Below are 57671 nucleotides of genomic sequence, written 5' to 3'. Positions count from 1 at the left end.
CTCGCGTTCCTGGGGACCCCGGGCACCACCGGTACCTGGCAGATGCACTTCGGCGGCCACCACCTGGCGGTCAACATCACCTACGTCGACGGCGTCGTCGCCGGTGCGACCCCCTACTTCGTCGGCGTGGAGCCCACCACCTGGACCGCTGACGACGGCACCCCGTACGCGCCGCTGGACGTCATGAAGGACGGCATGCTGGCCCTCACGGCCAGCCTGGGCGAGGACCAGCTGGCCGCGGCCAAGCTGTCCGAGTCCTACACCGACGTGCTCCTGGGCCCCGACGGGAACGGCGGGTTCCCCGACACCAAGGCGGGGCTGGCCGTCAGCGAGCTCTCCGACGATCAAAAGCAGCTGGTCATGGCGGCCATGACGCCGTGGGTGTCGATCGCCGACGACGCCACCGCCGACGACCTGCTGGCCACCTACGAGTCCGAGCTGGACGACACCTACATCTCCTACTCCGGTGGCACCGACCTGACCGCGCAGGGCGACTACGTGCGCATCGACGGGCCGAGCGTGTGGATCGAGTTCGTCTGCCAGAACGGCGTCGTCATCTCGAACCAGATCCACTACCACACGGTCTACCGGGACCACACCCGCGACTACGGCGGCGAGCTGTCCTTCTGATGCACCTGCTCCGTGCGGCGCTCACGGCCGGCGCGACCGCCCTGCTCCTGGGCATCGCGCTGGTCGTGGGCGCCGCCCCGGCGTCCGCCCACCCGATGCCGCACACGGTGGTGCAGCTCGACGTGCACGAGGAGTCCATCGGGGCGCAGCTGCAGGTACCGGTCGACGACCTGAGCCTGGCCACCGGGCTGGACCTGCGCACCGACACCGAGCAGGCGGTCGCCGCGGACGAGCAGCAGCTGCGGGAGTACCTGACGGCACACGTGCAGCCGTCGACCGACGGGCGGGCGTGGACCGTCGCGGTCGGTGACCTGTCGGTCAGCGACGCCGAGCAGACCTCCACCGGCCCCTACCAGGAGCTGGTCGCCCAGCTCACCCTCACCCCGCCGGTCGGGGTCGGTGTCCGGCAGTTCACGTTGGACTACGACGTCGTGGTCGACCAGGTCGTCACCCACGTCGTCTTCGTGACGCTCCGGCAGGACTGGGCCGCCGGTCAGCTCGGGACCGACGACGGCCGCGAACTCGGCGTCATCCGGATCGACACGAGCGCGATGACCGTGCCGCCGCTCGAGGTCGACGTAGACGACGCCAGTGCCTGGCACGGCTTCATGGCCATGCTGCAGCTCGGCGGGCACCACATCGCCGAGGGCACCGACCACCTCCTCTTCCTGCTGACCCTGCTGCTCCCCGCGCCGTTGGTGCTCGCCGGGCGGCGTCGCTGGGGTGGACCCGCAGGCACCCGCCGGGCGGCCGGGGCGATCACCCGGATCACCCTGGCGTTCACCGTCGGCCACTCGATCACCCTCGCGCTGAGCGCACTGGGCCGGTTGGAGCTCCCCGCCCGACCGGTGGAGGCCCTGATCGCGGCGAGCATCCTGGTCAGCGCCGTGCACGCCATCCGGCCGCTCTTCCCTGGCCGGGAGGCGCTGGTCGCCGGCGTGTTCGGGCTGGTGCACGGCATGGCCTTCTCGTTCACCCTCGCTGAGCTGGACCTCTCCACCCCGCAGCTGGTGGTCTCGCTGCTGGGCTTCAACCTGGGCATCGAGCTGGTGCAGCTGCTGGTGGTGGCGGTGGTGCTGCCCGCGCTGGTGCTGCTGTCCCCGTCGGACGCCGTCTACCGCGTCGTCCGCGTCGGCGGCGCGACCACGGCGGGGATCGCCGCACTCGGCTGGCTGCTCGACCGGCTCGGCCGGCCGAACCCGGTGGCCGCCGCCGCCGACGCGCTCGGCAGCGCCGGCGGCTGGGTCGTCGTCGGCCTGTGGGTGGCGGCGCTGGCGACCACCGCCCGGCGGGCCAGGACGCCGTCCACAGCGCCGGCGACCGAGCGGCAGCTGGAGTCGGTGCCCGGCTGACGCGGCCTGACCCGATGCGCGTGCTGCCACGACGGGCGCCGGGTCACTAGGTTCCCCGGGCATGACGGCGCTGGACTGGTTGCTCGACTCCGACTCGGACCCGGCCATCCGCTGGCAGGCGCTGCGCGACCTGACCGACGCACCGGAGGACGTCGTGGCCGCCGAGCGGGCGCGGGTGGCCACCGAGGGGTGGGGCGCCCGGCTGCTGGCGCTCCGCGACTTGGACGGTCAGTGGGCCGGCGGCGCGTGCTTCCCGGCGTCCGGCTGGGACGGCGAGGGCGGCCAGCCCTGGACGCCGACGCTGCCCACCCTGGCGCTGCTCCGCGAGTTCGGGCTGGACCCGGCGTCGGACGCGGCTCGGGAGACGGTCGCGCTGGTCGGCGAGAACTGCCGCTGGGAGTACGACGGCGCGCGCTTCTTCGACGGCGAGGTGGAGCCGTGCATCAACGGCCGCGTCGTCGCGGTCGGTGCGTACTTCGGCCAGGACGTCGAGGCGGTCGTGCAACGGCTGCTCGACGACCAGCTGGAGGACGGCGGCTGGAACTGCTTCACCGAGCACGGTTCCACCCGGTCGTCGTTCGACTCGACGATCAACGTGCTGGAGGGGCTGCTGGCGTACGAGCAGGCCGGCCGGGGCACCGCGCAGACCCGGGCCGCCCGGCAGCGCGGCGAGGAGTACCTGCTCGAGCGGTCGCTGTTCCGCCGCAGGAGCACCGGCCAGCCCGCTCAGGACGGCTACCTGCAGTTCTCGTTCCCGCCGCAGTGGCACCACGACGTGCTGCGGGCGCTGGACCACTTCCGGACGGCCGGCAGTCGGGACGAGCGGCTGGCCGAGGCGGTCGCGGTGGTGCGGAGCAAGCAGCAGCCGGACGGCCGGTGGCTCCTGGAGGCCACCCATCCCGGCGCCGTCCACTTCCCGCTCGAGGACGGCGACGGGCAGCCCAGCCGCTGGAACACCCTGCGGGCTCTCCGCGTGCTGCGCTGGCACGACCGGCAGCCACCGCACGACGTCTGAGCGTTCCCACCGCAAGAACCGCCGCGCGGCTACTCACCAAGTGTCTACTCGTCGTGTAGACACAGCGCATGTCGTTGACCGAACTACATCTCGCCCTGCTGGCGGGTGCACCACGCCATGGCTACGACATCAAGCAGGAGCACGACGCGTGGTTCCCGGACAGCCGTCCGCTGCCGTTCGGCCAGGTGTACGCGACCCTGGCCCGGCTCCAGCGGGACGGGCTGGCCGAGGTGGTCGAGACCCGGGTCGACGGCGGCCCCGAGCGCACGGTCTACGCCCTCACCGACGCCGGGGACGAGCGGCTGCGGGCGTGGCTGACCGAGCCCGCGCCTCCCACCGGGACCGGCGCCGAGGAGATCGTCCGCAAGACGATCGCCGCGTTGCACACCGGCATCGACGTCCAGGGCCACGTCGCCCGTCAGCGCGCGGTGCACCTGCGCCGGATGCGTGAGCTCGGGCAGGTGCCACCGGGCGCGAGCCCGGCCGAGCGGCTGGTGCGCGAGCACCTGATCGCCCACCTCGACGCCGACCTGCGCTGGCTGGACCTGGCCACCGATCTCCTCCGCTCCTCCCCGACCCCGCCCGAGAGGACCCACTCGTGAACCCGCCCACCCTCACCCTGTCCGCGGTCAGCCACACCTACGGCCGCACCCAGGCGCTGCGCGACGCCACCCTGTCCGTGGCGCCGGGCGAGGTCGTCGCGGTGACCGGCCCCAGTGGCTGCGGCAAGTCCACGCTGCTGCTGCTCGCCGCCGGTGTGCTGCGCGCGCAGAGCGGCCGGGTCACCGTGGCCGGAACGGAGCTCTCCGGCGTCGACGACACCGCCCGCGCGCTGGTGCGCCGCCGGTCGATCGGCCTGGTGCTGCAGTTCGGCCAGCTGGTGCCCGACCTGCCGGTGCGCGACAACGTGGCGCTGCCGCTGCTGCTGGAGGGCCACCCGGCCGCCGACGCGCGGGCCGCGGCCGACGGCTGGCTGGACCGCGTCGGTCTGGCGGTCGGTCCGGACACCCTGCCGTCCGAGCTCTCCGGTGGCCAGGCGCAGCTCGCCGCGGCAGCCCGCGCGCTGGTGCACGGCCCGGCCCTGCTGCTGGCCGACGAGCCCACCGCCAGCCTGGACACCCGGTCGGGGCGGGCGCTGCTGGACCTGATGTTGGCCACCACCGTGGCGGCCGGCGGAGCCGTCCTGCTGGTCACCCACGACAACACCGTGGCCGCGCGGGCCGACCGCGAGGTCCGGCTGCGCGACGGCGTGATCGAGCACGAGGTGGCCCTCTCGTGAAGACCTCGACCGCCTGGCTGATCGGCCGTCCCCGCACGTCCGCCGGCCGCACCCGCACCCTCCTCGTCGCCGGGGGCGCCGCGGTCGGGGGCGGGCTGCTGATCGCCGCCGCCGCCGTGCTCCGCGTCCCCGCTGAGGAGGTCCGGTACCTGGACGGCGGCGGCACGGTGTCCAGCTCGTCCGGGGAGTACTCGTCGCTCGTCGTCCAGGCGGGTCTCCGGCCGGGTGTGCTCACCGGCATCCTGCTGCTCGTGCTCCCGGCGCTGGCCCTGGCCTGGCAGGCGGTGACCACCGGCAGCGCCCGGCGGGCCGCCGTCCACGAGGGGCTGCGGCTCAGCGGGGCCACCCCGGCCGACCTGCGCCGGGTGGCGATGCTGGAGCCCGCGGTCGCCGGGGCGTTCGGCGGCCTGCTGGCCGGCGCCGTGTACCTGGCGCTCTGGCTCCTGCTGCACGTCGCCGCCCCGGCCAGCGCCCGGTTGCTGCCCGGGCTGTCCCCGCTGGACGCCGTCGCGTGGCTCGTGGTCATCGCGCTCAGCACGCTCGTCGGCGGCGTGGCCGGCGCACTCGCCGCCACGCCGCGGCGCCGCAGGCCGGTGCGGGCGTGGCCGCGGCTGCTGGCCGTGGGGGTCGGCGTCCTCGCCCTGGTCGCGGCGGTGTCAGCGCCCCGGGACATCGACCGGCACGCCCGCTCCACCACCTTGCTCTGCGCCGCGCTCGTAGTCCTGGCGTTGGGCCTGCTGTCGACGGGGTCGATCTGGGTGACCGCTCGGGCCCGCCGGCTGGCTCGGTCCGGGACGGCGGTCGACGTGCTCGCCGCCGGCGGGTTGCGCACCCTGGCCGGGCCGGCCGGCCGGACGGCGGGCACCACGTGCGTCGCCGGTCTGGTGATCGGCGTGGTGGGCAGCCTGACGGGTCTGCTGCTGGAGCCGCAGCACTCGCTGTCCGAGTCGTTGCCGGGCATCCTGTTCGCCCTGCTCGCCGGGCTGCTCGCGATGCTGGCCGCGGTGGCCTCGCTGGTCCTGGCCGCCACCGACGACCTGGTGACGACCCGTCGTGCGGTGGCGTCGACCGCGGCGCTGGGTGCCGACCCGACCGTGCTCGAACAGGTGCAGCGCCGCCGGCTGGCCGTCGTGACGACCGGGCCACTGCTGGCCGGGGTCCTGCTCGGCGGTCTCTACGCGCCGGGCGCGCAGTCGCCGATCGCCCTGGGCACCGTGCTGCTGACCGTGGCACTCGCCCTGCTGCTCGCCCGGGCGCTCGCGGTCGCCGTCACCCGGGTGCTCCGGCCGCAGCTCGCCCGGGCCGCAGCGCCGTCGTCCCTGCGGGTGGCCTGATGCGTGCCTGGGCCGGGGACGACCGAGAGTCGGCCAGCGTCATCGCTGCCCGGCAGCTGGCCGAGGAGGCGCAGCAGAGCTGGCGGTCGCCGCGCCCCTCCGCGCGGGCGCGGCGCACTGTCCCCCAGCGCCCGGAGCGCCGAACCGGTCAAGACGACGACCACGGCTAGACCTGGACGAGCAGCTGCTCGATCGCGTCGGCACCGAGATCAGGGCCAGGCCGACGCCCGCGGCCAGCACACTGAGCACCGCCGTCCGGACCGGTGCGCGGTTGTGGCCGGCGGCGCTGATGAGCACGGCCACTGCCAGCAGGGCGTCGACGACGACGGCGACGTCCCAGCCTCCCCAGCCGACGGCGCGGCGGGCGGCGTCACCGAGCAGGAGGCCGACCAGGCCGGCTGCGGCGAAGGCGCCGCGCCACCCCGGGCGGGTGGCTGTGGCCGACAGGGGACCGAGGACGGCGCCGGCGACCACCGCGAAGCCGCTCCACAACTGGACGTCGCTCCAGTCGACCGCCATGACGCTGCCGCTGCCGGCCCAGCGGATGTCGTGGCCGACCTCCAGGGGAAGGTAGAAGGTGAACACCGCGCTGACCAGGCAGGCCACCGAGCGCGCGACCGACAGCACGACCGGGCGCTGACCGCGTGGACGAGGGCGACCCACGGACCCAGCGCGTGGCCGAGCGGCCGCCAGGGGTCGTCGTAGTAGGCGTACGCAGCGGGGACGGTGACCAGGCAACCGGCGAGCGCGGCGGCCAGGAGGCTGATCGCCGCGGCGCGCCGACCCGGCCCCCGAGGTGCCAGCGTCCCCGGCCCCGCGCGCCATGCGCCGTCCGACATGGCGAGCACCCCAGGGCCGCCGGCCGCCGCACCGGGTCCCGACGCGGTCACGGTCGGCCCGCGGAATCCGCTGGTCCGCCCGGGTCACCCTGGCCAGACTGGCCGTCGTGGACACCGTCGGCGACCCCGTCTGGCGGGACCTCGACCCACCTCGTGCGCCGACGGCCCCGGAGCGCCGGCTGCTCACCGCGTTGGCTGCGGCCGTCGACGAGCCGCTGCTGCTCGACCAGGTCGCCACGGTCTTCGTGGACGCGACCTGCCGTTGCGGCTGCTCATCGGTGCGGCTGCGCACCGGCCGGCCGGCCATCCCGCCCGAGCGGATCGCACAGTTGTCCGCCACCGACCGGAGCGATCGCGTCGCGGTCACCGCCACCAGCCGAGGCCGGGTGGACGTCGTGCTGCACGTCCTGCACGGCCGGGTCTGCGAACTGGAGGTCTTCGACACGTGCGCGGGCGAGGGCCGCGCAGTGCCGTTGGCGAGCCTGGCGGATCTCACGGACGTCTCCGTGGACTGGGCGGATCCCGACGGAGCGGCTGATCAGCCGCCCGCTCCGGCTGGTGGCTGAGGGCCTTCGCGGCGCCGGTCCGCGACGGTCAGGAGCAGCGCCTCGAGCACGGCCGATCCGAGGAGGACCGCGCCGGCACAGCGCGACGCCGGGGAGCGTCACACGCGCTGCCGACGTGCGCAACCAGCGCCCGAACGTCAGCCGTGCAGGGTGGGTCGGTAGACGAGCTCCTGGATGCGGCCGTCGAAGGTCCGACCCGAGAGCAGCTCGAGGTCGAAGTCGGCCGCCCCCTGGAAGACCGACTCCTCCCCCGTCCGGCCGGTGATCACCGGGAAGATCGTCAGCTGGACGCGGTCCACCAGGCCGGCCGCCATGAGCGCCCGGTTCAGCGACAGGCTGCCGTGCGAGCGCAGCGGCACGTCCGACTCCTCCTTGAGCCGGGCGATGACGTCCACAGCATCCCCGCTCACGAGGGTGGCGTCCGGCCAGTCGAGGGGTCCCTCGAGCGTCGACGACACGACCGTCGTCGGCAGGTTCTTCATCCGGGTGTTCACCGGATCACCGCCGTCCGGCTCCGCGCTGCCCGGGCCCAGGAAGTGGAGGAACTGCCGGAAGGTGGTGGCACCGAGGACCATCCGCTGCGCTTTGCTCACCACGGCGAGGCGGTGGTCGAGGAACTCGGGACCCTGTTTGCCCCAGTAACCGCCCCAATCGCCTCCGGCGCCGTAGGACGCGAAGCCGTCCAGGCTGCAGAAGACGTCGAAGGTGTACGTGGCGGTCATGACGTTCTCCTCGCGTGGGCACTCTCGTGGAGAGGCAGACCCGGATCCACACCGGAACTCATCGTCACGGAGCCGCGATGCCAGCCCGACGTCAGCGGCGGTCCGTCTCCCGGGCCCTCGAGGGGGGTCGGGTCGAGGCAGCGATGAGCAGGCCGATCATCCCGATGGTCCAGAAGGCGACGATGCCGACGTCGCCACGGTGGATGCCGTGCGCCTCGCTCAGGGACACCAGCACCGGACCTTCGCGGATGTAGTCCCCGGTGAGCAGCAGGAACGCGAATGCGGACAGAACTGCTGCCGTCAGCAGCGCACCGGCCCAACGAAGCATCACCCGACCCTAGCGCCGGCGCCGCACAGCCGAGCGGGGCGGCAGCTGCCACAGCGCGCCGAGCGACACGTCCAGCGCCGGGTCGAAGCGGTCCAGCCCGCCGCCGGGGTAGGGCGTCAGCTCGCTGAACCACACCTCGCCGTCGACGGCGTACAGGTCCACCCGGACGAAGTCGAACTCCGCGCCCAGCACCTCGGCCACCTCGAGCATCCGCGGCAGCAGCGCGGGCGGAGCGGTCACCGGCCCGGCAGCGACGTCCTCGGCGACGTCGATCGGCGTCCAGTCCGGGCGGTGGAGCCGCCGCCGGTGATCCCCGAACCGGCCGGTGTCGACCTGCACCAGCGCCACCCGCCCGCCGAACACCAGGATCTTGAAGTCCACCGGCGGCTCCCCCGACCCGAGGAACTCCTCGGCCAGCAACACCCGCCGCGCCTGGCTGTAGACCCACTCCCCGCGGGTCCGGAACAGCGGCTCGTCCAGCCAGCCGGTTGTGATCCGCGCCAGCTCGGCGACGTCCGGGCGGCCGCGGCCGATGTGCACCCGCATCGTGCCGTGGTTGGGCTTCAGCACCCACCGGGACGGCAGGTCGAGGGCCGCGAACGCGGCGACGTCCGTCCCCGACCAGAGCACGGCGGGGACCCGCACCGAGGGACACCGGGACGCCGCGTAGGCCTTCATCGCCAGCTTGTCGCCGAGCTGCCCGATCAGCGGACGGCGGTCGTGCACCACCCGCCAGTTCACCTTCTCCACGAACGTCCGCGGGGTCCGCGGCGGCCAGCGGCCGTGCGCCTGGCGGAACAGCACGGCGCGCTTGACCGGCAGCGGCAGCCGGACGAGCAGCCCCTGCCACGCCGACACGGCCACCTCCTCGTTCGCGCCGACCGGCAGCACGCATCATGGTCGTGCACAGTCTGGTCCGCGGTGCCTCGTCAACAGCGATCGAGGGTCGGCACCCGGGAAGAGCGAGGAGCGCCGGCCCTGGACGCACATCCCCCGAGCACGGGCGTGGGGTTCCTCGCCAAGGACCCGTGGGACCCTGCCATCCGCCGCGAGCAGATGATCGCCCGGCAGCTGGTGCAGCGCGGCCTGCCGGTCCGCTTCGTGCAGGCACCGGCCGACGCCCGCCGGTTGCGCACCGACCCGGGCAACTGGTGGGCGCACCTGCGCCGGGCCCGCTTCCAGAGCCCGGAGACCGGCATCGCCGTCACCGAGCGGTCCACCGTCCAGCCCGGCCTGCGCAGCCCGGCCGCCGAGCGACTGGACGCCGGCCTGCTCGCCGGCTTCCTGCACCGCTCGGGCTGGGACCCGGAGCTGTCGGTGTTCATGCTCCCCTGGGAGTGGCGGGCCGCCAGCGCCCTCCCCGGACGGCGGGTCTTCGACTGCACCGACGACTGGGCCCGGCTGCTCCCGCACGCCCGCGGCCTGCCCGACCAGCTGCGCCGGATCGCCGACGAGGCCGACGAGGTCGTCGTGGTCAACCCGGTGCTGGCCGACCTCTTCCCCGGCCGGACGCCGGTCGTCGTCCCCAACGGCACCGACGAGACGCTGCTGACCGCACCCCGGACGGCGGAGCGCCGCGAGCGGCACGCGGTGTACGTCGGCAGCATCGCCGAGCGTTTCGACGTCGACCTCGTCCGCGCGCTGCTCGCAGCACTGCCGGACTGGACGCTCACCGTGCACGGCCAGCTCGTCTTCCCCAGCTCCGCGCAGGCGGCCCGCGAGCGGTTCCTCGCGCTGGAGCGAGAGACCGGCGGCCGGTTCCGCTACGAGGGGCTGCTCCCCCGCGCCCGGCTGGCCGACGTGCTGGACGCCGCGACGGTCGGGCTCATCCCCGACGTCGCCGGCATCGCGCTGGGCCAGTCGTCGATGAAGACCTACGACTACTGCGCGCGCGGGCTGCCGGTCGTCGCGACCGCCGGGCACCTGGAGCACTCCGGCGAGACCCCGCCGCACACCTCCGTCGTCGCGACCGCGCAGGAGATGGCCGCGGCGATGCGCGCCGCCGTCGACGAGCCGGTCGGCTGCGCGAAGGAGCGGGTCGACTGGGCCGCCGAGCGGACCTGGGACCGGCGCACCGACGCCTGGCTGGACGCCACGCTCGGCCGCCGTCCAGCCCGTGTGACAGGAGTGCACACCACGACCGCTCCCTCCTGACGATCACCGTGTGTCGCCCGCGGCTGCACACAGCGTTGCCCTAGCTTTCCGGCATGACGACCACCGCTCCCGCTCCGGTGTCCGAGGTCCTCGACCCGGCGATCGCCCTCGCCGACGCCCTGCAGTCCGGCTTCGCCGCCCAGCGCTCGGGCTGCCAGCGCATCCGTACCGCCCGCTGAGCGGTGCGGCGGTGACACCGCCGCACCGCCGTCGTCCCGCCGAGGGTCACCCCGGCGAGGGACGTGATCTTCGTCACGGAGACGAGGCAGTCTCGCCTTTCGTGGCCCGATGACCGCATGATCATCGGGTGATCCGACTCCTCGAGGGCGTGCTGGCTGGCCCCCGGTCCGACGTGCGCCGCGCTGACGGTGCCTCCTGGCACCTGCACCGGTACACCCGGTCGGGCGATGACCCGTTCAGTGGGTCCTCGCTGTACCGGTGCCGCTGCGGCGTCGTCCGCCCCGCCATCTGAGCTGCCCCCCGCCGCAGCGGCTTGCCAGACTGCAGCCATGGCCCCCACCCGGACCCGGTTGTTGCACGCCCAGCTCGCCGACCTGGCCCGGCACGCCTTCGGCCTGACCCCCGGCGCGCCCGACCTCGCCCCGGGCACCGACTTCGAGGACGCCGAGGGCGTCCTGGTGGCCACCACCAGCCCCGACGGGCTGACCGTCCACGAGATCCCGCGCTGGCGCTCGCCGGCCAGCGTCCGCGCCGAGCTGCAGGCGCGCGGCTGGACCGAGCCGGCCGCCTGGGTGGGCACGCCGCCGGAGAGCGACGCCGGCCTGCCCGACCGGCTGCTGGTGCTGTTGCCGGTGGCCGGCACCGCCCCGGACTCCGCGGTCATCTCCCTCGGCGCCGCCGTCTGGGCCGACCGCGCCGCTGGTCGGGAGACGATCGTCGTCCCGGTGCCGGTGACCGCCGCGGCACCGGAGGTGACCTGGCTGGAGCTCGCCACCGCCTACGGCGCCGGGCCGGTGGCCAGCCACGTCGACCCGGCGCCGCCGCACACCGGCGGGCGGGCGGTGATGTTCACCGGGCTGTCCGGCGCCGGGAAGTCGACGATCGCCGGCAAGCTGGTCGAGCTGCTGCTCGAGGGCGGGCACACGGTCACGCTGCTGGACGGCGACGAGGTGCGCACCCACCTGTCCGCCGGGTTGGGGTTCTCCAAGGCCGACCGGGACACCAACGTGCGCCGGATCGGCTGGGTGGCTGCGCAGATCGCCAAGCACGGCGGGCTGGCGGTGTGCGCGCCGATCGCGCCCTACGCCGCCACCCGTGCCGACGCCCGCCGGCTGGTGGAGGAGCAGGCCGGGCCGGGCTCCTTCGTGCTGGTCCATGTGGCGACGCCGCTGGCCGAGTGCGAGGCCCGCGACCGGAAGGGCCTGTACGCGAAGGCGCGCCGCGGGGAGATCGCCGAGTTCACCGGGATCAGCGACCCGTACGAGGAGCCCACCGACGCCGAGCTGACGATCGACACCCGCTCGTCCAGCGTGGAGCAGAGCGCCCGGCGGGTGCTGGACCACCTCGGCGGGAGCTGACGGCTGCTGCGTCCCGGCGCCAGCGGCCCGGGGGCTGTCCCTGCACTGACAGAACAACCAGTGATCGGCAGGTCCCGCGCGAGGGACGCCCGGTCGTGCTCGGCCGGCGTCACGGTGTGTGGGCCCGTACGTGGTCACGATGGTCACCGAGACCGATCGCACACCGCTCAGAGTCATTGATTGATTACCCTTTGTGCAGTTTGATCGGCGAGTTCACTGTCTTCACCCATCCGGATGAACCCCGGAGCGGTACCACCTCGTATGCAGGTGGACAGGTTTTCGCCAGTCAGGCAACACTGTTTTCATGGCGCCTTGGTGACTCAGGGTCACGGCGGTGACGAGCGAGGGGGCACACGGGGGAAACGTCGGACCTGGCCGGTCTCGTCATCAGTGCACAGCGACGAGGCACCCCGCCGGATGACAGCCATGCACACGTACTACGGGTAGCGATGACCCGTCGGGCACTTTCTTGGTCGCCGAAGCCCGACGGTGAGCAGTGGCGAAACCGGGCCCGTCATGATCCCGAGAGGACCTGGCGTTGAGCCCTGGACCCGCCGACCTGCCCACGACGACCCCCACGACCGAGGATGCGCGAGCACCCAAGGTCAGTGTGGTCATCCCGACCTACAACGAGGCGAAGAACCTCCCCCCGGTCTTCGCTGCGCTTCCCGACGACCTGCACGAGGTCATCGTCGTCGACGGCCGCAGCGTCGACGACACCATCGCCGTCGCCCGTTCCCTGCGCCCCGGCGTCCGGATCGTCCGGCAGAACCGGCTCGGCAAGGGCAACGCCCTCGCGTGCGGCTTCGCCGCCGTCACGGGTGACATCGTCGTCATGCTCGACGCCGACGGGTCCGCCGACCCCCGGGAGATCGCTGACTACGTCAGGGTCCTGATGAGTGGTGCGGACTTCGCCAAGGGGACCCGGTTCGCCGGCGGCGGTGGCAGCGCCGACATCACGCCCACTCGTGCGTGGGGCAACCGCTGGCTGAACCGAGCGGTGAACGTCCTGTTCGGCACCCGCTACACCGACCTCTGCTACGGCTACAACGCCTTCTGGGCCCACTGCCTGCCGGTGCTCCAGCTCGACTCCGCGGACGTCGGTCGCGACGGCAAGCTGTGGGGCGACGGCTTCGAGATCGAGACCATCATCAACACCCGCGTCGCCAAGGCACACCTCAGCATCAGCGAAGTCCCCAGCTTCGAGTTCGAGCGCATCCACGGCGAGAGCAACCTCAACACCTGGCGGGACGGGTCCCGCGTCCTCCGGGCGCTCCTGGTCGAGCGGGTGAACGGCGTCGGCCGGGGTGCCCGCGTCGACCGCTCACGGGCGCAGCAGCTCCGGTCGGCGACGGACGCGGTGGTGGTCCGGCACCACTTCGACAACGTCGTCCAGCAGCTGGGCACCGAGCCCAACACGGTCGCGGAGCTCGTGCCCACCTCCCCCGGCCAGCTGGCCGGCCGCCACGGCGGCGCGGCATGACCACGGTCTCCGTCGTCATCCCCTGCTTCACCGAGGAGCGGTGGGACGAGATCCTCCGGGCCGTCCAGTCGGTGCTGGCGCAGTCGCACCCGTGCGAGGTCGTCGTGGTCGTCGACCACAACGACCTCCTGCTGGAGCGACTGAGCCGGTCGCTGGGCGAACGGGCGGTGGTGGTCGCCAACCGGTTCACCCGCGGGGCTTCCGGCGGCCGGAACACCGGCGCCCGGGTGGCCCAGGGCGACCTGGTGGTCTTCCTGGACGACGACGAGGTGGCGGACCCCGGCTGGATCGATGCCCTGGTCCGAGCTCACCGGGCAGCGCCCGAGGCGACCGGTCTCGGCGGAGCCGTCGAGGCGCGGTGGCCGGGCGGCACCCCGCGGTGGTTCCCCCAGCAGTTCTCCTGGACGGTCGGCGGCACGGAGCCGCGATCGCAGGACACGGACGTCCGCAACGTCTGGGGCGGGAACATGGCCGTCCGCCGCGACTCGTTCCTCGCGGTCGGCGGGTTCGACGACGCGTTCGGCAAGGTCGGGCACGCCTCCCAGCCGGAGGACACGGAGCTCTGCCTGCGGATGAACGCCCGGATCGGACCGACCGCCAGGTGGCGGTTCGTCCCGAGCGCGGTGATCTCGCACGAGGTGCCGCCTGAGCGGCGGACGTTCGGCTTCTTCCTCCGCCGCAACTGGGCCGAGGGATCGGGCAAGCAGGTCATGTCCGCGTTGTCCCGGTCCGACGCCGACGTCCTCGGTGAGGAGCGGGCGTTCGTCCGGACCGTCCTGACCCGGGGAGTGGGCCGGGCCCTGCTGGACCTGCTCCGCGGTGACGTCTGGGCGCTGGCGCGGATCGGCGCGATGGTCCTCGGCGTGGCGTCGGCCGGACTCGGCTACCTGGTCTCGGCCCGACGCGCGGCGGTGCGGCCGCAGGACCGGCGGGATGCGGAACAGGCCCGGGCCACCGCGTCGCTGGTGGGCCTGACCACCGACGCCGGTGCGGAGCCCGAGCAGACCGAGCAGCACGGGGCGCAGGCGTGACCGCGCTACCCGGCCGGGGCGCCGCCGGTGGGCGGGCGACTTGGCGGATGCCGGTCCTCATGTACCACTCAGTGCCCGCGGTCGCCTCGGCCCATCCGAACGAGCACCAGGTCCCGGTGGGCGAGCTGGAGGACCAGCTGTCGGCTCTGACCGAGGACGGCTGGCAGCTGGTCGGGCTCACCGAGGCGCTCTCGCGGCGAGATGCCGACCCCGCCGCGCGGGTCCTCGGCGTCACCTTCGACGACGGCCTCCTCGACTTCCGCAACGCCGTGGAGGTGCTCCAGCGGGTGGGCGCGCGGGCGACCATGTACGTGCCGACGGGGGACGTGGGCCTGCGGCTGGCCCCGGACGACCCGCACGGGTCACGCCTGAGCTGGAGCGAACTGGCCGAGGCCGCCGCGGCCGGCGTCGAGATCGGCAGCCACTCGGTCAACCACCGTACGATGGACGTGCTCCCCGGGGAGGAGTTGCGCACCGAGATCGCCGACAGCCGTCACCAGATCGAGGACGCGCTGGGTCTCCCGGTCCGCTCGTTCTGCTATCCGCATGGTTACTCGTCCCGGCGCGTGGCCAGGGCCGTCGCGGCAGCGGGTTACTCCAACGGGTGCATCGTCGGCCGGAGGATCGCCTCGTCCCGCGATGATCCGTACCGTCTACCACGTCTGCACGTACGACCGGGCGTCACCGGTGACGCCTTCGCTGCCCTCGTCCGCGACGGGGAACCCGGTGTGGCCCCGCACGTCAAGCGGTTCGCCGCGCCGGCGTGGCGGTTGGCCCGCCGGACCGCTGTGCAGGTACTGCACCGCGAACTGACATGAGCACCACCTCGAGGACGGAGCGGTTCGACATGACCGCGGTGGAGGACCGCGCCACGCCGGCGTGCGATGTGGCAGCCCACGTCCTGGACGTGGACCTCGCCGGGCCGACCCCGGCCGTCCCGCGGACGGCCGCCGACGGCAGCACAGCCGACGTGGCGTGGCTGCTGGTGCGTCTTGACGGCGAGCCGTTGGGCTGGGAGGTCCTCGCCCTGCCACCGGTGGGTCTCACGGCGGCCGAGGTGGAGCTCCTGCTCGACGAACGCTGGGGCGAGGAGGTGCGCCGCCGGACGGCGACCGAGCGCTTCGCAGACCGGCACGCCCGCCACCTGGCCAGCGCCGGACGGGCCACCGTGGTGATCTGCACTCGTGAGCGTCCCCACGCCCTGGCCGCCTGCCTCGAGAGCCTCACCCGTCAGGACCACCCGGACTTCGCGGTCTGGGTGGTCGACAACGCGCCGGTCACCTCGGCCACGAGGGACGTCGTCGCCGGCTTCGCCGGGCGGCTCGACGTCCGCTACACCGTCGAGCCGCACGCCGGACTCTCCCGTGCACGCAACCACGCGCTCGCCCTGCCCCTGGAGGGTGACGTCGTGGCGTGGATCGACGACGACGAGATCGCCGACCCGATGTGGCTCTCGGAGCTGACCCGCGCGATGGCCGAACGACCCGACGCCGACGCCGTGTCGGGTCTGGTCGTCCCCGCCGAGCTCGCCACGCGAGCCCAGGTGTGGTTCGAGCAGTTCGGCGGCCACAGCAAGGGCCGCGGCTTCGTCCCCGCCGACTTCGGGCGCGGCAGTGCCGACAAGCAGAGCCCGCTGTACCCGCTGCCGCCCTTCGGCGTGGGGGCCAACATGGCCTTCCGCACGGCTGCCCTCCGCCGGATCGGGTTCGACGACGCGCTGGGGGCGGGCACGCTGACCCACGGCGCGGAGGACACCCGGGTGTTCACCGACCTGCTGCGGGCCGGCGGCGCGACGCTCTACCGACCGAGTGCGATCACCCGGCACTTCCACCGCAGCGACCTGGCCGGCCTGCGCAGGCAGATGGAGGGCTACGGCACCGGGTTGACGGCCTTCTACACGTCGTTGATCGTCGACGACCCGCGCGTCCTGGTCCGGTTGGCCCTGCTCGCCCGTCAGGCACTGCGCGACATGACGAGCCCCTCGAGCCTGCGGGTGTCGGGCCTGGCGGAGGACTTCCCCACCGACCTGCTCGCCGCCAACCGGGCCGGCATGAAGCGCGGGCCCGCCGCCTACCTGCGGCAGCGCCGGTCGGACCGGCGTGCGGCCCGGGTCCCAGCCGTCGAGACCCTGGACGAGAGCTGGAGGCCGACCAAGGTCGTCCGCTGGGACCTCGACGCGGCGCCCGCCGACCTGGGACTCAGCGTCGAGGACGGCTCACGTTACGGCGCGGTGCTGTTCGTGGTGTGGCGCGCCGCTCGACCGGTCGCGCTGGTCACCCTGCCCATGCCGCAGGCCCTGGACAGCGCTGCCCGCGAGGCAGCGGCGGGTCAGGTCGGGGCTGCACCAGAGGTGCCGCGACCGCCGTCCGGGACCGGGTTGCCCAGCGTGTCCGTGGTGGTCCCCACGATGCTGGAGCGCCCCGAGGGCCTGGCCCGCTGCCTGGACACCCTCCTCCACCAGGACGACCTCCCGCTCGAGGTGCTGGTCGTCGACAACCGGCCTGAGGGCAGCGCCGACGACGTCCTCGCGACCATCCCGCAGCTGACCGATGCCAAGGTGCGCCTGCTCCGCCAGCCCGTGCCCGGGATCTCCGCTGCCCGCAACCGCGGCGTGGACGAGGCTGCCGGAGAGCTCATCGCCTTCACCGACGACGACGTCCAGGTGGACCGCGGTTGGACCCGCGCGCTCGCCGAGCGCTTCGCCCGGGAGCCGGACCTCGCCGGCGTCGGTGGTCTCGTGCTGCCCAGCGAGCTGGAGACGCCCGCCCAGGACGTCTTCGAACGGCACAGCGGGGCAACGGCCAAGGTCCTCGAGCCGGAGACCTTCCGCCTGGAGCGCCCACGCGCCGGGGCGTGGCACCCGGCCCGCTACCGCGTGCTCGTCCGCCGCGCAGCCGGGGTCGTCCGCTCGCACTCGCTGTACCAACTCGGCACCTTCATGGGCGCCAACATGGCCTTCCGTGCTGAGGCGCTCCGCGCACAGGGGCCCTTCGACGAGGCGCTCGGCACGGGCACCGCGAGCCGCGGCGGCGAGGACGTCGACATGGTCGTGCGCATGCTCGGCTCCGGGCTCTCGCTCGGCTACGAGCCCTCCGCCGTCACCAACCACGCGCACCGGCGGACCGACGCCGAGCTCGCCCGTCAGATGTCGGGTTACGGCACCGGGTTCACCGCCCTGCTGACCGCGCTGGTCGTCCGGGACCCGCGACACCTCGTCGGCCTGGCCCACGCCGCGCTCACCGTCCTCCGTGGGCGGCTGGGCCGTCGCGAGCCGGGAGTGACCACCCTGCTGGAGGGTCTGCCGCCGGAGCTGGGCCGCCTGCGGGTACGAGGCATGCTCGGTGGACCGAGCGCGTACCTGCGCACCCGGACGGGGGGCCGGCGATGACCCCCGCGCACTCGGCAGCCCCCAAGGCACGGGCCATGGAGTTCAACGCGCTGGCGCTGATGGCCTCCACGGTGTTCACCGGGGTGCTGGGCATGCTGTTCTGGATCATCGCGGCCAGGCTGCTGCCGCCGACCGCCGTCGGGCAGGCCTCGTCCGCGCTCTCCGCGATCACCTTCCTCGCGGGGCTCGCCCAGCTCAACATCATCAGCGTCCTGCTGCGCTTCGTCCCCCGCGCAGGGCGGGCGACCGGCGGGTTCATCGCCCGGGCCTACGGGTTGTCCCTGCTCACCGGGCTGCTGGCCGCGGGGGTGTTCCTGGCGCTCGGGTTCGGCAGCGACATCCTCGGCGACGAGTGGTTCGTCCCGCTGGTCTTCATCGGGGCCACCCTCTGCTACGCGCTCTTCCTCGTCCAGGACGGTGCGCTCACCTCGCTGGGCGGGGCGGTGTGGGTGCCGTTGGAGAACCTCCTGGCCGGTCTGCTGCGGGTCGGCCTGCTGTTCGCGCTGGTGCCGCTCTCCACCCGCTGGGGAGCGCTCGCAGCCCTGGTCGTGCCGACCCTCGTGGCGGTCGGGGTGGTCAACACCTTCGTGTTCCGGCGGCTGGTCCCGCGGCACGTGACGACGTCGACCGCCTCGGGCGAGGTCGGCTGGCGGTCGATCCGCGGCTTCGTCGCCGGTGACTACGCAGCCAGCGCGCTGGCCAGCTGTGTGGCACTGCTGCCGCCGGTGCTGGTGTCCTCCCGGCTCGGGAGCGAGGCGGCCGCCTACTTCTACATCCCGTGGTTCATCGGGGTCTCCTTCGGCACCCTGGTGTGGAACATCGCGATGGCGTTCGTGGTGGAGTACGCCGGGGACGCCGGCACCTTCCGTCGGCTGATCCGGCGCTCCGTCCGGTTGACCGCGTTGGTCAGCGTCGCCGCCTGTGCGGTCGTCGCCCTCGCCGCCCCGCTGATCCTCACCCTGCTCGGGACCGGGTACGCCGACGAGGGTGCGACGGCCCTGCGGCTGATCGCCCTGTCCTTCCCGTTCAGCGCGGGTTTCGTGCTGTTCACCGCGCTCAGCGTCGCGCGCAAGAAGCTCACGCCGCTGGTGGCCTCGCTGGCGGTGAAGACGGTGGTCTTCCTCACCGTGGCGGTCATCGGCCTGCCCGACTTCGGGATCGACGGCCTGGCCCTGCTCTACCTGGTCTGCGAGGCCGTCACGGCCCTCGCGGTCCTGCCGGTCGCCCTGCGCTTCCACCGCGAGCTCATCGAGCCCGGTGACACCCCCACCGGCGACAGAGCCGGCAACCCCCCCGGTACCGGACGGGTCCTCGAACCGGGTCTCGAGCCCGGCGTGGAGCCCCCTCTGGACCCCGGCACCGTCCAACCCGTCGGACCGTTCCCGGCTCCGTCCCCGTCCCCGTCCCCAGGGAGCACCTCGTGATCCACCCGGCCCCCCCGCCGGCTGAGCGGTCGTCCTCGGCGTCCCTCCGCCTGCTGGCCGAACAGCTCCGCCTCGACGGGCGGATCTTCCTGCGCAACCTGTGGTTCAACCGCATCGCGGCGTCCTTCGTGGTGCCCAAGGTGCTGCGCCGGGGGCTGTACCGGGTCGGCGGCATGACGGTCGACTCGTTCGCCGTCAGCCCGATGCTCCGAGTGGAGGGGGATCCGCGCAACGTCCGCATCGGCGGGCGCACCTACTTCAACCTGGGCTGCTACATCGAGGCAGTGGCACCGGTGGAGATCGGCAGCGACTGCGCCATCGGGATGCAGGCGCTGTTCATCACCTCGGACCACCGCGCAGCCGGTGGCGGCTGGGTGCAGACGGCCTCCGGGCTCCCGATCCGGATCGGGGACCGCGTGTGGATCGGCGCGCGCGTCATGGTCCTCCCCGGGGTGACCATCGGTGACGACGTCATCGTGGCAGCGGGTGCGGTGGTCACGGCCGACTGCGCTCCTGGTGGCGTGTACGCCGGGGTCCCCGCGCGCCGTGTCCGGGAGGTCGGAACTGCAGGCGCTGCAGGTCCACGACGGAAGGCAACCGTATGAGCACCGCACAGGCTGTCCGGGAGGACGGCACCCCGGCACCGGCAGTCGACCAGCCCATCCCGTCCACCCGGCGGTCGATCGGCTGGGTGGGCCTGGTGACCGCAGTGCTCTCCAGCGCGGCCGTCCTGCTCGACGCCCCGTCCTGGCTGCGGCTGGTCACCGTGCTGGCCTTCGTCTGCGCCGGCCCCGGGGCGGCCGTGATGGCCCACGTGCCATCCGGGCGGCCGTCGACGTCGGTGGCGCTGACCAACGTCCTGTCCCTGTCGCTGTGGGCCATCGGCACCGCGGTGATGGCCTGGCTGAACGACTGGTCGCCGACCGTCCTGCTGCTCGTGCTCGCCGTCGCGACGGTCGTGTCCGTCGCCGTGGCCGAGCTCCGTCACCGGCGGGTGACCCGATGACCCGCACCCTGCCGCCGGAAGGCCTCGCTGGTGCCACGGCGGCCCCGTCGCCACAGCGCCGGGACGACGGAGCGGCAGAGGTGCCGCGCCCCAGCTCCCCGGTCCGCCGTTGGGGCGCTCCGCTCGTGGTGCTGGCCGGTCTGGTCGCCTGGGCGGTGAGCCTGACCCAGGTCGACACCTCGGTCCGCTCCGACTACGGACTGCTGGGCATGGTCGGGCCGTTGTTCTTCGTCGGCCTCGCACTGATCTGCGCCGGCTTCGTCCTGGAGCTCGCCGCTGGTCGGCGCCCCCTCGTGCTGGCGGCCGGCGTGCTGGGCCTGGTGCTCGTCCTGGACGCCTCTGTCCCGCTGCTCTTCCCCATGCCCGAGTACGCCTGGACGTACAAGCACATCGGCGTGGTCGAGTACTTCGTGCAGGGACACGGGGTCACCGACCCACGGGACATCTACCAGCAGTGGCCCGCGCTGTTCACCGCGGTGGCGGCGCTGGCCGACCTCACCGGGATCAGCACCCTCGCGCTCGCCACCTGGGCTCCGGTGTTCTTCAGCCTGCTGGCCTGCCTGCCGATCTACGCCATCGCCCGGCACTGGTCCACCGACCGGCGGGTCGCCTACCTGACGGTGTTCCTCTTCCACGCCGGCCTGTGGGTGGGCACCTCCTACCTCTCGCCGCAGGCCTTCGCGTTCCAGCTGAGCCTCGGGGCCCTGCTGGTGGTCGTGGCCTGGCTGCGCCGGACCCCGACCAGGTGGCAGAGGGGGCCGGCACTGCTGCGCCGGCTCAAGGCCTGGTCCACCCGCGGTGCCGAGGAGGTTCCCCAGACCTCGTCCCGGACCCGCGCCACGGCGCTGGCCGGTCTGTACCTGGTGGTCTTCGCGATCACGATCTCCCACCAGTTGTCCCCCTTCATCCTGGTGGCCGGGCTGTTCCTCGCCACCGTCCTCGGCCTGGTCCGGCCGCGCTGGGCCGTCCTGGGGTGCATCGCCATCGTCGCGGGCTACCTCGCGCCGCGGCTGGAGTTCATCAACAGCGCCTACGGGCTGCTGGACAGCCTGAAGTTCTGGGACAACGCGGGCGGCGTCGTCACGGCGACGCAGGGCACGGCCGGGCAGGTCTTCACCAGCCAGGTGTCCTCGCTGCTGGCCCTGGCCGTGTGGCTGCTCGGCGCCGTCGCCGTCGTGGCGTCCTGGCGTCGGATGGGCCGCGTGCTCCTGCCGGCGGCCCTGGCCTTCGCCCCCTTCCTCATCCTGGTGGGGCAGAGCTACGGCGGTGAGGCCATCTACCGGGTCTACCTGTTCTCGCTGCCGTTCACCGCCTTCCTCATCGCGCAGGCGGTGCTGCGCATCCGGTGGCAGCGCGTGGTCCTCCCGGCTCTCGCGGTGTTCCTGGTCGCGGCCTCGTTGGCGAGCATCCAGGGGCTCCACGGCACCCTGGCCTGGACGACGTTCCCGCGCAACGAGGTGCAGACCGCGCAGTGGCTCTACGACCACGGCGAGAAGGGCCGGATGATCGTCGTCGGCGCGCAGAACGCGCCGGGACGGCTCGACGGCGACTACAACAGCTTCGGCGTCCCGTCATCCGGAGGGGACCCGGACCTCATCGGCTACGCCGGTCTGGGTGGGCGGATGCTCGACGAGGCCAACCTGGCCGCGGTCGACGACTTCATGGCCACCCAGGGTGAGCGGCCCTACCTCATGATCAGCACCGGGATGATCCAGTACGCCGAGTACTACGGGATGCTCCCGAACGGCTCGCTCCAGGCCCTCGAGCGGACCCTCACCGACGCGCCCGGCTGGACCACGGTGCACCGCACCGCGGACGCGGTGGTGTTCCAGTACGTGGGGACGGGTCAGTGACGACCCCCGGCCGGCAGCAGGGCCTGCTCCGCTGGGTCACCCAGGACTGGTCGGTCAACGCGGGTTACCTGGACTCCCAGCTCGTGCTCGCGTGGTTCCGCGCGGCCCAGTGGGCCGTCCGGCACGGGGGTCTCCCCGGCCGGGTCTTCGCGGCCTTCTACTCCCTGTTCACGTCGCTGTTCTGGAGCATCGAGCTGCCGCCGGGCCTCGAGGTGGGACCACGACTGAGGCTCTACCACCCACACGGCATCGTGCTGAACCCCGGGGTGCGGCTGGGCGCTGACTGCGTGCTGCGGCAGAACGTGACCATCGGGAACGTCGTCCGCCGGGACGGCACCGAGAAGGGGGTTGCCAGCGCCGGGGACGCCGTCGAGTTCGGTGCCGGTTGCGTGGTGGTCGGCTCCCTGCACGTCGGATCACACGCCCGGGTGGCAGCTCTGGCGCTGGTGCTGCGCGACGTCCCGGCATGGGGTGTGTGCGTGGGCAACCCCGCGGAGGTCGTCCGCGTGGACGACCCCGGGCACCGGCGTCCCGGGGCTGCCGTCGGGTGACGGTGCCCGCGCGGTGTCAGTCGCCCGGGAGCGCCACCCGGACGACGAGACCGCGGTGGTCCGACCCGGGGATCTCGACCGTCCGGAGCTCCTGGGCGGCGGCTCCCCGCACGAGCAGGTGGTCGATCCCGATCAGCGGCGGCACGGCGTAGCCGGACGGGAACGTCGCCGTCCATTGCCGACCGAGCTGTTCGGCGGAGTCGCGGTACCCGTCCTGCAGCAGCGCGCGGAACTGCGCGTTGCCCCAGGTGGCGTTGAAGTCCCCGCCGACCAGGACGCTCGAGCCGTGCTCGTCCGCCCCGGCCGCCAGCCGGTCCAGCACGCCGGGCAGCCGCGCCATGTCCCGCACCCACTCGTCCGCGGACTGCGGCCAGGGTCCTGCTGCGTGGAAGGCGAGCACGGTGGCACTGGGCCGACCCTCGCCCACCACCACCCTCGCCGCGACCCACGGGAAGGTCAGCCGGTCGCGCTGCGGGTCGGCCAGCGGGTACCTGCTCCACAGGCCGATGCCGTCGGCTCCCGGCCGGGCCTCCACGACGCTGTGGGGCAGCACCTGGTCCAGACCCTCGGCGGCGAGCCGGGTACGCAGCTCGGGTGCCAGCTCCTGGAGCAGGACGACGTCCGCACCCGCGCTCCGGACAGCTGCCATGACGCCGTCGGGATCCGCCTCACCCAGCTTCACGTTCGCGGTCAGGACGGTCAGCATCGGCCCGGCAGCCACCGGACCGGCGCCGGCATACGTGGGGGCCAGGACGACGATCGACACCGCGGCGAGCGCGACGGCGAGGAGCGCCGACAACCGGCGCCGCGCGAGCACGAGCAGCACCACGGCCAGCGGACCCAGCGCCATCAGGTGGGAGGAGAAGGCGCTGAGGGCGACCAGGCGGTTGCTGCCCGAGGGGTAGAGGTGCGCCAGGACACCCACCGTGGCGGCGAGGCCGAGCATCGTCCCCAGGACGCCGGCCACCCGCCGCGGCGCACCCCCTCGCCTGCGGGCCGACGGAGCCCCGAGCTCGCTGACCGCAGCACCCTCGGTCGTCACTGGTACAGCCGCACCCAGTCCACGTAGAGGCTGACCTGGTCCGGGGTCGACGCGTCCCGCGGCGGTATCCAGGTGCCCTGGGGACCGACGTCCAGCTGGACGGCGAGGTGCATGGGACCGTCCGGGATGGCATCGGGGTCGGTGGTGCGGAAGATCTCGTCGCCGTCGAGGTACACCGTGATGCCGGAGGGCTGCCAGTCGACGGCGTAGGTGTGCCACTGCGTGAAGTCGCCGCTGACGATGCGCTCGTCACGCTGGTCGTCGGCGCCGTAGTGCACCGTCGTGTGGTTGGTCATCCGATCGCCGGCCACGATCTCCATCACGTCGATCTCCCCGTCCAGGGGCCAGACGTCGGAGTCGGGCCACAGCAGGATCGCCGGGGCGTAACCGGCGCCAGGTTCGACCCGGGCGCGGAACTCCCACTTGCCGTACGTGGTCGCTGGCTGGGCGTGCCAGGCGAGGCCGCCGGAGACGTCGCCGCGGGCCGTGATCACGAGCGAGCCGTCGCTGACGGACACGGCGTCGGGGTCCCGGACGCCCACACCGTTCGCCCCCACCCCGCCGTAGAGGCGCCACGTGGACCGGTCCAGGTGGGTACTCGCGAACTCGTCGCCTCCGGTCCGCTCCCAGCCGAGGCGATCGGCTGCGGAGGAGCGCGTGGACGAGGTCGTGTCGTTGCCGGAGGGGATGCCCTCGATCGTACTGGTGGTGCACGCGGCCAGCACCCATAACAGTGCGCTCGAGCACAGCGCCCGACGAACCCCCCGCGCCCGCCCGTCCCGTCGCCGACGCGGCCCGGTGCGGGGTGGCCGGACGGCCGTGGTCTGCGGGGACATGGTCCACCCAGGGTAACCGACCTGGTCAGCGAGGCCCTCGTCGCCGACGGTGACCTCACCGGATCGGGTGGGCCACCGCCTGTGGGTCGCAGCGCCCGACGGGCGGTTCAGCGACGCGGCAGCCGCGCGGCCGACAGCCCGGCGGCGTAGCCGAGACCGGCCGCGAGCAGCCCGGCCCCGGCGGTGAACGCACGCGCGACGCCCCAGACGTCCCCTCGCAGCGGAGCGGCCAGGTCGCGGAGGATCCGTCGCGGGATGGCCTGCAGCGCGTGCCCCCGCTCGTCCGCCAGGGTCGTCCCGTCGTCGAGTGCGGCCATCTCGGCCTTGCCCTTCCCCTCGGCGTAGCAGCGCCGGACGAAGAAGGACCAGGTGGCCCGGCCGGCCGGCACGTCGTGGACGACCTCCGCCTCCGGTTCGTAGAGCCAGGTGCGACCGGTGGCGCCGGCGACGCGGATGCAGAACTCGGTGTCCTCCGGGGCCGAGCTGGTGTCCAGCTTGCCGAAACCGTCGCGGAAGCCGCCGACGCGGGCGAAGTCCTGACGCCACACGGCCATGTTCTCGCTCCAGACGTTGCGCACCGCGCTGCGCGCGCCCGGCATGCCCTCATAGCTCGCCCCCACCGCCCACAGGAACGTGGCCGGGAACCAGCGCGGCGCCGGGCCGGCGGCCCAGGACGCGCTGACCCGCCCGCCCACGCCGACCGCCCCGGGCACCTCGTCGAGACCGCGCACGAGGTCGGCCAACCAGGTCCGCGACGCCCTGGTGTCGTCGTCCAGGAAGGCGATGACGGCGCCCTCTGCAACGGATGCGCCGGCGTTCCGGGTACCGGACGCACCGGGCGTACCGGTGTTCGCGACCGCGCGCACCTCCGGGAGCTCACGTCGGACCCGCTGCAGCAGGGAAGGCGCGTGGTCCACCGCCACGATCACCTCGAGCGGGGGCCGGTCCTGCTGCAGCGCGGACCGGACGGCAGCGGTGAGCCCGTCCCACCGCGCCTCGGTGTAGGAGGCGATCACCACGGACACCGTGGCCGGTGGCCCGAGGTGGTCGGTCCCGGCGACGAGGGCGAGGGACCGTGGCATCGAGCTCGACCGGGTCATGTGCTCAGCTTCGCCCCCGAACCTGTGCCTGAGCTGAGAGCGAGCCTGGACGTGAGGAGGAACACCGACGGATGAGGCACGGGCTCGATGTGCGGGCGCGCCGCCCGACGGCCCGCGCGATCAGGACACCGCCCCCTCGAGGCCCCGGGCGACCTGCTCCACGTGCGGCTGGCGCAGCAGCGAGTTGTGCTCGCCGTACAGCGTCACCAGGGTCGCCTCACCGGTCAGCAGCTGCCGCCAGACCACGAGGCTCGCCTCGTTGAGGTGGCTGACGTAGACGGTGGCCGGGCCCTCCCACGGCTGGGGGCGGTGCATCAGCGAGACGCGGACGCCCAGTTCGAGCAGCCCCTCGGTGCGCGCGGTCGACGGCGGCAACGCACCGGCGACGCCTGCCAGCAGCCGTCGACGCCACAACTCGCGCCGGGTCGGTGGCGCGCCGTAGTTGTCATCGCCGGGCAGCGGTGCCCCGGGCAGTGGGGCGACGGGCGGGTGCTCACCGGGGCTGGCGGGGTCGGGCGACCATGCCCGGTCGACCAGACCCTGCGGCAGGACGGGGTCGACCAAGGTCACCGAGGCGATCTGCGCACCCTCTGCGCTCAGCTGGCGGGCGACCTGGAGGGCGACCAGCGCGCCCATCGAGTGACCCACCAGCCGGTAGGGCCCCTGCGGTTGGACCGCCCGCAGCCGACGCAGGTGCCGGCGGCCGGCCATGCCGATGGTCAGGTCGGGGAACGACCAGTCCTCGAGACCGTGCGGCTGGAACGCGTACACGGGCTGGTCCTCGCCGAGGGCCTCGGCCAGCGGGAGGAAGACCTGCCCCCCTGCGCCAGCGCCCGCGAAGCACAGCACGGGCGGCTTTGCGCCCGCCTGCCGCAGCGCGACGACGCTGGCGTGCTGGCGCCGGGCCGTCGCTCGTCGCCTGCGGTCGTCCCCGGTGTCCGGCCGACCCACGACGGAGGCCAGCTGGCGCACCGTCGGGTTCTCGGCGAGGTCCGCGGAGGTGAGCACGACCTCGTGCTCCTCGCGAAGCCGGGTGAGCAGTTCCTCCACGCCCAGCGAATCGCCACCGAGGGCGGTGAACGACTCGTCCCTCCCGACGCCACGGCGGTGCAGCACCAACTCGAAGAGCCCCGCGACGACCTGTTCCCAGTGCCCCTCGGGCAGCTCCGGGTCGGACCGGCTCGGCACCGGCAGCGCGCCGCGGTCGACCTTGCCCCGTTCGTTCCGCGGCAGCTCCGGCAGGAGGACGAGCTCAGCCGGCACCATCCAGCTCGGCAGGAGCTCCGTCAGTCCGCGGCGCAGCTGCGCCGGCGACGGGGTGCGCTGCTCGCTGCTCGGCGCGACGTACCCGACCAGCAGCGTGCCGGCGCCGCCGACGCCGGGCACCGCGGTCACTGCGGCATCGGCCACGCCGTCGAGGACCCGCAGCGCGGCCTCGACCTCGGCCGGCTCCACGAGGTAGCCGTTCACCTTGACCGCATCGTCGGTCCGGCCGAGCTGGCGGAGCACCCCTGCCTCGTCGTAGCGCCCGCGGTCGCCCATGCGGAAGGTCGACCGGCCGTCGGCAGCCCGCCCGAACGGGTCGTCCGGGACACCCTCGAGGTACCGACCCAGGTGCTGGCCGATGACCTCCAACGTCCCCACCTCGCCCGCCGGCAGCTGAGCGCCGTCGTCCCCGAGCACCCGGATCTCCTTCTCCGGCACCGGGAGACCGGCGGGCACCGCACCGTCTCCCACGGCGTCGGCGGGCGCGATGGCCGCGAAGGTCAGCTGGCCGGTCTCGGAGGAGCCGAGGTGGTTGACGACGACGACGGGTCCGAGTCGTTCGCGGGCCAGCCGCACGTCCCGTCCCTGCAGCGCCTCGCCTGCTGTGCCGACCAGCCGGAGCTCTTCCAGCGGTCGGCCGACCGGCACGGTGCCGGCCAGGGCGCGCAGCAGCGACGGTGTCATGGACAGGACGGTCACCCGCTCCTCGCGCAGCCACCCGGGCAGGCCGCGGAGACCGCGGTCCCGGGGGTCGTACACGTGCAGCGCCACCCCGTTGAGCAGGGCGCCGAAGAACGTGTGCTCACCCAGGCTGAAGGAGGGCGGCAGGAGGAGGCCGAACCGGTCCCGCGACGTCAGCTCCATCTCCCGGGCGGTGATGGCGGCCTCGGTGACGATCATCCCGTGGCTGTGCACGACACCCTTGGGCCGGCCGGTGGACCCCGACGTGAACACGATGGTCGCCGGGCTGCTGGCCGTCACCGCCACCGCGCGCGGTGAGTCGGCGTCGGTGCCGGCAGGCGGCGCGATGGCGGTGTCGAGATCCGTGCGCAGCCACGAGCTGTCGACCTCAGCGGCGCGCTCGGCGAGACGGCTCTCGACCACGCACAGCGCGGCGCCCGCCATGTCCTGGATCTGCTGGATGCGGCCGGCCGGCAACTGCGAGTCGAGGAGGACCAGCGGACGACCCGTCAGGACCACACCGAGCGCGGCGATGACGAGCTCGGGCGTGGGCGTCGCGAGGACGGCGATGGGCGCCCCGGGGCCGGCGTCGGTCGGCAGCAGGGCCGTCAGCCGGCGCGCGGTCGCGGCCGCGCGCTCGTCCAGCTCCGCGAAGGACAGTCGAGCGCCCTGCCCGCTGACCGCGGTCGCGGCAGCGTGTTCCGCGACGACGGCGGCGAAGGCGGAAGCGATCGTCCCGGAACGATCCGCGGTTCGCGGGACCGCCGTCCGGCCGGACGCTGTGACGGACATCAGACTTCCCTCCGAGTTCGGGCCATGTGAACGCTAACGGCCGCACAGGACCAAGGCGAGCTCCCAGGACACTTCTGTGTCCCAACCAACTACCATTCGGGTGACTGAGCAGTCGGCCGTCCTGAGAGAACCACCGGAACCACGTCAGAGGTGGCACGGTTCGCTCATCCGGGTGACGAGGGCGGCGGCGGGGTGACCCAGTGCATACCGTGCTGGGGAGCCAGGCCAGAGCCGGGGACGAGTGTGGGACGGAGCAAGGATGCTGACCAGGACGGCGCACGACGCGGGGTCCACGCCCACGCTCCCTGTGTCGCGCCCGACCATCCTAGCCTGGTCGCTGGACCTCTCCGATCCGCGGTGGGACGTCTCGGCCGAGGCGGCGTGCCTGACCGACGCCGAACTGTCCCGAGCCGCTCGCGGCACGTCGTCCGTGCGGCGACGCCGGGTGCTCGTGCGCGCCGGTCTCCGCCGGGTGCTCGGCGGACTGCTGGGGCTCTCCCCGGGCGACGTCCCGGTGGGCACCGACCGGGGTCGCCCCGTCCTGCCGGGGAACGAGCTCGTCCTCTCCTGTTCGGCCAGCGAGGACCTCGCCCTCATCGCGGTCGCGGACCGGGGCGCCCTCGGGGTCGACGTCGAACGTCATCGCGACGGCGGGACCTCGGCCCTGGAGGAGGGCTGGCTGGCCGACGAGGAGCTGGTACGGCTCCGGGCCCTGCCCGGGCACGCGCGCGGCGTGGCGATCACCCGCGCGTGGACCCAGAAGGAGGCAGTGCTCAAAGCACGCGGTACCGGCCTGGTGCGCCTCCCCGTTGACACGGTGACGCCGGTCTCGGACGGTGGGCCCGTGGCTGAGCTGCACGTCTCCCGGATCCCGGTCCCCCCGGGTTACGTGGCCAGTGCCGCGACCGGCACTCCTGTGGGCCCGGACCTGCCGGCCCCCGTGACGTTGGTCCCTGGAGGCCGGGAATGACCGCGCTGGACGCTGCCCGGGACACATCCGCTGATGCGGCGCGAGTGCCCCAGGTCACCGCCTTCCGGGCGCGCTGCCAGCCGGTCGCGGGGCGCGAGCTGTCCACCCCGAGCGAGCTCCATGCGTGGTCGGTGGCGTCCTACCAGGACTTCTGGCGCACCTTCCTCGACTGGGCCGACCTCGCCTGGGAGGGCTCCGCCGAGGTCGTCGCGACCAGCGACGACGTCCGGCAGGCCCGTTTCTTCCCCGGTGTCAGGCTGAACTACGCCGAGAACCTGCTGCGCCCGCTGCCCGACGCCGACGACGGCGCGCCAGCACTCACCTCGGTCCACGGCGATGGCTCGTCGGAGACCCTGACCCGCGGCGAGCTGCGCGCGGCCGCGCACCGGACCTCGCGCGCCCTGACCGACATCGGCGTGCGCGCCGGTGACGTGGTGCTCGCCATCGCGGCCAACCACGCCCGGGTCACCGTTGCTGCCCTCGCGGTGGCGGGCCTGGGTGCGGCGCTGTCGACCGCCACCCCGGACATGGGCGTCAACACCCTGGTCGGCCGGTTCGGTCAGGTCGAGGCGACCACTGCACTGGTCGACCGCACCGTGCTCGGGGGTGGCGGAGGCCGCGCCGACGAGGTCCTGGGCGAGCTGGTCGCGCAGCTGCCCACCGTGCGCCGGGTCGTCCTGCTCGACGACCTCCCGTTGCCGGAGCTGGCGGGTGTCGGGGTGGCTCGGCTCTCCGAGCTGGTCGCTGCTGTCCCGGCCGACGACCCGGGTCCCGCATGGCCGAGGCAGGCATTCGACGCGCCGCTGTGGGTGCTCTTCTCCTCCGGCACCACCGGCCCTCCGAAGGCGATGGTGCACGGGGTGGGCGGCTCGCTGCTGGAGCACGTGAAGGAGCACCGGCTGCACGTCGACCTCCGGCCGACGGACACGTTGTACTTCCACACCACCACGGCCTGGATGATGTGGAACTGGCAGTTGTCGGCCTTGTCGGTGGGCGCCCACGTCGTCGTGTACGACGGTCCGATCGCCGGCCCCGAGACGTTGTGGACCCTGGTGGCCCGTCACCGGGTCACGGTCTTCGGCACCAGCCCGGCCTACCTGCAGCTGTGCCAGGACGAGGGCTGGTCCCCGGCGGCCGCGCTCGACCTGAGCCGCCTGCGCACCGTCCTGTCGACGGGTGCCGTGCTGCACCCCTGGCAGTTCGACTGGGTGGCCGAGCACGTCGGCCCGGTGCCGGTGTGCTCCGTCTCCGGCGGCACGGACATCGTCGGGTGCTTCGTGCTGGGCCATCCGGAGCTGCCGGTGCGGCCGGGCTGGTGCCAGGCGATCAGCCTCGGCCTCGACGTGACCGCCCTCGACGAGGACGGGCGACCGGTCGTCGGTGAGGTCGGCGAGCTGGTCTGCCGGAACCCGTTCCCGTCGCGGCCGGTCCGCTTCCTGCGGGACAGCGACGGCGAGCGGTTCCGCGGCGCGTACTTCGCGCAGCACCCTGGCATGTGGACGCACGGTGACCGGATCGAGTTCGCGGTCGACGGCTCGTCACGGCTCTACGGCCGGTCGGACGGCGTGCTCAACATCAACGGTGTGCGGATCGGGCCGTCGGAGATCTACACGATCGTCCGCACGGTGCCCGGGGTGGCCGACTCGATCGCGGTCGAGGTCCGCGACCCGGCGGCTCCCGGGAGCACCCGGTTGGCGCTGCTGGTCGTCCTGCAGCCGGGGGTGGAACTGGACGGCGCGCTGGCCCGGCAGATCCGCAGCACGCTCCGGCGTCAGGGCTCCCCCGCGCACGTCCCGTCCCTGCTCCTGCCTGTCGACGAGATACCGCAGACGCACAACGGCAAGAAGTCCGAGAGCGCGGCGAGGGCCGTGCTGGACGGCGATCCGGTGCGGAACGTGTCGGCGCTGAAGAACCCCGGCTCGCTTGAGGGCCTCGCCGCCGCGGCCGCCCGCGCCGCGGAGACCGACGTGCCGACCACGGCCGTGGGCGACGACGTGCGGTCCACGGTCGGCGCGGTGTTCGCGCAGGTGCTCGGCGGGCCCGTGCCCGGGCACGCGGACTTCTTCGACGCCGGCGGGACCTCGCGCCAGACGATGACGCTGCTGCGTCAGCTGCGGCTGGAGCTCGGCCGGCCGCTCCTGCTCGAGGACTTTCTCGCCGACCCGTCGGTCGACGGCGTCACGCGGGCGGTGACCAGCGAGCCTGCGGACGGCCGCCCCGTGGAGGTGCTGCGCGCCGGGGACCCGGGGACCGCTCCGCTGCTGCTGGTGCACGGTTACCTCGGCGACGTCGACATCTACCGCTCGTTGGTCGACGCCCTCCGGACGCCCGCACCGGTCTACGGCCTGACGTCGGACCCCCGGATCGCGACGCGGGACGGCGTCAGCATCACCTCGATCGCCACGTCACTGGTGACCAAGGTCCAGCAGGCGGTGCCGGCGGGAGAGGTCCGGCTGGCCGGGTACTCCTTCGGTGGTCTGGTGGCCTACGAGATGGCGCGACAGCTGGTTGCGCTGGGCCGCTCGGTGACCTTCCTGGGACTGCTCGACACGGAGCCCCCGTTCCGCAGGCTGTCCCGGGCATCGCGTGCGTTGCGGACCCTGGCGTGGTGGATCGCGCTGGTCGTGCCGGGGATGGTGGAGGACACGGTGGTCGGGGTGCTCCGCCGGCGGTTCGGGCACGGCGCTCCTGCCACCGAGGAGATGGCGACCTTCGCCGCCGCCCACCGTGTCTTCAACGCGTACGAGTGGGGACCGTACGCGGGCCCGGTCACCTACTTCCGGGCCCGCTTCCGGGTGCCGGTCGTCGCCAATCTGCTCTACGCCTGGCGCCGGGTGGCCCCGGACCTCACCGTGGTGGACGTCCCCGGCTCCCACCACGTGCTGCTCGGCGGCGAGCACAGCGCCGAGCTGGCCGCCCAGCTGGACGCTGCTCTGGCGGCGTCGCAGAGCTGAGTCACCGCACTTCCCATCCGGGGCCGGCACCCCGACAGCCGTGACGCGTGATGCTCGTGTGATTCTAGTTACTCACTGCTATCGATGCGGCACAGATCGTCGCTTTCTGAATTGTCGACATGTTTACTCACGTCATGGCAGCACACAGGGTGATCGACCGATACCGCGGCGTCACACGACGCAAGTCCGTTCGCATGCTGGCTGCAGCCGCGGTGGCCATGTCGACCTGCGCCTCCGGAGCCGCGGTGTTCGGCTCTCACCCGCGGCCCGCGGAGGGTGCTGCCCAGACCACCTTGGCGGAGGACGCCTCGTCCCAGGAGGCCTACTCCGCCCACCGTCACCCGTCCACCCCGGTCACTCCCCCGACCACGCAGCCCGTCCCGGTCCCGACGCTGCCGAGCGCGCCCTCGACGGTCGTCACCCGGCCGTCCACGCCGCCCGTGACGGTCCCGACGCAGCCGTCGGCGTCGGCGTCCACCAGCCGGCCCCGCCCGGCTCCCGCTCCCGCTCCCGCACCCGCTCCCGCACCCAGCGCCACGCCTGCGACGCAGGCACCGGCCGTCGTGGCGAGCGGTGCGGGGACGTCCGCGCCCCAGGGTGACCTCGCCGGCTGGCGCCAGGTGTTCACGGACGACTTCAACGGCTCGTCGCTCGGCAACCAGTGGCGGCTGTACTCCGGCCAGCCGGGCGGTTCGCCCTACGGGCGCTGGGATCCCTCACACGTCCAGGTGGGCAACGGGAAGCTCGTCCTCTCGCAGAGCCAGCAGGGCGGCGAGTGGGTCGCCGGTGGACTGGCGAACCGGACCACGATGACCTACGGCAAGGTGGAGATGCGCTTCCGCGTCGACGCGGGCGACGAGATGAAGTACGCCGCGCTGCTGTGGCCCGCCGATGACAGCTGGCCGCCGGAGATCGACTTCGCCGAGGACGCGGGCGGCAACCGTGGTGGCACCACCGGCACGCTGCACTACGGCGGCAACAACACGATGGTCGGCGAGCAGGTGACGGCGGACTTCACCCAGTGGCACACCATCGGCGTCGAGTGGACGCCGGGCCGGGTCGCCTACACCCTCGACGGTCAGGCGTGGGCGACCACCGACCACCCCAACGTCTCCAGCACCCCGATGAACCTGGCGATCCAGGTCCAGCCCGGCGGGTGCCAGAGTGGTGGCGGGTCCTTCGGCTGCGGCGTGGGTGACCCCGCGGTCACCCAGCTGGAGGTCGACTGGGTCTCCCTCTGGCAGCGGAGCTGACCGGTCGGCCCCCGGCCCGGTGCTCCCGAGCCCGCGCTGCCCCTTGGCAGCGCGGGCTCGTGCATGGGGCTGGTGCCCGGACTGCGCCAGCGGGTGAGCCTGGAGACGGGGCCCCTTCCTCCCAGGTGGTGGGCGTCATCCACACTGGGCGGTGACGGGACCCGCCCAGGTCCCTCGGTTCCGCGAAACCGGCCCCGGAGGGGCTCCATGACGACCGGGGCGTTCCGACGACGGCCGCCGCCGACGCCCCGAGCAGGTGGAGGTTGCGACGTATGACCTTGAGCCGGAGGAACTTCATCGGCTTGTCCGCCCTGTGCGCCCTGGCTCCGTTCGTGGGCACGGCCTGCAGCAGCGACGACGGCGTGGAGCAGCGCAACGGCGAACCGACAGGGCGGCCGATCCCAGACCAGGTGGGGGCACCGACGGCCTTCACCACCAGCGGGAACGTCGCAGCGCGGAAGTACGACGTCCGGACCGACGGCGGCGCGACCGCCGGTCTGGCGGGCCGCACCGTCCTCTACGTCCCCGACAGCCTGCTGTCCTCCGACGTCAGCGCCGTCCCCGTGGTGATGACCGCCCACGGCTACACCGACGACGCGGCGACGTGGCTGGACAAGGGCCACATCAGCCCGATGCGCGACGCCATGCTCGAGGCCGGCTACGTCGTCGTCTCGCCGTACCACGAGGCCACCTTCGGCAACGCCGACGGCCAGTCCCGCATCGAGCGCGCCCGCAGCTACGTCGGGAACGTGTGGGACGTCTCCGGCACCGTGCTGATGGGGTTCTCCATGGGAGGGGGCATCTCCGCGGTGGCACTGCACCGCCAGACCCTGCCCGATGTGCGCGGTGCCTTCTTGACCGCGCCGCTGCTCGACTGGTCGCAGGTGTACCTGACCAGGCACGACGACTTCACCCGCCAGGCCTCCACCGCGCTCTTCGCCGCCTACGACGCGACAGACCAGGAGTCGTTCCTCGTCAACGCGTCCGCCTACGACCCCATGCAGCAGCCTGCGTCGGCCTACGCGGGCATCCGCGCACTCGTCCGGTCCTCCCCTGAGGACACCTCCATCGACCAGACGACGAACGCGCTGGCCTGGGTGGACCTCGTCCGGGTCCAGGCCGCCGAGGTCGACTACACCGAGGTCACCGGTGAGCACGGTTCGGACAGCCACTTCGGCAACACCGACGAGATCATCGCGTTCTTCGACCAGGCGATGGCCGCGAGCAACTGAGCCAGCTGTCTCAGGACCCGAGGCGGGGCGACTCGACGGAACGGCGGGGCGACGCACCGGGAGCGTCGATCGTCTGCGCGTCCGCCTGGCGGCGGAGCAGCCAGTCGGCGGGGAGCACGAGCCGTGGCGCGACACCGACCAGGACGGCGGTGAGGACGGCGACCGCGCCGAACGCCTCACCGGTCTCCTCGACGAAGGTGGCGACGGCGGTCCAGTAGGCGCTGGCGCCGGCGTGCCCGATGAGCGAGGTGACGCCGGAGAGGCCGACGGCGGCGGAGGCGTAGAGGCCGAACGCGATGAGCATCCGGCGCCGGTCGCGGCGCTCGGTGCGGCTGAGCCACCACAGCACGCCCAGGACGACGGCGACGACGGCGGCGCTGAGCAGCGTGGCGAGCAGCGGGCGGCCACCGAGCCCCAGCGCGCTGATGGCGCCGGAGTGGACGGTCCCGCCGGCCTTGATCTGGCCGGTGAACGCGGCGACGAGTGCGACGGCGACCCACCACGGCCGGCGGCCCGGAGCACGGACGGCCCCGGCGGCAGCGGCCGTCGCAGCGGCGAGGAACAGCCCGGCGACGAACATACGGGGCAGCGACAGCGGGGCGTCCATCGACCAGAGCCGGGCAGTGTGCTCGTGGCCGGAGGTGCGGACGACGAAGCCGACGGTCTCCAGCGCCGCGGTGGTGAGCAGCAGCGCGAAGGTGAGCGGCGGCACCGGGATCCGGCGGGTGCGGACGGGCGCGACGGCGGGCGTCGGACCCAGGCCGAGGGTGGAGCGCTCACGGCGGTCGGCCACGTGCAGCGCCATCCCGATCAACGGCGCGACGACGACCGACAACCCCACCCAGCCCACGAGAGCCCAGACCCACCACGCCATGTCCCTGTCATCGGTCAGGTCGAGACGGACCTTGACCGATACCGAAGGGTCTCCCCCTACGGTGGCGACCGTGACACCGCAGGAGGGCCCCCACGTACCGGTGACCTACGAGCACTGGGAGCACGTCCAGGGGCCGTTCTTCCACGGGACGAAGGCCGCGCTCGAGGTCGGCGACGAGCTGGTCCCCGGCCACGGCTCGAACTACCAGGACGGCCGGCTGTCGAACAACATCTACTTCACCGCGGTCGTGGAGACCGCCGTCTGGGGAGCCGAGCTGTCGACGGCGCTGGCCGGCACCGGCGAGCGGGGACGCGTCTACGTCGTCGAGCCGCTGGGCCCCTTCGAGGACGACCCGAACGTGACGGACAAGAGGTTCCCGGGCAACCCCACCCGGTCTTACCGCACCCACTCCCCGCTGCGCGTCGTCGGCGAGCTGGATGACTGGCAGGGACATGATCCAGAGGTGCTGCAGGGGATGCTGGACAGCCTGGCCCGGCTGCGGGAGCAGGGCTTGGACGTCATCGAGGACTGACGGTCTGCAGCGCGGTGAGGAGCCGGTCGGCGAGTTCCGGCCGGCAGACCAGCAGGTCCGGCAGGTAGGGGTCGGGCCGGTTGTAGCGCAGCGGTGAGCCGTCGAGCCGGCTGGTGTGCAGCCCGGCAGCGCGGGCGACGGCCACCGGCGCGGCAGAGTCCCACTCGTACTGGCCGCCACCGTGCACGTAGGCGTCGGTGTCACCGCGGACGACGGACATCGCCTTGACCCCCGCCGACCCCATCGCCACCAGCTCGGCGCCCAGCTGGCCGGCGAGGTCGGTGACCAGCGCCGGCGGGCGGCTCCGGCTGACCGCCAGCCGCATCGGACCGTCGGACCGGGACGGCGTCACGGCGACGTCGATGGTGCTCAGCGTGGCGCGCTCGGCGGGCAGGGCGACGGCACCGGCGGCCAGCTCGCCGTGCTCCCAGAGGGCGACGTGCACGGCCCAGTCGGCGCGGTCGAGCTCGGAGAACTCCCGGGTGCCGTCGAGCGGGTCGATGATCCACACCCGGTCGGAGACCAGCCGAATCGGGTCGTCGGCGCCCTCCTCGGAGAGGACGGCGTCGTCCGGGCGCAGCGCGGCGAGCCGGTCGAGCAGGAAGCGGTGGGCCTCGGCGTCACCGGCGGTCTTGCGCGCGGTGGTGGTGGGGAAGTCACGGGCTCGGACCTGCAGCAGCAGTTCCCCCGCCTCGGTGGCGAGCTGGGCGGCGGTCTGGTGGTCGGAGGGGGTCAACGTCCGTCTTCCGTCGGGGGCGATGACCCATCCTGGCCAGTGGTCAGCGCGTCGGCGTCAGCGACCACTTCTCCGGGACGAAGGCAGGCCCCCGCAGGGCACGCTCCCGGCGGTCCGCCGTACGGGCGACAGCGCCCAACACCAGACCAGCGACGACGGCCACCACTGCCCAGGCCACCAGAGCCACGACCCACCAGGACATCGACATCTCCTCACCGAAGTCCTCGGTAGATGTCCCGTAGGTCACAGGACGAAACCTCTTCGGTGCGGTCAGCGATCGGGGGCCGACCTGCTCACCGGTCCGGTGGACCGGAGGGGTCTCCGCGCGGGTCCTCCAGATCCCGGTCGCCTTGCGCGTCGTTCATGCGCCGCAACACCGCAGCGACCCCGTAGGCGCCGACGCCGCCGAGTACGAACCAGCCGATCAGCGCCCACGCCCACCACGGCATGAGTCATCGTCGCCTGTGGTAGCGACCAGACAGCAATGCGTCACCCACAGATCATCCGATCGTGTCAGGGTGCGTCGGAAGCGACGGGCGCAGCGGTGGGTCGCGCGGAGAGCCGCTGCGCTCAGTAGGCGCCGGAGCCGCGGACGACGGCCCCGACGGTCTTGGCGATGATCATGAGGTCGAAGCTGAGGGACCAGTTCTCCACGTAGCGGACGTCGATGCGCACGGAGTCGTCCCAGGAGAGGTTGGAGCGGCCGCTCACCTGCCACAGACCCGTGATACCGGGCTTCACCAGCAGCCGCCGGCGCATGTCAAACCCGTACTGCTCGACCTCACGGGTGACGTGCGGCCGGGGGCCGACCAAGGACATCGAGCCACCCAGCACGTTGAACAGCTGGGGCAGCTCGTCCAGGGAGTAGCGGCGGAGGTACTTGCCGACCGGGGTGACCCGCGGGTCGCTCTTCATCTTGAACTGGACGGTGTTCCCGTCGCTCTGGTCGCGGAGGTCGTCGATCTGCCGATCGGAGCCCGGGACCATGGTGCGGAACTTGAGCACGTGGAAGGGCTGCCCGTCCTGACCCACACGCTCGTGGCGGAAGAACACCGGCCCCCGGCTGGTCAGCTTGACGGTCAGGGCGATGGTCAGGAGGGCTGGCGCGATCGCCAGCACCACCAGCCCGGCCGCGACCCGGTCGAACGCCGCCTTGACGACCCGCCGCAGCCCCGTGAACTCCGGGCGCTCGACGTGCATCAGGGGCAGACCGCACACCGGCCGGATCTGCACACGCGTGCCGACGATCTCGGTGACGGCAGGAGCGAGCAGCAGTTCCGCCTTGGTCGTCTCCAGGTCCCAACCGAGCTGCCGCAGGGCGGCGCCGTCCAGTTCGGGGGACGGCAGCACGGCGACCGTGTCGATCTCGTGGTCGCGGACGACGCGGGCAACCTCGTCGAGCCCACCCAGCACGGGGAGCCCGTCGAAGTGCTCCGCCGTCGCATCGGCCCCAGCCTGCGGGATGCAGCAACCGATGACGTCGTACCCGTGGTACGCCTGCCGCTCGAGTTGCGCATGCAGGCTGATCACACCGTTGCGGTGCCCGACGATCACGGTCGTCTGGCGCTTGTGCCCTCGCTCCCGCGCTCGGTGCAGCAGCCCGCGTTGCGCCAGGCGGTGCAGCAGGGTCAGGCCTGCGGACAGGGGCAGCGCGATGACGACGAATCCGCGGGCGATCTCGAGTTTGAAGGCCCAGGAGATCGTCCCGACCGTGGCCAGCATCAGCATGGCCGCGAAGAAGACGCGCCGGAACTCCTCGGCGCCCACCCACAGGAACCGTTCCTCGTACGTGCGCCCGGAGAGCATCACCGCCAGCCAGAGGACGGGGAGGATCGCCACCATCCAGATGGGCGCGTGCGGTGTGGACAGCGGCCCGGTCTGCGGCCCGAACCTTACCACATAGGCAATGGCAGCAGCCGCCAACGCGGCGAGGCCGTCGCCGACGACGATGCGCCGGACGTAGGCTGTCCGCCATGCCCGACGGGCGTCCGTACCCTCGCCACGGAGCCGGGAGACCGGCAGCCTCCGACGGCGAGTCGTGGAACCGATGATGCTGGTCGTTCCATTGGGCTCGCCAGTTTGTCGCGAGTGTGTCAAGCCGTGCCCCCCCAGGCTCGAGGCGTGGGGTAGCGCAACCCCACACCATGTCGGTCGATGTGGCCGGACCACCTCTTTGTCGACCGACATCGGGAACCTAGCGGGTTCACAGGTCAGACCGAAACCCTCACCGACGAAACCAACGCCTTTTCCGGACGCCACACGACAAAACGCATCCCAAGGTGAAGGGCCACACACGGAGTGCGACCATTACGGCAGCACACCCTCACGATGTGACGGGTGGAAGGCCTACGGACCCGGCACGCACGGCTGGAGTTCCCGTGATCGTCCCACCGCTGCGACGAGGAGTCACGCCACCAGTTCACCGCCACAGGTCGTTGCGAATGGCGACCGAAGATCATTTGTTCGTCCTGCCCTGAGACCCGAGCGCCCGATCATGTGACACATACCACAATGTGCCCGCTCTGATCAATGTGTCATTGAGGGGCAATGGGCCAGGAGCGTCCCCACACAGATTGATCAAGACAACTCCGCCGACTTCCGGGTGGAGGAGTCGACCGCCCACAACGTTGATCGTCCAGCTCACTGACGTGCGACGAAGTCGACTTCGGGGTCGAGCCGATCACCGTCGTGCCCACGCCGGTCGCCTCGGGCACGCACTACGTCGCCGCGCATGGCCCGCCCTCGGTGCCCGCAGTGCCGGTTGGGCGAACTGTTGAGCGCGATCGGGCGGGTGCCGTCCACGACCGAGACCGCGGTCGACGCTGAGGGGCACTCCCCCTGACCCGCGACAGCTGGCGCCGGCCGACCGGACCGGGCGCAGGGAAAATCCACTGATCACCGACACGAGGACGACCACTGCCGTCGGCATGCCGCCAAGGAGCGACCGCTCGGGTGCACGGATCAGGCCCGCGGCTGGGCTCGCACCCTTCACCGAAACGCAGGTCCCCAGTGATCGTGCCGACGCACGCCCTGATGCTCGAGCCTGTCCGCTCGCCCAGGTGATGCGTCAGATGGCGCCACTACATCCCGATGACATACCGCGATCGCGCACCCAGCAGGGCACGCATTCCGAAGGCGAACGCTGCCGTGACCAGCGTCGTGGTGACCATCACCACACCCCAGAGGGCCAGCCATGCCGGCGCCCCGAGCTGACCGTCCAGGCTCAAGGCCCGGAACCCCGCCACCGGGTAGCCGTGCAGGAAGAAGATGGGGAAGCTCGCTTCGCCCAACTTGTCGAGGACCAGCCCAGCCGGCCCGATCCCCCTCCAGGTGTGCAGAACGAAGACGAGGTACAGCCCGAAGGCACCTCGCGAGAGACTGTCGAATGCGTGAGAGCCGCTGGCCAATGCCGCCAGCAGGGCCACAGCCACCAGACCAACCGTCAGGTAGATCGCGCGATGCCGCGCGAACGAGTTGATGAGCCTGTCGTGGTAACGCGCCAGACACATGCCGATGACGAAAAGTGAGCAGAAATGTACGAATGACTGCAGTGGATCGCTGTTCAGATGCGGTCGCGGCACCAAGACAGTCAGGGCTGTGAGCGGGATGATCGACAGGTAGAGCCAGGGACGCCGATCCACCATGGCGAAGACCGGTGACACGATGAAGAACAGCAGGATCATCGGCACGAACCACAGTGGACCCAGATGAGCGCCGGTGACCAGGAACACGATCAACTGCAGGACCGGGTTCTCATGGAGAAAAGAATCAGACAGCCATGGGTGCGATTGCTTGAAGCCGCCGATGTAAACCACGAGGGCAGGAATGGAGATGACCAAATATGGGACCAACACGTTCTTGGCCTTGCGCTTGATGAATCGTGGGTAGCGATACCTGACCAACGTCTCCCTGAAGAGGAAGCCACTGATCATGAGGAAGATGGGGCTGCCCTCGCCGAACAGCACGTAGAACACAGTCGCCACTGGGCCAGTCAGACGCTCCCCCAGCACGGACACGACATGGGTCGACACGACGCCGAGGATCGCTATGCCGCGGAGTCGGTGGACGTGCTCGTGATAGGGCCTCGCGGGACGGGGTGCCACAGCGGCCGCCACGGGATGCGCGGCCGGTCCCGCAGTCGGAGCGGCGGTCGGCGCTGTCCGCCCTCGTTCCAGAATGGAAGCCGACGCCTCCGATCCCGTAGCGGAGTCACCCGCACGAGGGGCGTTCACACTGCTGCACGGCTTGTCCGACACGCGCTCTCCAGATCGATCGGTGGCGACGTGTCCTCAGTGCCGCTCGTCGGACCCGAGCCGCGGACAGTTCAGCCGCACTCGGCCCTGAGCGAAAGATACTGACGGCATCAAGGCCGAGATACGTGTTCTCGGCCTCAAGTTCGCTCTCTTCGTGGAACGCGGTGCCAATCGTTGTACGTTCTGAGGTCAGCCGATCACTGACCGCTTTCGCGGGGAGCAGTCACCGGCGGGAGGCGGCTTCTCCGGTACCAGGACATCCGCCCGGGCGATACGACTGCCGTACACCGAGTGCCTGCGGCCGGCTCCGCGCAGGCGCACGCTCGGTCACGCGCAGGAGACTCGTCAATGCCTCCCGTCGTCCCCCGCTCGCATGGTGCGACCATGACCGGGCCATGCCGGGCGTCTGGAGGTGACATGACGAGTCTCACGTTGATCACGCTCGCCGTGATCGTCATCGGGGCGTTCGTCACCAACGGTTACCCGCGGGCGCTGGCAATCGGCGGGGCGACGCCGATCGGTGCCGCACTCGTCGCCGGGGACACAGCCGTCCCGACCTTCTACGCCGTCGCGCTGGGTGCCGGCGTCGGTCTGAGCGTTCGCTTGCTCCGCCGCACCGAACGGTTCGAACGGGTGCCGACGGCACCGATCCCGGGTCTCACACCCCTGGCGCTCTTCGCAGGCTGGGCGGTCGTCGTGACGCTCATCGCGCCGCACGTCTTCTCGGGAATCCGTGTTCTCGCCCCGGACGGCACCATCTCCTTGCTGCGAGCCGGGTCGATCACGACCTCCAACATCGCACAGGTCGTCTACCTCCTGCTCGGCATCCTGGTCATGGTCTTCCTCGCTCGAACGCCGGATGTCGGCCCGGGTCTCGTCGGGATCGCCACCGGACTCGCGACCTTGTTGAGTTTCTGGAGGCTGCTCTCGCACCTAGCGGGCGTGCCCTTTCCCGAAGGGGTCTTCGACAACTCCCCCGCGTATGCCTTTGTGGAGACCGCACCTGGCGGCCAGCAGCGGTTCCGAGGCATATTCTCGGAGCCGTCAGGACTGGCCATCTCCTCGCTGGTGACGATCGCGTACATGAGTTCGCGAGCCGTCCGGGTACGGGGAGCTCGACGCGTCGGCGTGATCGTCGTAGCCGTCATCGCTGCTGTGATGGCCGCCTTGTCGACGTCTGCGACCTTCGTCGTCGCGAGCATCGTCATGGCCGCCCTCGCCGCCGGAACATTCGCTACCCGAGTCCTCGCCCGATCCGCCCGAGTCAGCGCACTGTCAGTGACAGTTCTCTGCACTGCAGCCATCGCAGCCATGTGGGTGCTCCCGTTGCTCACCAACGTCGTCGCATCGGTGATCGACGACAAGGTGTCCTCCAGTTCCTACGATCAGCGGTCGGGGGCCGACGCGCGTTCGTACGAGATCCTGCAGGAGACCCTCGGGGTGGGCGTGGGCCTGGGCGCACACCGACCGTCCTCCTTCTTCGCGGGACTGCTCAGCAGCACTGGGGTCATCGGGACGGCCCTGTTCATAGCGGTCGTGTGGACGTTGATACGCCGCGCCAGTGCGGTCGACCAGTTCCGACCGGTCATCTGGGCCGTGATCACACTGCTCGTCACGAAGGTGATCGCCAGCCCAGACCTGTCAGATCCGAGCGGCGTCATGTGGTTGTCGTTCGGGCTCCTGGCCCATGCCGGCCTGAGGGCGGCCGCTCAGCCAGGCAGCGTCGCCCACGGCCCCCGACTCGGGGCAACCACACCACCGCAGGACGCTCCGCGCCTGAGCGGTTGATCGACTCATCGGACGCGTCACCCTCCGCCCTCGATGCACGCGTGCGACACCCCCACTCACGACTGCTGCACACAGTGCGAGGATCTCCGCGCTGCACCTGCTCCGGGGCGGCTCTGCGGCGGGAGGACACTTTGTCGGACGGCCCGTCCTTCCGTCGCGCTCTCGCGCTCATGACGGGTACGAGCCTGTTGGTCCCCGTGGTCGGGGTGGTGACCGCTCCCATCCTCGCGCAGGCTCTGGGGGTCGCTGGACGCGGTGAAGCTGCAGCCGCTCTGGCCCCCAACGCACTCGTGGTGGCGACCGCGACGCTCGGTCTACCGGAGGCGCTGACCTACCATCTCGCCACCCGCCCGTGGGCAACCAGGCGAGCGCTTGTGTCGACGAGCGTGATCAGCACGCTGTTGGGCGCACTGTGCTTCCTCTGCACACTGCTGTGGGCCGGCTTCTTGTCGGGCGGGGATGGCGAACTCGCCGACCTGATCGTGCTGGCGACGGCATTCGCCGTACCGACCCTGCTGGTCAATCTCCTGCGCGGGGCAGCCTCGGGGCGCCAGATGTGGGGTGCAGTAGCAGCGGAGCGCCTCGTGAACTCCCTGCTCCGGCTCGTCGCGCTCGGTTGCCTCGCACTCTTCGGAGTGCTCGATGTACGTCTCGCCGTGATCGTGATGTTCAGCGCGCCGATCGTTGCCGGGATTGCGTACTGGAAGCTCCTGACCCACCCCCCGGAGCGCGACCTCGCCGACAACGGCATGGGGGTGACGCCAGCCCTGCTCGGATTCGGATCCCGGATCTGGCTGGGGGCCGTGGCCAGCATGCTCACCGGTCGACTGAGCCAGCTCCTCGTCACGCCGCTCTCGAACACCGAGCAACTGGGCCTGCTCGTCGTGGCGATCACCATCTCCGACGTGCCCTTCATCGTCGCCACCGCGGTCCGCGATGTGATGTTCGGCGTCAACAGCAGGACCGCCGACGCCGCCCGCCTGGCGACGACCTCGCGCCTGGCCACCTTGATCGGGTTCTCCGGTTCCGCTGCGTTGGCGGCCACCGTCCCCTACTGGATCGGGCCGGTGTTCGGCGAGGGGTTCACCGGAGCGACCAGCGCCACCTGGATCCTGCTGCTCGCCGCAGTCGCCAACGTCCCTGGCCTGATTGCCGGGGCCGGCCTGGGCGCGTGGGGGCGCCCCGGCCTGCGCAGCGTCGCACTCGTCATCGCGCTCGCCACGAACCTCGGGGCGTTCCTGCTGCTCGTGCCGCCCCTGGGCGCCCTCGGAGCCGCCCTCGCCGGTCTCATCAGCGGAACGGCGGTCTCCGTCTTCGCCGTCTTCGCCGCTGCCCGAGTGGTCGGCGTGCCTCCCGCTCGGTTCGTCATCCCGCGTCGGTCCGACTTCGCGCTTCTCGTGTCGGAAGGACAGGCGCTGCTCGGCAAGGTGCGACGCCGGCAGAATCAGTGACGTGGCGCCCCTCAGAGCCCCAGCCGCTCCCGAAGAGCCAACACCGGCCGCTCCACCGCGAAGTACAGCGCTATCCCCACTCCCAGACCGATGGCCAGGAGTGACACGGCCCGTACTGGCACAACCACGTCGCTCATCCTCATGAAGAGCGGCTCGACCACGACGTAGTGCGCTATGTAGATGCTGTAGCTGGCCAGGCCCACCAGAGACACCAACCGCCAGGCGGAGACCCGGTAGAAGAGGCGGTGCAGCGGTGACTGGGTGGGGACGAGGCCGTAGAGGATCATGACCACCGCGGTCAGCGGCAACACGGCGTTGCGCCAGATCGCCTCGTACTGATCCGAACCCACAGCCGAGACCGCCAGGAAAGCTGCGATGGCGACGACGGGCACCCAGTCTGCAGCGAGCGCTCCGACCCACCGACTCCCGCCATTGCGCCAGGAGTGGTAGGCGAGTGCCGCGAGCACGCCCCAGGCGATACCGTCCATCCGGACATCCGTCCCGCGGAGGACGTGCTCCGCGTCGCCGTGGATGCTGAGCCAGACGCGGGCCGACATCGCGTAGACGACGGCGAAGACGGACAGGGCGACCAAGGCCCTCCGCCACCAGTGGACTCGTACCAGTCCCAGCCAGATGAGCGCGAAGACGATGTAGAACTGCTCCTCGACGGCCAGACTCCACACCACATTGGACCCCGGCAGTACCAGGTAGCTCGCGGGCGAGTCATAGATCTGCACCCAGTTGTAGGAGAAGAAGACCTGCGACAGGACCGCCTTCCAGCTCACCGGCTCGAAGAACGAGTAGATGACACTGGGGATGAGAATGACCAGCAGGAAGGGCGGCGCGAGCTTGATGACGCGCCGGCGGTAGAAGCGCCCGATCGCGAACCCGCCAGACTTGTCTCGTTCGCGAGTGAGTATGGACGTGATGATGAAGCCGCTGATCGCGAAGAAGACGATGACCCCGCTGTCCCCGGGGACGAAGCTCAGGCCAGCGTGCTGGACGAGCACCAGGGTCACCGCCACGGCGCGCATGGCGTCGATGTGGGCGAACCTGTTGGCAGAATTGACCGGGGCATCCGCAGCCGCGGCCACCACGGCTGCCGCATCGGGTCGTTGCAGCTCGAGTGCCAGTTGGTTGTTCTCGGGCAGGTGACCAGTCGGTGAGCTAGAGCCCTCAGTTGTCATGCGCACGTCGTTTCGTCAGGACGAGCCGCAGATCGAGCGCGCCAGTGGCGAGGACGGGAAGACGCCGAGGACTCCCGCTCACGGCAGACCGCCACACGTGCGGGACGTCGTCGGGTCGGGCACTGGATACCTCCGCGATACTGACGAGATGCCGTGGTTGGCGCGGCTCGTCACGATGGCGGTCGTCCCGAGACGCCACGACATTAGCTGTCCCGGCACGCCACCTCCAGGCCCCGGCGAGTCCGCTGATTCCCGTTCGTGCTGCCCAGGCACCGCCGTCGGCATGATGATGCTCCAGCCGTGCTGGTGGTCGACCGCGCGAACAGCACTACCATGGCGGCGGCGTCTCCCCGCGGCATCCCGTGGCAGGGGATCCTGAAGGGGGAGCTTGCGTATCCGTCCTGCTCGTCCGTCTGTTATGGTCTCCGACCGCTGCCCACCGCGTCGTGCAGATCCGTGTCCACGGCAATAGCCCTGAGCCCCAGGAAGTAGCTCGGTGAATCTGCACGACTATGTGCGGGTTCTCCGTCGCCGTTGGTGGGTGATCGTCCTGCTCACGATCATCGGTGCCGGAGCCGCAATCGCACTCACCCGCGCCACCGCCCCCACCTACTACGCCCGCGCGACGGTGTACGTCGCGACGATCGGCGACGCAACGCCGGGAGATCTGCAGCAGGGCAACGTGTTCGCGATGCAGCGAGCCGCCACGTATGCGGACCTCGCTTCGACGACCGCGGTCCTCGGCCGTGCCGCCACCACACTCGGCGCCGACACCGACATCGCGGACCTGCGAGCGTCGGTGACCTCGTCGGCTCGGGCCGAGAAGGCGCTCGTCGACATCGACGTGACAGGCACCGACCCCGTCGTCGTCGCGGCGCGGGCCAACGCCGTCGCCAACGCCCTGGCAGCCGAGGCACCCTTGCTCGACGCCCCAGGTGCCGTCTCCCCCGTGCAGTTGACGGTGGTGGAGACCGCCGAAGTGCCTCGGATCGCGACGACACCTCGGCCGCCGCAGAACCTGCTCATCGGCATAGCTGTCGGTCTGGCTCTCGGCGTGGGCGTCGTCGTCGTCGCGAATTCCCTCGACACCCGCATGTGGACGCTCGCGGACCTCCCGCGACACCCAGGCCTTGCCTCTCTGACGTCCATCCCGAGCGGCCGGACCCGCCCCTCCCGGAGGACGTCCGCCTCCGATGCTCGTGTGGAGTCCTTCCGGAACCTCCGGGCCAATCTGCAGTTCGGCATCCACGCGCAGGGGACGATCGCAGTCGCCGGGGTCACGTCAGCGTCCGATGCCCATGGTGCGGCTGGCCAGTTGGCCACGGCACTCGGCGAGATCGGTTCCGAGGTGGTTCTCGTCGACATCGACCTCCGCCCCGCTCGCAGCGGGCGCCACAAGCCCACCGAGAGGCCCGAACCCCGACTGGGGGTGGCCGACGTGTTGAAGGGCACGAGCAAGACCGAGGAGGTCATCACTCCTGGCAGCGGGGAACACGTGTACCAGATGACGACGGGAACAGTGGAAGCGTCCTCAGCGCAACGCCTGAGCACTCCTGCCATGCGCCAGCTGTTGGATGATCTGACCACACGCTTCGACTACGTGATCCTCGCCTGCCCGCCGCTCGTCGAGCGGTCAGAAGCCGCGGTAGCCGCAGCGCTGGCCGACAGCACACTGGTCGTCGTGGAGTCAGGAGCCACCAAACGGTCGCAGTTCCTCTTCGCCCTGGAACTGCTGGCCGGTGTCCGCGTCACGTCGATCAGCGTCGCCATCGACCACGTGCGCGACCTGGACCTCGGTGGTACCAGCGGTCAGGCCGTCGTCTCGAGCACGACAGGCTGAACGACGTCGGACGAGTTCCGATGCCTCCAGCGTCGGCGGTCGGCGACCCGGACTCCGGCCGTTCCTGATGGAGCTCGAGCCGTGCGACCAGGGGCTTCGTGGGATGTACGCTCGCCGTCTCCGCGCGTCGTCGGCGGCCCCTGGCCGTAGGGGTGCGCCTCCGCGCGAGGGCGAACGGGGTGGTCGGAGATCAAGCGCAAGCACCGTGCCGTCATCGCCGGCGTCTTCGTGGCATTGCTGACCGTGTCCGTTGGGGTGACCGTGCACGTCACGCGATCCCACGATGTGCGCATCACGACCTCGTCCTCGGCCCCCGGCTCTCATCCGGATGCCTTGGTCAACGGGGACGACGGGGCAGACCTCCCCGCTGCGGCGGACCGTGAAGCAGCCTGGCAGAGCGAGGGCGAGACCGAGGGCGCGTGGCTGGAGTTGAGCTGGCGGCGCAGCACCCGGGTCGACCACCTGGAGATCCGCGCCGCTGGGGATGCGGGGACGACGTTCACCAGTGCTCTCCTGACCTTCGACGGCAGGGGCTCCCTGATGGTGACGCTGACGGAGGACGGGGTCGCCACCGTGGACTTCACTGCGCGTGACGTCTCTCGGGCCCGGCTGACGATCGTCGACGTGCCGGATGGTGCGACGTCGGTGGCACTCGCCGCGCTGTCGATCGACGCGTCGGGGGACGACGGCGGGCGGCAGGGGGGATCGACCGGACGCCCCGTCGTCACGTCCTCGAGCTCCACCCGTTCCGGGACGAGCGCTCTCGTCGATGGAGATCCGGCTGGAGCGGAGACGGGTCAGGAGTGGTCGGCAGCCGGCGACGACGCCGCGCCATGGGTGCAGTTCGCGTGGGACTCTGTGCGGGAGTTGGCCAGCGTGCAGGTGTTCGGTCCGTCCCAGACCGCGTTCGACCCCAGCTACTCAGCGGCTGCTCCGCTGCATGGCCGGCTGGTCTTCGATGACGGCAGCACGGTGGTGATCTCGGGGATCGCCGGGAGCACCGGGCAGGCCACGACCATCGCCTTCACACCCCGGATGGCCAGCTCGGTCCGCCTGGAGCTGGCCAAGACCATCCCTGCTGCGGTCGTCGGCCTGCGCGAGGTCGCCTTCTACGACGCCGGGACCACCCCGCCCCGCTGGCCCAAGACCCGCGGTGGCTACACCACGACGTCACCAGCGCCGGTGGCATGCGGGCCCGGCGCGACCGCAGTGACCCCGCCGCAGCCCGACCAGCTCACCCTGGTCTGCCCCTCACCGGGGTCGGCGGTGGACGACACGGCGACCGTGGTGGTGGCCGCCGCTCCCGGCACGTCGGTCCAGGCCACCGCATGGCAGCCCTCGACCCGATCGATGGCCCGGGTGGCGGCCGGCACGACCGGACGTGATGGACGGGCGGTGCTGTCCTTCGGCACCGCGGACCTGTCCAGGGGACCGCTGACGGTCAAGGTCGTCACGACCCTGACCGCCAGCACTCCGCTGTACGTGCAGCTGATCAACCCAGGGGGCACCGCGACCACGGCATCGTCCTATGCACCCGAGGGGATGACGCTGCAGTGGGACGAGGAGTTCACCGATCCACTGTCGATCACAGCGACCGGGGCGGACGCGGTCTACGCAGCGACCAAACCGGCGTACTGGGGGCCCTCCGAGTTCGGCGACGCGGTCTTCGCCGACCCCGCCTCCGGAGCCGGCAACATCTCCACCGTCGACCAGGACTACCTGCGGATCCGCGCCGAGCCGATCGGCGACCGGGACGTCCCGACGCCCTTCGGGCAAGACCACCTCGGTGGCATCGTGTCCTCGCTGCACGTGGGCGCGTCCGGATTCGCCGCCCAGTACGGCTACTACGAGGCACGGATGCTGGGCGCCCCCGGAACAGGGACCTGGCCGGCGTTCTGGATGCTGGACTCCCAGAGCGCCACCAGGTCCAGCACCACCTCCGGAGAGGTCGATGGCGTGGAGCTCTACGGCCACAACCCCGTGGGCAGCTGCCACTCGCTGGTCAACTGGAGCAGCGGGCAGTCACAAGACCCCGAGGTCAACTGCCTGGAGGACAACGGCCTGCCCGACTGGTCGATGACCTGGCACACCTGGGGAGTCCGCATCATCCCCAACGGAGCCATCTACTACATCGACGGGACCAAGGTGGCCACCGCCACCGGCCTCGCCCACCACTCCGACCCGTTCTACTTCATGGTCAACCTGGCCCTGGGCGGTGGCTGGCCGACCGACCTCACCCCCACAGGCGACATCTCCGACCTCTACGTCGACTGGATCCACGTCTACACCTGACCCACCGGCCGAGCCCCGGTTCAGGAGTTCCGGGCCACCGGGAGTTCGAGGATCCGTTCGGGGGTGAACCGCCGGCGGGCGATGTCGCCGGCCGCCCGCAGGTTGCCGCGCAGGCGCTCACGTCGCCAGTCCGACTCCGACCCGGCGAGGGAGCGCACGGCGTTCTTGCCCAACCTCGGCACCGTCTCGCGGAGGGCCAGCCAGAGCGGGAAGCTCCCGACGTGGTGCAGGTAGGCCGGGTTCATCACCTGCGAGTAGCCGAGCCGCTCGTGCGCCATCCGGCCACCGGACTTGACGCCGCGGTGCACCACCACGCAGTCCTCCACCTTGGCGAGAGAGCCGTGCCGCATCGCCCGGCGGGCGAAGTCGTGGTCCTCCAGCCAGGAGTACAGCGGCAGCCGGCCGTCGAACCGCTGGCCGTCGAGGGCATCGGGGCGGAACCCGAAGTTGCAGCCGTAGAGCTCGCGACTCGGCTGCCAGCGGTGCAGCAACGGCTCGGACAGGGAGGCAGCCAGGAACTGCTCGGCCTCCTCCCGCGACACCGCCTCCGCGGCCGCCCCGTCGAGCAGGACCCGCCCGGTGAGGGCGACGACGTCCGGGTGCTGGTCGAAGAACGCCACCCCGTTCTCGACGAAGTCCTCCCGCACCACCGCGTCGTCGTCGAAGCAGAAGACGTGGGTCGCGTCCGGGACGGCGTCCAGCCCCGCGTTGCGCTGGGCCGCCAGACCCCGATCGTGCACCACGACGGTCCCGCTGGGGAGCGGTGCGGCGGGCAGGCTGGCCTCGTCGGGCACGGAGACGACGAGGGTGAAGTCCTGACGCGTCTGACGGCTCAGGTCGGCGACCACCTCCCCGAGCAGCTCCGGCCGGCCGGCCGAGGCGAGGATCACGGCGGGGCGGGCGGTGGGCCTGCTGGTCGGCTGCCGCGGATCGGCGGCGGACTCGGGCATGCCGGGCGTCGAGTCGGGCACGGGAACCTCCGGACGTGCGGTCGCGAGGCCGCGGGCGGGGCAGCTCGACGCCCTGGCGGGCGCTCGGAGCAGCAAGACCCTAGCCGGTGACCTGGTGACGGGACCGGGCCGACGACCGACCGGCAGGCGGGTGGCGGACCCGCCGGCCCGGGACGGACGGCATCATGATCGCGTGCAGACCTCAGCGAGTGCCCGTCGAGCCCGGTGCCGGACGTGACCGGGGCCCCCCGCGTGACCTTGGTCCACGAGCGCTTCACCGAGTACGCCGGCTCAGAGGCGGTCGTCGAGCAGCTGGCCCGCGAGTGGCCGGCCGCGCCGATCTTCGCGCCCATCGGCCGGCCCGGTGTCCTGCCGGCAGACCTGCGACCCCGGCTGCACACCACCCGGCTGAGCCGGTTGCTGCGCGGCAGCACCTACGCGCACCTGCTGCCCGTGCTGCCCGTCGCCATGAGCAGGCTGCCGCTGCCGCCCTCGGACGTCGTGATCGCCTCGCACCACGCCTTCGCCACCCAGGTGGTCCGGGCGACGCCGGCACCGGTCGTCGCCTACGTGCACACGCCGGCCCGCTGGGTGTGGGACCCGTCGATGCGCGCCGGCGAGATGGGCAAGGGCCTGGGCGCGGCGGCGCTCGGCGCCTTTTCCACTGCCTTCCGGCCGGTGGACCTCACGGCCGCGGCGCGGGTGCACACGATGGTCGCCAACTCGCGGGCCGTCGCTGGGCGGATCAACGACTGGTGGGACCGGGAGGCGACGGTCGTGCACCCGCCGGTGGACACCGAGTACTACACCCCGGACGCCGACGTGCCACGCGAGGACTTCTTCCTGCTCGCCGGGCGCCTGGTTCCCTACAAGCGACCGGACCTGGCCGTCCGGGCCGCGGCCCGGGCGCGTGTCCCGCTGGTCGTCGCCGGGGACGGTCGGGCGCGCGCGGAGGTCGAGGCGCTGGCCGGACCCGACACCCGGTTCGTCGGCCGGGTGGACGACGCCGGACTGCGGGACCTGTTCCGCCGCTGCCGGGCGCTGCTGATGCCCGGCATCGAGGACTTCGGCATCGTACCGGTGGAAGCCCAGGCCTGCGGCGCCCCGGTGCTGGCGGTCGACGCGGGCGGCGCCCGGGACTCGGTGCTCCCCGGGGTGACCGGTGAGCTGGTGCCGCTGCCGACGGCGGCCGGCGACGAGGTCGACGACTGGGCGCAGCACCTCGCCGCGTTCGACGGCACCTGCTACCGGGACACGGCCATCCGGGCCCACGCCGAGACCTTCTCCCGCGCACGCTTCCGGAGTGCGATGGCCGAGGTGGTCACCGCGGCGATCAGGTCGAGCTGACCGCCCCGGCGCCGGTGACCGCGGCGACGGTCTCAGCCGCGACGTCGTCCCAGGTGCGGGTCTGCCGGTCCCGCGTTGGGCGGGGTGCGGACAGGTGCCGGAGGGCGGCGTCCGCCCAGGCCGGGACGTCGTCGGCGCGGAGGTGGTCGGCGTCCGCACCGCTGACCTCTACCAGCGCCGGGTCGAGCGAGGTGACCAGCGGCGCGCCCAGGTCGAGCGCCTCGACCGCAGGCAGGCCGAAGCCCTCCGCCAGGCTGGGAGCCAGCACCACGGCGGCGTGCTCGTAGCACCACCGGAGGGTGCCGTCGTCGACCCCGGTGAGCTGGACGACGTGCCCGGAGGCAACCAGCGCCGCGTGGTCCGGGCCGTAGGCCTCCGCGCCCCAGGTCGGCGGCCCGACCAGCGCCAGCACGGCGTCCGGGCGCTGCTCGACCACCCGCGCCCAGGCCGACACCGCGACGGCGAGGTTCTTCCGCGGCGAGGAGTCGCCCACCACCAGGCCGAAGGTCCTCCCGACCAGCCCGCCGACGGGCGTCGCCGCGCTGCCCAGCAGCCGCGGGCTGGTCGCCAGCGGCACCACCGCGGTCCGGGGTGCCAGTTCCGGCGCCCACCCGGTGAGCCGGGCGCGGGTGGCCGCGCTGACGCACAACAGGGTGCCGGCCTGCCGCAGCGAGCCGGCGTAGGGCCGCCGGAGCAGGGTGCGCTTGGCCAACGGGAAGTCGGCCGGCCGGTCGAAGAGCAACATGTCGTGCACCGTGAGCACCGTCCGCGCCGCGACCGAACGGGGCAGCAGGTGCTTGGCCCCCTGGACGACGTCGAATCGGGTCGTCAGCATCCGCCCCAGCAGCGACCGCTCGAACGCCGGCACGAGCTGCTCGGGTACGCGCGCCGGGAGGCGCACGATCCGCTCCTCGGAGCCGGTGAGCTCGACGAGCGGGCCGGCCGCCTCCTGAGCGGTGAGCAGGTGCAGCTCGACGTCGTCCCGGCGCTGCAGCGCCCGGGCGAGCTCGACGGTGTAGCGGACGATGCCGCCGCCACGCATGTCCGGTGGAACGTGACCGGCCATCAGCAGCCAGCGCACCGGCCGCGCGGGGTCAGTCGGCATCGGGTCTGCCTCTCGGCTCGAGTGGCGGAAGGAGCCCACCCACCTGCATGAGCCGCCGACGCTACCGGCTCCGCTGAGGTACCGGCTGCGGTGGTGGTCGCACCTGAGCTGCGAGGTGGTGGGCAGCCGGACGGCGAGGGTCACCGCCGGGGACGTCCGCAGGACGCGACGCTGCTCCGCCGATCAGGCCTGAGGCCGATCTGCGGGGCAGCTGTCCGGATGCAGGTGGCGCGCGGTCTAGCCGACCTTCGTCAGCTTCCAACGCTGACCGCACGCGGTGGACTTGGGCACTGCCTGGGCGATCGTGGCACCTACGGCGGTGCTGTTCGCCGTGACCTGCACCGCTCTGCCGCTCGTCCGCACCAGCAGCTGGTAGGTGCCGGCCCCCCGGTTGCTCAACCTGAACTGCGCGTTCGTCCCCTTGGTGTCGGAGGACTGGACGAACTTCACACCGATGGTCCTCGAGGTCGCCTGCAGGCGGAGCACCTTACCCGACGCGACGTTGACCAGCTTGTAGAAGCCACCGGGCAGAGCGACGACCCGCCACCGCTGGTTCCTGGCGTTGGTGTCCGTGCCGGTCCTGACCCGCGTCTTGTTGACGGTGACGGACGCGGCCGGCACCTCGACCACCTTCCCGCCACAGGCGTTGGCCAGCTCGTACACGCCACCGGAGACGATGGGTGCCCGGACGACGGGTGCGGGAGAGACTGGAGCCGGCGTCACCGGAGCCGGCGTCACCGGAGCCGGCGTCACCGGAGCCGCAGCGCCAGGCAGTGCCCGGACCTCGACCCGGTCCACGAGCATCTGCGCCGGCTGGCTGGCCGGCGTCTGCTGCCCATCGGCACCGCCGACAGCGAGGTCCAGGATCAGCCAGTTCGGGCGGGTGATGTCAGGGCCGAACCCCCACGGCTTCGCCGGGTCCTTGACGTACGCCTCTGCGCACTGGACGTCGTTGAGGTAGTAAGTGATCTTCCCGGGCTCGATCGTCGCCGAGTACTTGTTGAACCGCCCGGAGAGGTCGGCGTCCTGGGCGTTGGGGCAGTAGTTGTCCGGTGAGCCTGAGCCCCGCGTGCCGTGCGCTGTCCAGGTGTGACCCACGGCGTGGTAGACCTTGTTCCAGGTCGTGTAGCTCTCCATGGTGTCCGCCTCCCCGATGGGGAAGACCTCGACGCCGTTGGGGTTGCTGTTCAGCGTCCAGAAGGCGGGCCAGTAGCCCGCCTGGGCCGGCACCTTGATCCAGGCGGTCATGGTGCCGTAGACGAAGCCGAACTTGCCGCCCGTGCGGATGGCGGAGCCGGCCGTGGGCGTCGCCGGGACGACGAGGTTGCCCTGCCCGTCGAGGGTCTCGTTGTCCCCGGACTTGATCTCGCCGAAGGCGGCCGACGGGTTGTAGGTGGCGGTGGAGTAGTCCTCCCACTTCGTCCGGTCCGGCAGGGAACCAGCCGTGCCGGTGAAGTCGTCCTGGAAGAGGATCGCACCGGGGTCCACGGCCTGCGCCGCGGGCGGGGACGGGGCTGCGAGAGGAGCGAGCGCCGCCGCGAACAGCGCGGCGACTGCTACGGCAGCCTTGGCGAGGGGCATGGGTGTCCTTCCGTGGACTGTTCGTGCGGGAGGGCGTGGACTCGTCAGCGAGCGGAGGCAGGGAGCTCCCCGTCGGCGCACGCGCGCGACGGGATGGGCGTGGTCGACGCCGGCGGACGGCCCAGGAGGCCGCCACCCGACCGTTGGGCAGACACTAACCGTGAACAGTCAACCTCAAAACGTTACGAAAGGCATCAACGCCACGGACACCCCACCCACCCCGGGTGACGCATGCGGGCACCTGCAGCAGCGACCGGACCGCGGCCCTTACCGGCCCGACGGCGTGCCGACGGGACGCCGGGACTGCGCGAGCGCGGCCAGGTGCTGGGCGAGCCGGACGGCGAGGGTCACCGCCATGAACGTCGGGTTGGCCTCACCGGAGGTCGGGAAGACGCTGCTCCCGGCGACGTAGAGGTTGGCCAGCCCGTGCACCCGGCAGTCGGGGTCGACCACACCGGCGGCGGGGTCCGCACTCATCGGGGTGGTGCCGATCTGGTGGTACCCGTCGGTCGCCTGGGCGATGACGGCGTCGCGACGGCGGCCGTCCGGGGTCAGGTACACGAGGCGGCCGAGGCCGCTGGCCCGCAGCTGCTCGTCGAGCAGCTCGTGCGCCCGGAGCACCGAGTCGACGTCCTGGTCGGTGTAGCGGAAGTCGATGTCCAGAGTGGGCAGACCGTCCGGCCCGGTGTCGCCGCGCAGCGAGACGCGGCTGCGCGGGTCGGGCGCCTGCTCGGCGTGGTAGCGCAGCGCGTACAGCCCGGTGTCCGTGCGGAGCACGAAGACCCCGAAGCGGGGCGAGGAGAGGTACCTGCGCCGGACGACGCCGGCCAGGTCGGCCACCACCCGCCACGGCCGGCGCCCGATGTTCCGCAGGTGCGCCGCGACGTCCAGCCGTGCACCGGTGTTCCGGCGCCGCGTCTCCGCTCCGGCCAGCCGCCGCCCGAGCGGGGGCGACGCGAGGGCCAGGGCGAGCAGCGACAGGGCACCGCTGCCGTGCCGGGCGTCGTGGAAGGCGAGGTTGCCCAGGTAGAAGGAGGTGTTGAGCAGGCGCTGCCCGCGCTGCGCGGCCTCGGAGAACGAGAAGCGGCGGCGGACGTAGGTGCCGTCGACATCGCGCCGGAAATCCCAGTCGCGGACGTCGGCCGGCCGGGACAGCTGGAGCGCGGCGATGCTGCCGGTGATGTGGCCCATGTAGCGGCGGCCCAGCGGACCCCCGATGCCACCGAACGACTCCGGCCGCGCGCGCTGCACGCTCAGCAGCAGTCGGGTGGTGGCGAGCCCGCCGCAGGCGAGTACGTAACGGCCGGCACCGAGGAGGACGTCCCGGTTGCGGTGCCGCACCACCAGACCACTCACCGTCGTCCCGGTGGCGTCGAACCGGATGTCGGTGGCGACGGCGTCGGTGAGCACCGAGATGGCCGGGTGCGCCAGCACGCGGGCGCCCAGCTGGCGCCCCAGGTGCGGACGCCGCGACCAGCGTTCCTGCTGGGAGGTGCGGACGACGGTGTCGTCCCAACCGGGCAGGACGGGGACGTGGAAGTCGGCCGGCCCGCAGTCCAGGTACGCGGCGGCCCGGTCCTGCGCGGGCGTGACGTCTGAGCTGGAGATCGGCCAGCCCGAGCCGGCCACGTGGTCACGGGCCGCGAGGTCGAGGGGCTCGAACGGCACGCACCGGCCGCCCCAGAGCCAGGACGTGCCGCCGATGCCGCGCCGGGTCGTCTCGCTCAGCGGTGCGTGCCGGTCGGCGTCCAGCACGACGGCGGTGGCCGAGTCGGTCGGCGCGACAGCGCTGTCCGCGCCGCCGGCCTCGACGAGCAGGACATGCAGTCCTGAGTCCGCGGCCTCGAGGGCGAGGGCGAGCCCCACGGGTCCGGCGCCGACCACGCACACGTCGGCCGTGGCCGAGGAGGGAGCCGAGGTCACCAGCACGGGCAGCCCCTCGGGACGTCACGGCACCATATGGGCAGGGCGACGACGAGCCGCAACGACGGGGCGCCCCTGATCCGGAGACTACCCGTGAGACCGCGGTGTCACAGCGTGACGAAGCAGACGGTCAGTCGCGAGGCTCTGCCCGGTGCGTCACTGCCGGCTGGTGACCCGCTCGCCGACGGGACCGCGGTCGCACGACCGTGGACTCCTGCTCACGCTCGTCCGGCAGGTCGAGGACGGGCAGCTCCCGTTCGCGGCGTTTGACCCTGATGGCGGCCGCGCCCAGCCAGAAGGTGAGCGGCACCGCGAGCACCACCCAGCCCACCAGCAGCCAGCCCCACCACGCCACGCATCCACCCCTGTTCGCCCGGATGTCGCCGGACGCTGCCTGCACGGATGCGCTGTCCACAACGCTTCAGCCGGAGCCCCACCCGTTCGGGCGACACGGCAGGGTGAGAACACCATCCGCCGGACGTGTCATGACTGATTCGGCGCATGCTGGCTGACCATCTCGGTGTGGCCCGACTCACAGCCACTGGCTCACCCCGATGGGTCGCCGCGTCCGGCAGACCGGGTCCGCAGTCGGGAGTCGCTCGCACGATGGACGGATGCGTCTGCTGTTCGTCTGCACGGGCAACCTGTGCCGGTCACCGCTGGCCGAACGACTGTTCCGGTCGTGGGTCGAGCGGGAGCTCGGCAGTGCCCGTGGCGTGCGGGTCGAGAGTGCGGGGACGGCGGCGGCCGTCGGCCCGATGGACGAGCGCGCCGCACAGGCGCTGCGAGAGCTCGGCGGCGAGCCGGACGGCGCGGTCGCCCGTCAGCTGCAGGCCGGCGAGACGGCAGACATCGACCTGGTGCTCACGATGACCCGGGAGCAGCGGCGTGAGGTGCTGCGGCGGGACCCGCGGGCGATGCGGCGGGTCTTCACGCTCGCAGAGGCGGCAACACTGCTGCCCTTGATCGACCGCACCGGGCTCGACCTGCTGCCGCTCACCGAGCGCACCCAGGAGCTGGCTGCTCGGCTGGACGCGGCGCGTGCCCGCCGCGCCGGCGGACCGGCCGACGACATCCGCGACCCGATCGGCCAGTCACTCGAGCTGCACCGCGAGGTTGCCGGGCAGATCGCGGTGGAGCTCCGCCCGCTGGCCGACGTCCTGCTCGCCCCCGCCAGCCGCCCACTGCTCCCC

General features: G+C 72.2%; 50 protein-coding genes (1 of these 50 running past the window's edge). 31 read left to right on the top strand and 19 right to left on the bottom strand.

What is annotated here, in order from left to right:
* The 6 genes from FHL79_RS11835 to FHL79_RS11810 all read left to right on the top strand — a co-directional run.
* A protein-coding gene (locus FHL79_RS11835; protein ID WP_218938437.1) for a DUF3500 domain-containing protein crosses the window boundary here: on the top strand, nt 1-630 show its end. It extends 630 nt beyond the left edge of the window; 630 of the gene's 1260 nt are visible here — the last part of the coding sequence; the start codon falls outside the window, past its left edge; it ends in the stop codon at nt 628-630.
* On the top strand, nt 630-1982 hold the full coding sequence (locus FHL79_RS11830) for a HupE/UreJ family protein (protein ID WP_138758797.1): 1353 nt from the start codon (nt 630-632) through the stop codon (nt 1980-1982). The genes FHL79_RS11835 and FHL79_RS11830 overlap by 1 nt, the downstream gene beginning before the upstream one ends.
* A 61-nt stretch (nt 1983-2043) precedes the next feature.
* Complete coding sequence (locus FHL79_RS11825) at nt 2044-2997, top strand: prenyltransferase/squalene oxidase repeat-containing protein (RefSeq protein WP_138758796.1); 954 nt, start codon at nt 2044-2046, stop codon at nt 2995-2997.
* Between the two features lie 68 nt (nt 2998-3065).
* Nucleotides 3066-3599 (top strand): PadR family transcriptional regulator, encoded by a 534-nt coding sequence (locus tag FHL79_RS11820; RefSeq protein ID WP_138758795.1) that lies wholly within the window; start codon nt 3066-3068, stop codon nt 3597-3599.
* Nucleotides 3596-4276, top strand: coding sequence for an ABC transporter ATP-binding protein (locus FHL79_RS11815; RefSeq protein ID WP_138758794.1), 681 nt, complete (start codon nt 3596-3598; stop codon nt 4274-4276). Before FHL79_RS11820 ends, FHL79_RS11815 begins: the two co-directional genes overlap by 4 nt.
* Entirely contained in the window at nt 4273-5610 is a 1338-nt protein-coding gene (locus FHL79_RS11810; protein ID WP_138758793.1) for a cell division FtsX domain-containing protein, read from the top strand. The genes FHL79_RS11815 and FHL79_RS11810 overlap by 4 nt, the downstream gene beginning before the upstream one ends.
* Before the next feature lie 39 nt (nt 5611-5649).
* On the opposite strand, the gene FHL79_RS11805 is transcribed toward FHL79_RS11810, so the two are convergent.
* Nucleotides 5650-6237, bottom strand: a complete 588-nt coding sequence (locus FHL79_RS11805) for a hypothetical protein (RefSeq protein ID WP_138758792.1) — start codon at nt 6235-6237, stop codon at nt 5650-5652.
* A gap of 319 nt (nt 6238-6556) precedes the next feature.
* Here FHL79_RS11805 and FHL79_RS11800 point away from each other — a divergent pair, with 319 nt between their 5' ends.
* Nucleotides 6557-7015, top strand: a complete 459-nt coding sequence (locus tag FHL79_RS11800) for a hypothetical protein (RefSeq protein WP_138758791.1) — start codon at nt 6557-6559, stop codon at nt 7013-7015.
* A gap of 137 nt (nt 7016-7152) precedes the next feature.
* Here the strand turns inward: FHL79_RS11800 and FHL79_RS11795 are convergent, their stop codons facing one another.
* From FHL79_RS11795 to FHL79_RS11785, 3 genes are all read right to left on the bottom strand, one after another.
* The gene (locus tag FHL79_RS11795; protein WP_138758790.1) at nt 7153-7737 is read right to left on the bottom strand and encodes a dihydrofolate reductase family protein; all 585 of its coding nucleotides are present in this window, start codon (nt 7735-7737) and stop codon (nt 7153-7155) included.
* A 91-nt stretch (nt 7738-7828) separates the two neighbouring features.
* Nucleotides 7829-8065: a hypothetical protein gene (locus FHL79_RS11790; protein ID WP_138758789.1), complete on the bottom strand. Its 237-nt coding sequence runs from the start codon at nt 8063-8065 to the stop codon at nt 7829-7831.
* A 9-nt stretch (nt 8066-8074) separates the two neighbouring features.
* Nucleotides 8075-8923 (bottom strand): ATP-grasp fold amidoligase family protein, encoded by an 849-nt coding sequence (locus FHL79_RS11785; RefSeq protein WP_171058134.1) that lies wholly within the window; start codon nt 8921-8923, stop codon nt 8075-8077.
* A 147-nt stretch (nt 8924-9070) separates the two neighbouring features.
* Between FHL79_RS11785 and FHL79_RS11780 the strand changes: the two genes are divergently transcribed.
* The 13 genes from FHL79_RS11780 (at nt 9071) to FHL79_RS11730 (ending at nt 22493) form a co-directional block, all read left to right on the top strand.
* Nucleotides 9071-10219: a glycosyltransferase family protein gene (locus FHL79_RS11780; protein ID WP_138758787.1), complete on the top strand. Its 1149-nt coding sequence runs from the start codon at nt 9071-9073 to the stop codon at nt 10217-10219.
* A 53-nt stretch (nt 10220-10272) separates the two neighbouring features.
* Nucleotides 10273-10398 carry a hypothetical protein gene (locus FHL79_RS26160; RefSeq protein ID WP_281283869.1) on the top strand — a complete coding sequence of 42 codons (126 nt, stop codon included), beginning with the start codon at nt 10273-10275 and terminating at the stop codon, nt 10396-10398.
* 128 nt (nt 10399-10526) lie between these two features.
* A complete protein-coding gene (locus tag FHL79_RS25105; RefSeq protein ID WP_171058126.1) occupies nt 10527-10691 on the top strand; it encodes a hypothetical protein in 165 nt (54 codons plus the stop codon).
* A gap of 37 nt (nt 10692-10728) precedes the next feature.
* On the top strand, nt 10729-11757 hold the full coding sequence (gene cysC, locus FHL79_RS25790) for an adenylyl-sulfate kinase (RefSeq protein WP_246080676.1): 1029 nt from the start codon (nt 10729-10731) through the stop codon (nt 11755-11757).
* A 538-nt stretch (nt 11758-12295) separates the two neighbouring features.
* A complete protein-coding gene (locus tag FHL79_RS11770; RefSeq protein WP_246080674.1) occupies nt 12296-13240 on the top strand; it encodes a glycosyltransferase family 2 protein in 945 nt (314 codons plus the stop codon).
* Entirely contained in the window at nt 13237-14271 is a 1035-nt protein-coding gene (locus FHL79_RS11765) for a glycosyltransferase family 2 protein (RefSeq protein ID WP_138758785.1), read from the top strand. Before FHL79_RS11770 ends, FHL79_RS11765 begins: the two co-directional genes overlap by 4 nt.
* A 59-nt stretch (nt 14272-14330) precedes the next feature.
* Complete coding sequence (locus FHL79_RS11760) at nt 14331-15089, top strand: polysaccharide deacetylase family protein (protein WP_171058133.1); 759 nt, start codon at nt 14331-14333, stop codon at nt 15087-15089.
* On the top strand, nt 15086-17659 hold the full coding sequence (locus FHL79_RS11755) for a glycosyltransferase (RefSeq protein WP_138758783.1): 2574 nt from the start codon (nt 15086-15088) through the stop codon (nt 17657-17659). Before FHL79_RS11760 ends, FHL79_RS11755 begins: the two co-directional genes overlap by 4 nt.
* Complete coding sequence (locus FHL79_RS11750; protein ID WP_138758782.1) at nt 17656-19083, top strand: lipopolysaccharide biosynthesis protein; 1428 nt, start codon at nt 17656-17658, stop codon at nt 19081-19083. The genes FHL79_RS11755 and FHL79_RS11750 overlap by 4 nt, the downstream gene beginning before the upstream one ends.
* Entirely contained in the window at nt 19080-19688 is a 609-nt protein-coding gene (locus FHL79_RS11745; protein ID WP_138758781.1) for an acyltransferase, read from the top strand. Before FHL79_RS11750 ends, FHL79_RS11745 begins: the two co-directional genes overlap by 4 nt.
* Nucleotides 19685-20089: a hypothetical protein gene (locus FHL79_RS11740; protein ID WP_138758780.1), complete on the top strand. Its 405-nt coding sequence runs from the start codon at nt 19685-19687 to the stop codon at nt 20087-20089. The genes FHL79_RS11745 and FHL79_RS11740 overlap by 4 nt, the downstream gene beginning before the upstream one ends.
* An 80-nt stretch (nt 20090-20169) precedes the next feature.
* Complete coding sequence (locus FHL79_RS11735) at nt 20170-21942, top strand: hypothetical protein (RefSeq protein WP_138758779.1); 1773 nt, start codon at nt 20170-20172, stop codon at nt 21940-21942.
* Nucleotides 21939-22493 carry an LbetaH domain-containing protein gene (locus FHL79_RS11730; RefSeq protein WP_138758778.1) on the top strand — a complete coding sequence of 185 codons (555 nt, stop codon included), beginning with the start codon at nt 21939-21941 and terminating at the stop codon, nt 22491-22493. Before FHL79_RS11735 ends, FHL79_RS11730 begins: the two co-directional genes overlap by 4 nt.
* A 16-nt stretch (nt 22494-22509) precedes the next feature.
* On the opposite strand, the gene FHL79_RS11725 is transcribed toward FHL79_RS11730, so the two are convergent.
* The 4 genes from FHL79_RS11725 to FHL79_RS11710 all read right to left on the bottom strand — a co-directional run bounded on the left by FHL79_RS11725 (nt 22510) and on the right by FHL79_RS11710 (nt 28210).
* Nucleotides 22510-23460, bottom strand: coding sequence for an endonuclease/exonuclease/phosphatase family protein (locus tag FHL79_RS11725; protein WP_138758777.1), 951 nt, complete (start codon nt 23458-23460; stop codon nt 22510-22512).
* 71 nt (nt 23461-23531) lie between these two features.
* Nucleotides 23532-24053: a glycoside hydrolase family 16 protein gene (locus FHL79_RS25100; RefSeq protein ID WP_171058132.1), complete on the bottom strand. Its 522-nt coding sequence runs from the start codon at nt 24051-24053 to the stop codon at nt 23532-23534.
* A gap of 425 nt (nt 24054-24478) precedes the next feature.
* Nucleotides 24479-25471: a glycosyltransferase family 2 protein gene (locus FHL79_RS11715; RefSeq protein WP_138758775.1), complete on the bottom strand. Its 993-nt coding sequence runs from the start codon at nt 25469-25471 to the stop codon at nt 24479-24481.
* 120 nt (nt 25472-25591) lie between these two features.
* Nucleotides 25592-28210 (bottom strand): AMP-binding protein, encoded by a 2619-nt coding sequence (locus FHL79_RS11710; RefSeq protein ID WP_138758774.1) that lies wholly within the window; start codon nt 28208-28210, stop codon nt 25592-25594.
* Nucleotides 28211-28517: 307 nt separating this feature from the next.
* On the opposite strand from FHL79_RS11710, the gene FHL79_RS11705 reads away from it, so the two are divergent.
* Nucleotides 28518-29180 carry a 4'-phosphopantetheinyl transferase family protein gene (locus FHL79_RS11705; RefSeq protein WP_171058131.1) on the top strand — a complete coding sequence of 221 codons (663 nt, stop codon included), beginning with the start codon at nt 28518-28520 and terminating at the stop codon, nt 29178-29180.
* On the top strand, nt 29177-32134 hold the full coding sequence (locus FHL79_RS11700; RefSeq protein ID WP_138758772.1) for an acetoacetate--CoA ligase: 2958 nt from the start codon (nt 29177-29179) through the stop codon (nt 32132-32134). Before FHL79_RS11705 ends, FHL79_RS11700 begins: the two co-directional genes overlap by 4 nt.
* A gap of 337 nt (nt 32135-32471) precedes the next feature.
* On the opposite strand, the gene FHL79_RS11695 is transcribed toward FHL79_RS11700, so the two are convergent.
* Entirely contained in the window at nt 32472-32762 is a 291-nt protein-coding gene (locus tag FHL79_RS11695) for a hypothetical protein (RefSeq protein WP_171058125.1), read from the bottom strand.
* On the opposite strand from FHL79_RS11695, the gene FHL79_RS11690 reads away from it, so the two are divergent.
* Together FHL79_RS11690 and FHL79_RS11685 are read left to right on the top strand one after the other, a co-directional pair.
* Nucleotides 32755-33387: a glycoside hydrolase family 16 protein gene (locus FHL79_RS11690; RefSeq protein ID WP_171058130.1), complete on the top strand. Its 633-nt coding sequence runs from the start codon at nt 32755-32757 to the stop codon at nt 33385-33387. The genes FHL79_RS11695 and FHL79_RS11690 overlap by 8 nt on opposite strands.
* Before the next feature lie 272 nt (nt 33388-33659).
* Nucleotides 33660-34619 carry an alpha/beta hydrolase gene (locus tag FHL79_RS11685; RefSeq protein WP_138758769.1) on the top strand — a complete coding sequence of 320 codons (960 nt, stop codon included), beginning with the start codon at nt 33660-33662 and terminating at the stop codon, nt 34617-34619.
* 10 nt (nt 34620-34629) lie between these two features.
* On the opposite strand, the gene FHL79_RS11680 is transcribed toward FHL79_RS11685, so the two are convergent.
* Nucleotides 34630-35493, bottom strand: coding sequence for a hypothetical protein (locus FHL79_RS11680; RefSeq protein WP_138758768.1), 864 nt, complete (start codon nt 35491-35493; stop codon nt 34630-34632).
* Nucleotides 35494-35593: 100 nt separating this feature from the next.
* Here FHL79_RS11680 and arr point away from each other — a divergent pair, with 100 nt between their 5' ends.
* Complete coding sequence (arr, locus tag FHL79_RS11675) at nt 35594-36025, top strand: NAD(+)--rifampin ADP-ribosyltransferase (protein ID WP_439331129.1); 432 nt, start codon at nt 35594-35596, stop codon at nt 36023-36025.
* Here arr and FHL79_RS11670 read toward each other — a convergent pair.
* The 4 genes from FHL79_RS11670 to FHL79_RS11660 form a co-directional block, all read right to left on the bottom strand.
* Nucleotides 36012-36761, bottom strand: a complete 750-nt coding sequence (locus tag FHL79_RS11670) for a 3'(2'),5'-bisphosphate nucleotidase CysQ (protein ID WP_138758766.1) — start codon at nt 36759-36761, stop codon at nt 36012-36014. The genes arr and FHL79_RS11670 overlap by 14 nt on opposite strands.
* Nucleotides 36762-36804: 43 nt before the next feature.
* On the bottom strand, nt 36805-36963 hold the full coding sequence (locus FHL79_RS25095; RefSeq protein WP_171058129.1) for a hypothetical protein: 159 nt from the start codon (nt 36961-36963) through the stop codon (nt 36805-36807).
* 368 nt (nt 36964-37331) lie between these two features.
* Nucleotides 37332-38858 (bottom strand): sugar transferase, encoded by a 1527-nt coding sequence (locus FHL79_RS11665; RefSeq protein WP_281283871.1) that lies wholly within the window; start codon nt 38856-38858, stop codon nt 37332-37334.
* A 983-nt stretch (nt 38859-39841) separates the two neighbouring features.
* Nucleotides 39842-40864: an acyltransferase family protein gene (locus tag FHL79_RS11660; protein ID WP_281283870.1), complete on the bottom strand. Its 1023-nt coding sequence runs from the start codon at nt 40862-40864 to the stop codon at nt 39842-39844.
* A 567-nt stretch (nt 40865-41431) separates the two neighbouring features.
* Between FHL79_RS11660 and FHL79_RS11655 the strand changes: the two genes are divergently transcribed.
* Together FHL79_RS11655 and FHL79_RS11650 are read left to right on the top strand one after the other, a co-directional pair.
* Nucleotides 41432-42802: a hypothetical protein gene (locus FHL79_RS11655; protein WP_138758763.1), complete on the top strand. Its 1371-nt coding sequence runs from the start codon at nt 41432-41434 to the stop codon at nt 42800-42802.
* Nucleotides 42803-42972: 170 nt separating this feature from the next.
* Nucleotides 42973-44253 carry an oligosaccharide flippase family protein gene (locus FHL79_RS11650; RefSeq protein WP_138758762.1) on the top strand — a complete coding sequence of 427 codons (1281 nt, stop codon included), beginning with the start codon at nt 42973-42975 and terminating at the stop codon, nt 44251-44253.
* A gap of 11 nt (nt 44254-44264) precedes the next feature.
* Here FHL79_RS11650 and FHL79_RS11645 read toward each other — a convergent pair whose 3' ends face one another.
* Nucleotides 44265-45440 carry an acyltransferase family protein gene (locus tag FHL79_RS11645; protein ID WP_138758761.1) on the bottom strand — a complete coding sequence of 392 codons (1176 nt, stop codon included), beginning with the start codon at nt 45438-45440 and terminating at the stop codon, nt 44265-44267.
* Between the two features lie 496 nt (nt 45441-45936).
* Here FHL79_RS11645 and FHL79_RS11640 point away from each other — a divergent pair, with 496 nt between their 5' ends.
* Nucleotides 45937-47280 (top strand): Wzz/FepE/Etk N-terminal domain-containing protein, encoded by a 1344-nt coding sequence (locus FHL79_RS11640; protein ID WP_138758760.1) that lies wholly within the window; start codon nt 45937-45939, stop codon nt 47278-47280.
* 228 nt (nt 47281-47508) lie between these two features.
* Nucleotides 47509-49572: a glycoside hydrolase family 16 protein gene (locus FHL79_RS11635; RefSeq protein ID WP_439331128.1), complete on the top strand. Its 2064-nt coding sequence runs from the start codon at nt 47509-47511 to the stop codon at nt 49570-49572.
* 20 nt (nt 49573-49592) lie between these two features.
* On the opposite strand, the gene FHL79_RS11630 is transcribed toward FHL79_RS11635, so the two are convergent.
* Nucleotides 49593-50543: a glycosyltransferase family 2 protein gene (locus FHL79_RS11630; RefSeq protein WP_246080666.1), complete on the bottom strand. Its 951-nt coding sequence runs from the start codon at nt 50541-50543 to the stop codon at nt 49593-49595.
* Nucleotides 50544-50756: 213 nt separating this feature from the next.
* On the opposite strand from FHL79_RS11630, the gene FHL79_RS11625 reads away from it, so the two are divergent.
* A complete protein-coding gene (locus FHL79_RS11625) occupies nt 50757-51869 on the top strand; it encodes a glycosyltransferase (protein ID WP_138758758.1) in 1113 nt (370 codons plus the stop codon).
* Here the strand turns inward: FHL79_RS11625 and FHL79_RS11620 are convergent.
* The 3 genes from FHL79_RS11620 to FHL79_RS11610 form a co-directional block, all read right to left on the bottom strand.
* Nucleotides 51856-52974: a glycosyltransferase family 4 protein gene (locus FHL79_RS11620; protein WP_138758757.1), complete on the bottom strand. Its 1119-nt coding sequence runs from the start codon at nt 52972-52974 to the stop codon at nt 51856-51858. The genes FHL79_RS11625 and FHL79_RS11620 overlap by 14 nt on opposite strands.
* A gap of 237 nt (nt 52975-53211) precedes the next feature.
* On the bottom strand, nt 53212-54555 hold the full coding sequence (locus FHL79_RS11615) for an RICIN domain-containing protein (RefSeq protein WP_138758756.1): 1344 nt from the start codon (nt 54553-54555) through the stop codon (nt 53212-53214).
* Nucleotides 54556-54822: 267 nt separating this feature from the next.
* Nucleotides 54823-56484 (bottom strand): GMC oxidoreductase, encoded by a 1662-nt coding sequence (locus FHL79_RS11610; protein ID WP_218938436.1) that lies wholly within the window; start codon nt 56482-56484, stop codon nt 54823-54825.
* 608 nt (nt 56485-57092) lie between these two features.
* Here FHL79_RS11610 and FHL79_RS11605 point away from each other — a divergent pair.
* On the top strand, nt 57093-57671 hold a 579-nt coding region (locus FHL79_RS11605), incomplete at its 3' end, for an arsenate reductase/protein-tyrosine-phosphatase family protein (protein ID WP_138758754.1).

The organism is Modestobacter altitudinis, assembly GCF_005930475.1.
Lineage (GTDB): Bacteria > Actinomycetota > Actinomycetes > Mycobacteriales > Geodermatophilaceae > Modestobacter > Modestobacter altitudinis.
Note: the sequence above shows the minus strand (reverse complement) of the source record. Positions and strands in the feature narration are given on the sequence as shown.

Bases quoted from the DNA above. Each gene is read 5' to 3' on its own strand.
- FHL79_RS11830 (WP_138758797.1), top strand. From the start codon at position 630: ATGCACCTGCTCCGTGCGGCGCTCACGGCCGGCGCGACCGCCCTGCTC.
- FHL79_RS11825 (WP_138758796.1), top strand. From the start codon at position 2,044: ATGACGGCGCTGGACTGGTTGCTCGACTCCGACTCGGACCCGGCCATC.
- FHL79_RS11820 (WP_138758795.1), top strand. From the start codon at position 3,066: ATGTCGTTGACCGAACTACATCTCGCCCTGCTGGCGGGTGCACCACGC.
- FHL79_RS11795 (WP_138758790.1), bottom strand. From the start codon at position 7,737: ATGACCGCCACGTACACCTTCGACGTCTTCTGCAGCCTGGACGGCTTC.
- FHL79_RS11790 (WP_138758789.1), bottom strand. From the start codon at position 8,065: ATGCTTCGTTGGGCCGGTGCGCTGCTGACGGCAGCAGTTCTGTCCGCA.
- FHL79_RS26160 (WP_281283869.1), top strand. From the start codon at position 10,273: ATGACGACCACCGCTCCCGCTCCGGTGTCCGAGGTCCTCGACCCGGCG.
- cysC (WP_246080676.1), top strand. From the start codon at position 10,729: ATGGCCCCCACCCGGACCCGGTTGTTGCACGCCCAGCTCGCCGACCTG.
- FHL79_RS11765 (WP_138758785.1), top strand. From the start codon at position 13,237: ATGACCACGGTCTCCGTCGTCATCCCCTGCTTCACCGAGGAGCGGTGG.
- FHL79_RS11760 (WP_171058133.1), top strand. From the start codon at position 14,331: ATGTACCACTCAGTGCCCGCGGTCGCCTCGGCCCATCCGAACGAGCAC.
- FHL79_RS11755 (WP_138758783.1), top strand. From the start codon at position 15,086: ATGAGCACCACCTCGAGGACGGAGCGGTTCGACATGACCGCGGTGGAG.
- FHL79_RS11750 (WP_138758782.1), top strand. From the start codon at position 17,656: ATGACCCCCGCGCACTCGGCAGCCCCCAAGGCACGGGCCATGGAGTTC.
- FHL79_RS11740 (WP_138758780.1), top strand. From the start codon at position 19,685: ATGAGCACCGCACAGGCTGTCCGGGAGGACGGCACCCCGGCACCGGCA.
- FHL79_RS11715 (WP_138758775.1), bottom strand. From the start codon at position 25,471: ATGACCCGGTCGAGCTCGATGCCACGGTCCCTCGCCCTCGTCGCCGGG.
- FHL79_RS11710 (WP_138758774.1), bottom strand. From the start codon at position 28,210: ATGTCCGTCACAGCGTCCGGCCGGACGGCGGTCCCGCGAACCGCGGAT.
- FHL79_RS11700 (WP_138758772.1), top strand. From the start codon at position 29,177: ATGACCGCGCTGGACGCTGCCCGGGACACATCCGCTGATGCGGCGCGA.
- FHL79_RS11685 (WP_138758769.1), top strand. From the start codon at position 33,660: ATGACCTTGAGCCGGAGGAACTTCATCGGCTTGTCCGCCCTGTGCGCC.
- FHL79_RS11680 (WP_138758768.1), bottom strand. From the start codon at position 35,493: ATGGCGTGGTGGGTCTGGGCTCTCGTGGGCTGGGTGGGGTTGTCGGTC.
- FHL79_RS25095 (WP_171058129.1), bottom strand. From the start codon at position 36,963: ATGTCCTGGTGGGTCGTGGCTCTGGTGGCCTGGGCAGTGGTGGCCGTC.
- FHL79_RS11655 (WP_138758763.1), top strand. From the start codon at position 41,432: ATGACGAGTCTCACGTTGATCACGCTCGCCGTGATCGTCATCGGGGCG.
- FHL79_RS11650 (WP_138758762.1), top strand. From the start codon at position 42,973: ATGACGGGTACGAGCCTGTTGGTCCCCGTGGTCGGGGTGGTGACCGCT.
- FHL79_RS11645 (WP_138758761.1), bottom strand. From the start codon at position 45,440: ATGACAACTGAGGGCTCTAGCTCACCGACTGGTCACCTGCCCGAGAAC.
- FHL79_RS11620 (WP_138758757.1), bottom strand. From the start codon at position 52,974: ATGCCGACTGACCCCGCGCGGCCGGTGCGCTGGCTGCTGATGGCCGGT.
- FHL79_RS11615 (WP_138758756.1), bottom strand. From the start codon at position 54,555: ATGCCCCTCGCCAAGGCTGCCGTAGCAGTCGCCGCGCTGTTCGCGGCG.